This is a genomic window from Bradyrhizobium cajani (genome assembly GCF_009759665.1).
Lineage (GTDB): Bacteria > Pseudomonadota > Alphaproteobacteria > Rhizobiales > Xanthobacteraceae > Bradyrhizobium > Bradyrhizobium cajani.
This window is the reverse complement of the sequence record NZ_WQNE01000038.1, coordinates 1-55,859: the sequence shown is the minus strand read 5'-3', so window position 1 is coordinate 55,859 and position 55,859 is coordinate 1. Positions and strand designations below refer to the sequence as shown.

Here is a 55,859-nt window from a genome sequence, read left to right as displayed (position 1 = left end):
TTGATGGGCCCGACGCCAGCGTCTATGGCCCATTCATGTCACGAGGACGACCGGGAAGCTGCCGATCCGACACGGCATCTCGAATTTTTTGTTGCCGGCCTCTCTGGGCGAGTTGCCAAAGCATGATCCGGAAGAGTGCGCAGCGGTTTTCCCTCGCGACAACCGCGGATTGCGCGGAGATCATGCTCAAACAACAACCTCAAGCGCGATGACGATTCATCCCAATCTCATCGTGCTTTAGACGGCTGCGACATCCTGTGGCGTCATCGTGAACGCCAGCCTGTAGCGGCCGATCGTCGAAGCTTCGCGGGCGCCCGCCGCGTGAAGCGATGACGTCGAGAGCTGGCCGGCAATCACACCCTCGACCACATCAGCATCGTAACCTGACAGCAGGACGATCCAGTCGGCGGCGCCATCCCTGCCGCGGATCTGTTGTTCGGTCGTGGGCGCGCTCGTCCGGGGCGTATCGGTCAGGAGGAGATGCGCGCCTGTCAGTCCAGGCTTCTGCGCCAATGCGCCGAGGATCTCCGAGAGCTGCGTCTGCAACTCCGCGTCCCGTCCGGTCTCCGGCGACAGCCTGATGGTGGCGAGCGAGATCGCGACGCCACTGCCGAAGCTGGCGGCGACCCGGCACTGGCTGCGCACCATGCCGAGATGATGCGGCATCATCCTGGCCGACCATGGCGTCGGCGCATTGAGGCGGTCGAGATATCCCTTCGACGTGAGCACCTCATATTGCGCCAGCTCGTACAGCACGAAGAAGCCTTCGGCGTCCGCGGTGCTGGTCCAGCGAGAACCGCGCCGGAAGCCGGGAATACTCATCCGCTCCGGAAAGTGCTCATGCGCGTGCCAGTCGCCGAACTCCGCGCGCTGCTCCGGACGTACGCTCCACCACATCGCGACGGCGGCCTTGCCGAGCAGTGACATGCTCACCTCCCTTTTTTCGGGCACCTTGCCTCAACGCCGACGTGGGCGGCAAGGTGTCCACGCCCGGCGAGCAAGGCCACAATTCCGCTATCGTTCCTCATTCAACTCCTGCGCGAAATCAGGGGCACTTCCGTTGCGCAGCATGCTTTGGGCTTTCGCCGTCGTTCTGTGCTGTCTTGGCTCGCCTGCGCAGGCCGCGGGCATTCAGCTTCTCGAGTCCGATCCCGCACTCGCAGGCGCGATCTGGTATCCGTGCGCAGCAGAGCCGACGCACGTAGCGCTGGGCAGGCTTTCGGTCGGTGCTGATTTCGACCTGAAGGGCGTGAAGGATTGTCCCGTCACGGGGGCGAAGCTCCCGCTGGTGATCTTCTCGCACGGCCGCGGCGGCTGGTTCGGCCAGCATCACGACACCGCGGAGGGCGCTGGCCGATGCCGGCTTCGTCGTCGCAGCCATCAACCATCCCGGCGACACCTATAGCGACTCCTCGCGGCGCGACACGCTGTCCGTCTGGGGATCGCGTCCCGCGGACATGGTACGCCTACTCGATTTTCTGCTGCGCGACTGGAAGGACAGGGCGGCGATCGATCCGGCCAAAGCCGGCTTCTTCGGCTTCTCGCTCGGCGGCTCTACCGGCCTCGTGCTGATGGGGACCAGGCCGGATTTCGCGAGGGTCGCCAGCTTCTGCAAGGAAACGACCGGCGCTTGCGCACAGCTTCACAATGGCGAGACGCCGCCTGACCCAGTGCAAGACGTGCGTATCCGCACCGCTGTGATCGTCGATCCTGCGCCGGGCGTCCTGACGCGGGAGAACCTCGCCGTCGTCAAGGTGCCGTTCCAGTTCTGGCGCTCGCAGTTCGGCGGCCCCGGCGTCGGCGACGGTTCGGGCACGGCGCGTGTCGCGGACGGCCTACCGGGCAAGCCCGACATCCACGTCGTGCCGGCCGGACACTTTGCGTTCCTCGCGCCGTGCTCAGCAGAGCTCGCGGTGGCCGTCCCCCGCATCTGCACCGACGTGCCGGCGGGATTTGACAGGGCAGGCTTTCACCGCGAGTTCAACGCCACGGTGGTGCAGTTCTTCCGCGAGCAGCTCGCTGGCGGCGTACGCTAGGCACGCGATAGCGCGTCGTGTCGATGCTCTCGGACCGGCAGAGCCGGCTAGACCGTGAATTTGCCGGGCGGACGGCTTACGAGGTCCGCTATGCCCCAACCGATGTACCTGTTGCACAGCGGCGAGACGACGCTATGGGCCACTTGTAGACATGTACTATGCGCTCGCAGCAAATAGATCCCATCGACCCGGGAGGCCCTTGAGCTCGTGCGACCCGCGCTCGGAGAACTTCAGACCTGCCCCGGCGACAAGGTCAGTGATAACTCTTGAAACGAGAACTTCGTTGGCCTGACACCGCGCCATGACGCGAGCTGCGGCGTGCACGGCTATTCCTCCAATATCCCGACCTCTAACTTCGATTTCGCCGGTATGGAGACCTGCACGTAACGGCAAGCCCATTTGCTTTGAGGCCGCTTCCAGTGATAAAGCGCAACGAACCGCGCGGCCCGGTCCATCAAACGTTGCCACAATTCCATCACCGGTCGTCTTGACCAAAGTCCCACGATACTTTTGGACCGTTTGAATTGCCAACTTGTCATGACTGTCTAGCATTCTCCCCCATGCCTGATCGCCAATCGCGGCAGCGGTGCGCGTTGAATCGACAATATCCGTGAACAACACGGTGGCCAGCACGCGGTCAAGATCAGCACATGAGCTCTCGCGATGTCCTGTGACAAACTCCTCGATGTCGCCAAGCAACGCCTCCACGTCGCCATGAAAGTGAAAATGATCCTGACCAGGGTATTCGATGAGCTTTGCATTCGGTATTTGCGCAGCTAGGTCGCGGCCAAGCTCGATGGGGATCGAAGCATCGCCTCTGCGATGAAGCACAAGCGTTGGAGCTTGCACGCTTGGAAGTATCGCTTTGACATCGATCTTGGCGTTCAAGAACGAGATTGCCTTGATTGCTCCGGGACTGGCTGCCAATCGCTGATATTTGGCAAACTGATCTATGGCATTCTGGTTCGTTGCCCGGCTCGGCGAAAGTGTTTTTAACATTTCGCCGGTGCCCCAAAACTTCAGGCGCTCCGCAATTCTCTTCTCCATATCATTCGACAACATTGCAGCCACCGCATACCCCCCAAAGAGGATCAGGTGGGATACCCGGTCGGGGTAGGTTGCGGCGAACAGCGCGCTCATTGGGCAACCTTCGGAATGTCCAAAGAGTATTGCTCGCTTGGAACCGATGGTATCCATGATGGCGCGGACGTCGTCGATCCGCTGCTCAAGTGAGGGCGCGTCGGATAATCGATCCGATAATCCTTGACCTCTTTTGTCAAAAGTGACGACGCGGGCGAACGTCGAAAGGCGACGGTGAAATTCAGTATAACCTGGCAGCTCATGCATGAACTCAACATGCGAAGCGAGGCCCGGAACCATGATGATATCGCCAGGTCCCGTGCCCATCGTCTGATAAGCGATGTTGATGTCGCCGCTGAGAGCGTAGCGCGTCTCTGGTAAACCAAGGTCACCCATGTTGACCTCCCCCGGAACTAACGATCGGACCGCGAAGATGACCGGGAGCGCGGGCAAGCGCACTGATGCATAGCATATCAGCTGGCAAGCGACCTGCTAGAGCAATGTCGGCTCAGGTCCAGAGGCTGCCCTCAACCGACGTTGCCCAAGCGGCCAACTAAGGACCACTTCCGGAAGTGGCTCGGCGGGCGATGAGTAGGTGCAGTTATCGGCCGCTGCCTGAGGTCAATGGTCTTTGACGTGCTTGGTCGATCAGCGCCTCGACTTTTGGCAACATGTGTGTAACGACAGCTTCAGTTCCGGCCGAATTTGGCTTAAAGTCGCCTATCTCCTTAAGCTGCGGTTCGTCCGCAAAAGCGTCGTCGAATGCCGGGTAGAACAGCACATCATATTCCCTGGCAAGTCCCGAGAAGATCGCCGCAAAAGCCTTCCCGTGTTCATCGTCCAATTTGACATGAGGCCGTGCTCCACAAAGAAGCACGGCAATATGCCGCGCTCTGAGGTTTTGCAGAATTGCTTCGATCGACGTGCGAGTAACGTCTGGCTCGGTTCCCCAAAGCATGTCGATCGCACCGAACTCCAAAATCACTGCATCGGTATCGTCAGGGACCGCTCGGTTCAATCTGGCAAGACCCCTTGCCGCTGTGTCACTGCTAACGCTTGCGTTGACGACCGTGACCATTTGGCCTTTGGCCTTCAATGCAAACTCAAGTCTGTCGGGAAACCTCCGTCCCGCCGGGAGATAGTACCCGGAACTGAGAACATCTCCGAACACGACGATCTTGACTACCTTTTCATCGGCACGAACGTTTTGGTCCGTTGGCCAGGACAGCACCATGCAAATCGCCGTGGCGACACTGACTGCAAGGCGAAGAATTGCTGCGACGAAGCTTGCCGGTTTTGATTTCATCGCGCTCTCCTAGCCGGGGTGAGCAGGCGCCTTCACGTTCAACTCTCAACAGGCAAGCAGCTTCATGCTTCCGCGGTGCGCTTGAGGCTTCATATCCGACGGTCGGGGGAAGCCAAAAAGAATCATTGAGCTAGATCAGACAATTCGGCTTACCGACTGGTCCGGTCCAAGTCACTCGCGGCCGGGTCGAACCAGTGGCAAGCCCGGCCATGTTCGCTGTTGCACGCGAAGCGGAACAATTCACAGCATCAGAAACACCGTCACGGACCACTGCGAGTTGATGCTTGCCCGAGGCGTGATTCAAGCTCCGAAGCCGGAGCCTTTGACCATGCGCTACAATCTCAGCGATTGAGTATGGACCGAGATCAAGTGGATGCTGCTCAACAAGCCGCGCGTACGCGCCAATGAGTCCTCGCCCTAGCAACAATCGACGTTTGTGAATGCAAAGCTAGCCTCGCGTCAGTCGCTGTTCGGGTTTGGATCTTCTGACGCGAATACGTTCCGCCGAGCCCACGGGGCAAGTAAGCCCGGCCAAGCCTTGCAAATGAGGAAGATGAGGTATACGCTGGACTTGTTCGTTCAGCCGCTGTGCCTTGTTGAATGCGCCTGCGGGCTCCTTTTCCAGAGACATCGACGAATTGAATTTTTTCTGCGTGACGATCACGCGGAACGTGCGCGTGCGCGCTTTGGAGAAGAACATGACGACAGGTACTGTGAAGTGGTTCAACGGCCAAAAGGGCTTTGGATTCATTCAGCCCGATGACGGCGGCAATGATGTGTTCGTTCACATCAGCGCGGTCGAGCGGGCTGGTCTTGCAGGTCTCGCCGAGGGCCAAAAGGTCAACTTCGAGCTCAAGACCGACAAGATGCGGGGCAAGGTCAGCGCAGAGAATCTCTCGCTGGCCTAAAGGCTCCGGTGCCGTTTCACGGATGTACTGAAACGGCCACGCTACCCGCTCGATCCCCGGATTGAGCGGGTTTTGTCCGTTGCAGAGAAGGGTGAACAATGAGCGCCAAGAGATCGGCCGAACCGTCGCCCGAAGCCATCGCGCGCTCCGATCGTCAGCGTTTGGCCGCTGAAGAAGGCGCGCGAGCCATGGCGGATGCCGAAAAGCAGGCCGTCGATGTTCGCAAGAACATGGCGCGGCTTCGAGAGCTGCGCGAAGCCAAGGAAGCGGCCGACGCAACCCTTCAAGCATCGTCGCCGGCGCCCGTCCCGGCGAAGGGCAGGAAGAAGCTGCCGCGATAGTCAACTCCGATAGCGCCGACGTAAATCTGGGGGACCGATCACATGCCAAGGGGTGCGGGTGATGCCTAGAATCAAACCGGATAGCGGCGGCACGATCACCTTCTTTCTCGCGCATGGCGCGGGCCGGCAAATGTGCCGGCTTGCGACGACGTTTCTGACGCAGAAGCAGGCCTTCAGCTATCTTCACAAGAACCGAACGGAAATCGAACGCATCGCGCGGTCGCGGCTCGCTTCGGGGGAGCTCGAAGACGGGGTCGTCGTGCTCTCGATGCTCTAGGTTGGCTGAGACGTCGATTTCGACCCAGCGCCTTCAGTGCGTAGCGATTGGAAGCTCGTCCGCACCGTTGTTATTCGGAGCGGCTTTTCGCCTTGGCCTCGCGGGCCAATCGTTCCGCTTTCAACCGCTCGCGGTTCTGATTGAAGGTGTGCTGGTCCTTCGCATAATCAGTCATCGGCTTTTGCGTTTTGGCAGGCTTGAACGCCTTGTCGGCTTCACGCCTGGCGCGATCAGAGGAGTGATCTCTCAACATTTCGACCTCAATTTGATCAACGAGCGTGGTCCCGACGAGTGGTAGACGGCGCCTCCCGCACAGCTCTGATACGGATCGACACCCTCTCCGGACGAGAAGGCGGCCAATTCTTCAGCGTTGGGCAGGTCTCTTGCGAGGCGCTCAGTCACTCGCTGTGAAGGCGGCGTGCTCGCACTTCTGAGAGCGCGCCGGTGAAAGTATAACGGCCGGCCACCGTATCGGTTCCAAGGGGGCGATCTCAATTCAACGCTGGCTGGTCCTGCGTGGGGTCTGTTGAGCAAAGGCAATTTATCCCTAGGGGCTGGGACGCGGACTCATAGAAACCCAGCCATAACCTGATTGACGCGAGTTGAACGAAAGCGAGGTAGTTGGCGGATAGCCTGTCGTAGCGCGTCGCCACCCGACGACATTGTTTGATTCGGTTGAAGAACCGCTCGACCTGGTTGCGAGCGCGGTAGCTGACGCACACGGACAACGGATGTCGATCATCTGGACAGCGGCATCGTGGGCTACAGAAAGTGCGTCGATGATGCGGCCCCAGACACCAGCCCGCCGCCAGCGGACGAAACGGTTGTAGCAGGTCGTGTAAGGGCCAAAATGATCCGGCAAATCGCTCCAAGGGGCCCCCGGATCGCAAGACCCAGAAGATGCCGTTGAGGACACGTCGGTCGTTCACCCGACGAACGCCATGAGGCTTATTCGGCAGCATGGGCTTGATGGCAACCCATTCATGATCAGCGAGTTCGTAGCGCATGATTCGGGCCCCAGTTTGGGAGCTTGAATCACAGGGATCTGACCAATCGCAACGCTTCCGGCTCAACTCCGGTCCGACGCTTACTGGCAGAACCGGACATCAATCTGCCGACAATACCCGCTGAAACCGTCGAAAATGACCCATTTCGGTCATGGCTCTGGGTGGAACGGTATGTCGCGTCGGTTAATTGGGCCAAAAAATATCGCATTGCTTCGCGCCGAATCTCAATTGTCGAACGCAGCTTCTGAATTGAGCCCACGGATGAAGCTCTCGAAATTTTCGGCGAGAAATGTAATGCGGTAATCCCACTCCTGGTCGACATGGACGACCGACGGCTCACCATTGGGGCCGCATTTACGGTAATCAAGACATATCATGTCGTGGCCAGCAGATGGGCAATCGGCGAAGTAGATTCCGATGGGCGGGTAGCCCCACTCTTGCACCCAAAAGGCGCTGCCGAATTCGCCGCAGAGCGAACATCTCTTGCGGCTCCCAATTGAATATATGCCGGTAATCGCGACGTGGTCCTCGGCCCATGTTGTGCGAGAGGGACTACGGATGCAGGTCTTCCGCGGCTGCCCCCCATTCTGGTGACAAGAAAGTTCAATGTAAGCCGCGGGCAACGTGTAACCTAACCGCTCTTGCACCGCATTGATAGCAAGCTGGTTTGGCAACCCATCGACATATTCGCAGCTTGCATAGTCAGACTCGTACCAAAAATTAGTTAGGTCAAAATCCCCATAAATTCGCACCATCGGTCAGCAAATCCAGCTCAGGAATCCCAATTGAGATTGTGCGGCAAAATATATGTCGCCAGCGCACCCGTCCACTTCCGCAACTGGCCCATCGCGACATTTGCTGCGGTTGCGCAAAAGAGGTCGGTATTGGCGCTAAGCGGACTTCGCCACCGGTTTATGAGTACACGGCCTAATGCCCCGACGTTTCGAGTGCCGGCAGGACATTGGCTTTTTCGGATGATGGCATAATGCCCCTGTTTTGCCCGACGTGTCAAAGGAGATTTCGTTAAAGCAGAAATCGAATTTGAGGCCAAAGGGTTGGCTACTGTGCATGGGGTTGTTTTTCCGTTTTTTAGTCCGTGCCTCTGACTGCACGGCCTTCTCAAGCAAAAAGGGCCGCCCTTCGGGCGGCCCTTTCGTCTCGTTCAATGCGATGTCGCTTACTCGGCGGCCTGCTTCTGCGGCGGGTCGAGCGCGCCGGACTTGTGGATCTCGGCGACCTGGTGGTCGCTGAAGCCGAGCACCGAGCGCAGGATCTCGTCGGTGTGCTCGCCGAGCAGCGGGGAGCGCTGGACGTCGCTCGGGGAATCCGACAGCTTGATCGGGTTGCCGACCGAAATGTACTTGCCGCGGGTGGGGTGGTCGACCTCGACCACGGTGCCGGTGGCGCGCAGCGACTGGTCCTCGGCGATCTCCTTCATCGACAGGATCGGACCGCAGGGGATGTCGTCCTTGTTGAGGATCTCCATCGCCTCGAACTTGGTCTTGGTCATCGTCCACTGCTCGATGCGGGCGAAGATCTCGTTGAGGCGCGGCAGGCGGGCGGCCGGCTTGGCGTAGTTCGGATCGGTCTTCCACGAGGGCTCGCCGATCACGTCGCAGATCTTCTCCCAGACCGGGGCCTGGGTGATGAAGTAGATGTAGGCGTTGGGATCGGTCTCAAAACCCTTGCACTTCAGGATGCGGCCGGGCTGGCCACCGCCCGAGTCGTTGCCGGCGCGCGGCACGGCATCGCCGAACGGAATGCCTTCGCCGAACTGGCTGTACTCCTTGAGCGGACCGTGGGCGAGGCGCTGCTGGTCGCGCAGCTTGACGCGAGCGAGGTTGAGCACGCCGTCCTGCATGGCGGCGGTGACGCGCTGGCCCTTGCCGGAATGCGTGCGCTGGTAGAGCGCCGTGACGATGCCGAGCGCCAGGTGCAGGCCGGTGCCGGAATCGCCGATCTGCGCGCCGGTGACGAGCGGAAGACCGTCGCGGAAGCCGGTGGTGGAGGCGGCGCCGCCGGTGCACTGCGCGACGTTCTCATAGACCTTGCAGTCTTCGTACGGGCCGGGGCCGAAGCCCTTGATCGAGGCGACGATCATCTTCGGGTTGATCGCCTGGATCTTCTCCCAGGGGAAGCCCATGCGGTCGAGCACGCCGGGGCCGAAGTTCTCGACCAGCACGTCGCACTTCTTGATCAGCTCGGTGAGGACTTCCTTGCCCTTGGGGTTCTTGGTGTCCAGCGTGATCGAGCGCTTGTTGTGGTTGAGCATAGTGAAATACAGGCTGTCCACGTTCGGGATGTCCTGCAGCTGGCCGCGGGTGATGTCACCCACGCCAGGACGCTCGACCTTGATCACGTCGGCGCCGAACCAGGCGAGCAGCTGTGTGCAGGTCGGTCCGGACTGGACGTGGGTGAAGTCGAGAATGCGAACGCCCGTGAGCGCTTTGGTCATCATATTGCTCCTGTTACCACTCTGTTTCCGTCATGCCCGCGAAGGCGGGCATCCAGTATTCGCTGAAGGTTCAGTTGGGCCTCAGTGCTCGCCTCAAGGTTGGTTCGGCGATTACTGGATTCCCCGCCTGCGCGGGGAATGACCCGGCGGTCGGTTACTTCTTCTTCTGAAGAACGCTCTGCGGATTGAGGTTGCCGATGCGGCCGCTCTCCGAGCCGGCGGCCGGATCGATCACCGCGTTGATGAGCGTCGGCTTGCCGGACTTCATCGCCTCGTTGACCGCGCGCTTCAGCTCATCCGGCGAGGTCGCGTTCACGCCGACGCCGCCGAAGGCTTCCATCATCTTGTCGTAGCGCGCGCCCTTGACGAACACCGTCGTCGCGGGATCCGAGTTCGCGCCGTTGACGTCGGTGCCGCGATAGATGCCGTCATTGTTGAAGATGACGACGCAGATCGGCAGGTTGTAGCGGCAGATGGTCTCGACCTCCATGCCGGAGAAGCCGAACGCCGAGTCGCCTTCCACGGCGAGCACGGGGTGGCCGGTCTCGAGCGCAGCCGCGATCGCCTGGCCCATGCCGATGCCCATCACGCCCCAGGTGCCGACGTCGAGACGCTTGCGCGGGCGGTACATGTCGATGACGCCGCGGGCGAGGTCGAGCGTGTTGGCGCCTTCGTTGACGAGGATCGCCTCGGGATGATCCTTGATCACGTTCTTCAAGACGCCGAGCGCGCCGTGATAGTCCATCGGCGACTTGTTGTTCATGAGCTTCGGCGCCATCTTGGCGACGTTCTCTTCGCGCTTGGACGAAATGGACTTGGTCCATTCGGCGGGCGGGGCGGTCCAGCCCGTTCCCATCGCCTGGTTGAAGGCCGAGACGACCGAGCCGATGTCGCCGACCACGGGCGCGACGATCTCGACGTTGGAGTCCATCTCCTTCGGCTCGATGTCGACCTGGATGAACTTCTTGGGCGCCTCGCCCCAGCTCTTGCCCTTGCCGTGCGAGAGCAGCCAGTTCAGCCGCGCGCCGATCAGCATGACGACGTCGGATTCTTTCAGCACGGTCGAGCGTGCCGCACCGGCGCATTGCGGATGGGTGTCGGGCAGGAGGCCCTTGGCCATGCTCATCGGCAGGAACGGCACGCCGCTCTTCTCGACGAAAGACTTGATCTCCTCATCGGCCTGCGCGTAGGCCGCGCCCTTGCCGAGGATGATGAGCGGGCGCTTGGCGCTCTTGAGCACGTCGAGCGCACGCTTCACCGAGGCAGGCGAGGGGATCTGCGCGGGTGCGGCGTCGATCACCTTGACCAGCGACTTCTGGCCGGCATCGGCGTTCATCACCTGGCCGAACAGCTTTGCCGGCAGGTCGAGATAGACGCCGCCGGGACGGCCCGAGACCGCGGCGCGAATGGCGCGCGCGAAACCGATGCCGATGTCCTGGGCATGCAGCACGCGATAGGCCGCCTTGCACAGGGGCTTCGCAATCGCGAGCTGGTCCATCTCCTCATAGTCGCCCTGCTGGAGGTCGACGATCTCGCGCTCGGAGGAGCCCGAGATCAGGATCATCGGGTAGCAGTTGGTGGTGGCATGCGCGAGCGCGGTGAGACCGTTGAGGAAGCCGGGCGCCGAGACGGTGAGGCAGACGCCGGGCTTCTTGGTAAGATAGCCGGCGATGCCTGCGGCGTAGCCGGCGTTCTGCTCGTGGCGGAACGAGATCACGCGAAGACCCGCGGCCTGCGCCATGCGGCCCAAATCCGTGATCGGGATGCCCGGCACATTATAGACGGTGTTGATGCCGTTCAGCTTGAGCGCGTCGATGACGAGATGGAAGCCATCCGTCAGTTCCTGCTCGGTGCCCGGTGCTTCGGACTTGGTCGCGGTATTCAGCATGGGCCTTGTCTCCCTGGTCTCAATACTGGGGCGAGTTTTTCGCCCTTCTGGTGGACGTTGCTAGGTAAAGAGTTCCTGACCGTGCGCTTCGACGTAAGCGGCAAGGCCAAGGGTGTGGTCGCGGGCCCGCTTCTCGGCGAGCTCGGTGTCGCGGGCCTCGAGCGCTTCGATGATGCCGAGATGCTCCGGCAGCGACGTCGCCGTGCGATCCTTGCGTCCGATGGTCAGCTGGCGATAGCCGCGCACATGCAGCAGGAGATCGTTGGTGAGATCGACCAGCACCGGCGATTCCGACAGCGAGATCAGCGCCTGATGGAAGGCGATGTTGGCGCGCGAATATTCCTCGACGTGATCCTCGGGCAGGCGGTCCTTGCCGAAGTCCTTGAAGAAGTCGCGCAGCGCGGTGATGTCCTTCTTGCGCGCGGTGGTGGTGATGAGGCGGGCGGCCATGCTCTCCAGCGCCGCCCAGGCGCGGATCATGTCGACGATCTCGCTCTTGGTCCTGCGCACCACCATGATGCCGCGGCGCGGCACCGTCTTCACGAAACCGTCCTGCTCGAGCATCGCGATCGCTTCGCGGATCGGCGTGCGGCTGACGCCCAGGCGTTCGGACAGCGCGCGCTCGTCGAGCATCACCGGCTCGGGCGTCGAATAGATGTCCATCTTGAGGATGGCTTCCTTCAAGGCGTCATACGCCTTGTTCTTGAAGCTGCTCTCCGGGGCAATACGAACGATTGCGATGTCTGCCTCGGCCATGTTCGGCAACGCCTTGGTTGGTTTCCGTAGTGACACGACGAATCTCCTCCTGTGGGAGTCGTCTTTTACAGGATTATTAACGGGAAAGTTTTTGGCATACCACATGCCAGAATGTCAAGCTGGCTATTTTTTGCGGCGTTCTAGATCGTGCGGCGGCTTGACAAGTTGGCTTCTGGCATACCAAATGCCATCGCCAGCCATTTTTGATCCAAGGCGGCGGAGTAACATTGGCCTTATGCCACTCCGTTCCGCCGCATGGAACAGAGCGCGGCGAATGGCAAGCATCACGGGCAGCCGCAACACGCGCGCGCTTTGCAAAGAACGAACTGAGGTCAAGGGAGAAGCCACATGTCCAATTCCAAAGATGCCGTCCGCAAGGTGCTTGACCAGGTCAAGGCGGACAACCGCACCAGCCTGACGGCGCCGGAAGGCAAGCTGGTCTGCGACGCCTATGGCATTCCGGTGCCGAAGGAAGGCGTGGCGAAGTCGGCGGGTGAGGCCGGCAAGATGGCCTCCGCGATGGGCTTCCCGGTGGTGATGAAGATCGTCTCGCCGGACATTCTCCACAAGACCGAGGCCGGCGGCGTCATCGTCGGCCTCAAGACGGCCGGGGAGGCCGAGAAGGCCTACGAGACCATTCTCGGCAACGCCAAGAAATACAAGTCCGACGCCAAGATCGAGGGCATCCAGGTGCAGCAGATGCTGGCCGGCGGCACCGAAGTGATCGTCGGCTCGATCACCGACGGCTCGTTCGGCAAGCTGGTCGCCTTCGGCCTCGGCGGCGTGCTGGTCGAAGTCCTGAAGGACATCACCTTCCGCCTCGCGCCCGCGACCAAGGAAGACGCGCTGTCGATGCTGGACGGCATCCAGGCGCATGAGATCCTCAAGGGCGTTCGCGGCGGCGAACCGGTGAACCGCGCCGCGCTCGCCGACGTCATCGTCAAGGTCTCGCAGCTCGTCACCGATTTCCCTGAAATCGTCGAGCTCGACCTCAACCCGGTGTTCGCGACGCCGAAGGGCGCGACTGCCGCGGACGTCCGCATCGTCGTCGACTTCGCCTACGTTCCCAAGCCGAAGCCGCGCCCGACCGAAGAGATCGTTGTGGCGATGAACCGCATCATGCAGCCGAGAGCGGTCGCCGTGGTCGGCGCCTCCGCCGAGGACGGCAAGATCGGCAACTCCGTGATGAAGAACCTCATCAACGGCGGCTACAAGGGCGAGATCTATCCGATCCATCCCAAGGCCGCCGAGATCCTCGGCTACAAGGCCTACAAGAGCGTCAAGGACGTGCCCGGCGTGATCGACGTCGCGGTGTTCGCGATCCCCGCGAAGTTCGTGGCAGCAGCGCTGACCGAATGCGGCGAGAAGAAAATCCCGGGCGCGGTGCTGATCCCGTCGGGCTTCGCGGAGGCCGGCGCGCCCGAGCTCCAGGCCGAGATCGTCGAGGTCGGCAAGAAGTACGACATCCGCCTGATGGGGCCGAACATCTACGGCTTCTACTATACGCCGGCCAATCTGTGCGCGACCTTCTGCACTGCCTATGACGTCAAGGGCCACGCCGCGCTGTCGTCGCAGTCTGGCGGCATCGGCATGGCCATCATCGGCTTCTCGCGCTCGGCCAAGATGGGCGTCTCGGCGATCGTCGGTCTCGGCAACAAGTCCGACATCGACGAGGACGATCTGCTCGCCTTCTTCGAGCAGGACCCGAACACCAACCTGATCGCGCAGCACTGCGAGGACCTCAAGGACGGCCGCGCCTTTGCGGAAGCGGCCAAGCGCGTTTCCAAGAAGAAGCCGGTCGTCGTGCTCAAGGCCGGCCGCACGTCTGCGGGTGCGAAGGCGGCGTCCTCGCACACCGGCGCGCTCGCCGGTAACGACCGCATCTATGAAGACGTCTTCAAGCAGTCCGGCGTGATCCGCGCGCGCAGCTTGCGCCAGCTGCTCGAATTCGCCCGCGGCGTGCCGGTGCTGCCGACGCCGAAGGGCGAGAACGTGCTGATCATCACCGGTGCGGGCGGCTCGGGCGTGCTGCTGTCGGACTCCTGCGTCGACAACGGCCTGTCGCTGATGTCGATGCCGCCGGATCTCGATGCGGCTTTCCGCAAGTTCATCCCGCCGTTTGGCGCGGCCGGAAATCCTGTGGATATCACCGGCGGCGAGCCGCCGATCACCTACGTCAACACGGTGAAGCTCGGCCTGTCAGACGAGCGCATCCACGCGCTGATCCTCGGCTACTGGCACACCATCGTCACCCCGCCGATGGTGTTCGCCCGCAACATGGTCGAGGTGAAGAAGGAGATGGAGGCCAAGGGCTTCGTGAAGCCGATGGTCGCCTCGCTTGCCGGCGACGTCGAGGTCGAGGAGGCCGCCGAATATCTCTACCAGAACGGCATCCCCGCCTACGCCTATTCGACCGAGCTTCCGGTCGAAGTGCTCGGCGCCAAGTACAAGTGGGCGCGCGGGGCAGGGCTGCTCTGAGCGTTATCTCTCCTGTCATCCCGGGGCGATGCGAAGCATCGAACCCGGGATGTCGAGATTCCGGGTCTGGCGCGCCAGGCCCGCGCTTCGCGCAGTCCCGGCGCGCCATCCCGGAATGACGAACGCACAAGCGGCAGGTCGCGATGAGCAAGAACGTGATCCGGCGCAAATCGCACGAAGCCCGATCGGCATCGGAGGTCGACCACGAGGCGCGCGACGGCGGCGTGCAGTCCGTCGACCGCGCGCTGTCGATCCTCGAAACACTGGCCGAGGACGACGAAGGCTATCGTCTCAGCGATCTCGCCGTTCGCACCGGCCTGTCGGCGTCCACCGTCCACCGCCTGCTCGCCACGCTCGAAAGCCGCCGCTTCGTGCAGTTCGACCGCGCCGAATCCAAATGGCATGTCGGCGTGCGCAGCTTCACGGTGGGCGCGAGCTTCGCGCGGCGGCGCAATTTCTCCGCGCAGGCGATTCCGTACCTGCGCAAGCTGCGCGATCTCACCCGCGAGACCGCCAACCTCGCCGTCGTCGACGACGAGTTCATCATCGTGCTGACCCGGATGGAGAGCCGCGAGATCATGCGCTCGCTGACCCAGGTCGGTGGCCGCGTCCCCATGGTGACCTCCGGCGTCGGCAAGGCGGTGCTCGCGACCTATTCCGACGAGGACGTCGGCGCCGTCATCCGCCATCACGGCATGCCCCGCCTGACCGAGAGGTCGATCGTGCGGCCGAGCGACCTGTTCAAGGAGCTCGAAAAGATCCGCAAGCAGGGCTACGCGCTCGACGATGAAGAAGCCTGCATGGGCCTGCGCTGTGTTGCCGCGGTCGTCTACAGCGACTGCGCCGAGCCGCTCGCGGCGATTTCCGTCTCGGGCATGACCAGCCGGCTGACCGACCAGAGGTTGCCGGAAATTGGGCAAATCGTGCGGGACGTTGCCGCCGAGCTGACGGCCGCCCTCGGGGGGGTGATGCCGACCCCCTGCTAGCCAGGAATCGCGGGGGGATGTCACTGGACAGCATCGGCCGTTTTGGCTGATATGCGACCAAACGACACAATGCGGCAAACGTCCGCATGAGCCTGGAGATGCCCCGATGTTTCGAATTCCCGCGCGCCTCGTCGGCGCAGCCGTCGCGCTGACCCTCGCGGCGGCCACCCCGGCCGTTGCCCAGCAGCTCGAGCTGAAGCTGATGGCGCCGGCCGCGCCCGGCGGCGGCTGGGACCAGACCGCGCGCTCGATGCAGCAGGCCTTGGTGGCGTCCGGTGTCGCGCGCAGCGTGCAGGTCACCAACGTTCCCGGCGCCGGCGGCAGCGTCGGCATCGCGCAATTCGTCAACGGCGCCAAGGGCGACGGCAACCAGATGATGGTCAACGGCTTCGTCATGGTGGGCGCGCTCGCCATGAACAAGTCGCCGGTGACGCTCGAGCAGGTGACGCCGATCGCGCGGCTCACCGAGGAAATCCAGGTGATCGTGGTTCCCGCGAATTCTCCGATCAAGACGGCGCAGGATCTGGCCGCGGCCGTCAAGGCCGATATCGCCAAGGTGACCTTCGCCGGCGGCTCGGCCGGTGGCGTCGACCATGTGATGGCCGCGTTGTTCGCTGGCGCCGTCGGCGCCGACGCGAAGAAGATCAACTACATCCCGTTCTCCGGCGGCGGCGAGTCGCTGGCGGCGATCCTCGGCGGCAAGGTCACCGCGGGCATTTCGGGCCTGAGCGAATATGAAGGGCAGATCAAGTCCGGCAAGCTGCGCGCCATCGGCGTGACCTCGGAGAAGCGCATCGCCGGCAGCGACATCCCGACCTTCAAGGAGCAGGGCATCGACCTCGTGATCGCCAACTGGCGCTCGGTGGTTGCGCCTCCCGGCATCACGCCGGAGCAGCGCAAGACCTTGAGCGATGCGGTCGAGAAGATGGTGAAATCGGACGCCTGGAAGGAGATCCTCAAGCAGAAGGGCTGGGAGGACGCCTATCTCGGCGGCGATGCTTTCGCCGACTTCCTGAAGAAGGAGACGGCGCGCGTCACCGACGTGCTGAAATCGGTCGGCCTCGTCAAGTCATGACCTCAGGCGATCCTGCGCAACCGCCGCGGCACGTCGATCGCGCCGGCCTCGTCATAGCTGCCTTGCTCGCAGGTCTCGCCGCGGTGCTGGTCTGGGACTCGCGCGGCCTGCAATCCAGCGCGATGTACGGGATGGGGCCGGAGGCGATGCCCGTCGTGGTCGCCAGCGGCCTCGCGCTGCTCGCGATCGGCAACTTCATCGACGCGCTGCGCGGCAATTTGCCGGCGCGCGAGAGCGCCGATCCCGTGCCGGTGGTCTTGATCCTCATCGGTCTCGCGCTCCTGATTGCGATCATAGGCTTCGGCGGCGGCTTCATCCTGGCGACCTCGGCACTCTTCGTTACGACGTCAGCCGCCTTTGGGCGTCGCGCCGTTCTCGTCGACAGCGTCATCGCCCTCGTGATGTCCACCCTCATTTATCTCGCGTTTGACCGCCTGCTGACGCTGAGCCTTCCGGCAGGCCCCCTGGAGCGACTGCTGTGATGGACACTTTTGCGGCGCTGGCCCACGGCATGGCGGTCGCCGTCCAGCCGATGAACCTGCTTTATGCGCTGATAGGCGTGTTCCTCGGCACGGCCGTGGGCGTGCTGCCCGGCATCGGCCCGGCGCTGACGGTCGCGCTGTTGCTGCCGGTGACGTACAAGCTGGACCCCGGCGGCTCGCTGATCATGTTCGCCGGCATCTATTACGGCGGCATGTATGGTGGATCGACCACCGCGATCCTGATCAACACGCCCGGCGAGAGCGCCTCGATGGCGACCGCGCTCGAAGGCAACAAGATGGCCAAGGCCGGCCGCGGCGGGCCGGCGCTTGCGACCTCCGCTATCGGCTCCTTCGTCGCCGGCACCATCGCCACCATCGGCCTCGCCTTCCTCGCGCCGTGGCTGGTCGATTTCGCCGTGCGCTTCGGGCCGGAGGATTACTTTGCGCTGATGTGCGTCGCCTTCGTCACGGTGTCGGCGACCTTCGGGGACTCCCCGGTCCGCGGCCTGACCAGCCTGTTCATCGGTCTGACGCTCGGCCTTGTCGGCATCGACAAGCTGACCGGACAGGCGCGGCTTGCGTTCGGCATCCCCGAGCTGCTCGACGGCGTCGAGGTGACGACGCTTGCGGTCGGCCTGTTCGCGGTGGGCGAGGCGCTCTACGTCGCATCGCGCCGCCACCACACCGAGGAGAAGCTCGAGCCGGTGCGCGGCTCGCTGTGGATGACCAAAGAAGACTGGAAGCGCTCGTGGAAGCCGTGGCTGCGCGGCACCATGTTCGGTTTCCCGATCGGCGCGCTGCCCGCGGGCGGCGCGGAGATCCCGACCTTCCTGTCCTATTCGACCGAGAAGCGTCTCACAAAACATCCGGAGGAATTCGGTAAGGGTGCGATCGAAGGCGTCGCGGGACCGGAAGCCGCCAACAATGCGTCTGCCGCCGGCACGCTGGTGCCGCTCTTGACGCTGGGTTTGCCGACCTCGGCGACGGCCGCGATGATGCTGGCGGGCTTCCAGCAATACGGCCTCAACCCGGGGCCGCTGCTGTTCGCCGAGCGGCCTGACCTCGTGTGGGGGCTGATCGCCAGCCTGTTCATCGCCAATCTGATGCTGCTGGTGCTCAACCTGCCGCTGGTCGGCCTGTGGGTGCGGCTGCTCGCGATCCCGCAGCCATGGCTCTATGCCGGCATCCTCGTCTTCGCGACCATGGGCACCATCGCCGCCAAGCCGTCGGTGGTCGAATTGTCCATGCTGGCGGGCTTCGGCGTGCTCGGCTTCCTGATGCGCCGGTTCGATTTTCCGATCGCGCCCGTCGTCGTCGGCCTGATCCTCGGCCCGATCGCCGAGAGCCAGTTGCGGCGCGCGCTCGCGATCAGCCTCGGCGATCCCATGACGCTGCTGCAAAGCCCGATCTCGGCGACGCTTCTCGGCATCGCGCTGGTTGCGCTGCTGGCCCCGTTCGTGCTGAAGGGGATGGGTCGCTTCAAGGCGAACGAGGACTAGCCGCTCCGACGGACTTGTCTTTTTGTGCCGCGTCCATCTCGTGGGGAACCGCCATGCCTTCTGAGCTCCGTTCGCCCCGTCTCGCGGTTCTGATTGACGCCGACAATGCCTCCGCAAAGATCGCGGACGGACTGTTCGAGGAGATTGCCAAGATCGGCGAGGCCAGCGTCCGGCGCATCTATGGCGACTTCTCCAATGCGCGATCAAGGGGCTGGGCCGACATCCTGTCCAAGCACGCCATCATCCCGCAGCAGCAGTTCGCCTACACGACGGGGAAGAATGCCTCCGACATAACGCTGGTCATCGACGCCATGGACCTGCTTCACAGCGGCCGGTTCGACGGCTTTTGCCTGGTCTCTTCCGACAGCGACTTTACCCGTCTTGCCGCCCGCATCCGGGAGCAGGGCATCGACGTCTTTGGGTTCGGCGAGCAGAAGACGCCGGAAAGCTTCAGGCAGGCCTGCCGCAGATTCGTTTACACGGAGAACCTGCTTGCCGGAACGGTGAATACGCAGGACGCCACCTCAAGGTCGGCGCCGCTTCAGCCGCTCGATGCAGCTACGCCAGTCATCAAGAAGGTCATCACCCAGATGGAGAGCGAGGACGGCTGGGTCGCTCTGGGGGAGGTCGGCCGGCAGCTTGCCAATCTCGCTTCCGATTTCGATCCGAGGACGTTCGGCTTCCGCAAGCTGAGCGACCTCGTGCGGAAGACAAATTCCTTCGAGATTGATGAGCAGAAAGGGAGGTCGATGCGGATTCGGGTCAAGCCCGCTGCCGCACCGACTTCGAGACCGCGGAACTCGCGCAGAAGGGCGGGGACGGCAGGCGGTTCGGCGCCTAAAGCCTAAGCAGAGCGTGCCGTTATATTTGAGCTTGCCCGGTCTGGCGCACGGCGTAACCATCGCTCGGCTGTAACTCCACGCGAGGGTCCCGATGACCAAACTTACCCGCTTTGCCGTCGCAGCGCTGCACTCGATGACGCGGCGCCTGGCCGATGTCGCCTCGGCGCGTGTCGCGCCGGACCTCGTCGTCACGGGCGCGCGGGTGCTCTCGACCTATTCGGAACGCATCCACGCGAACCGCGAGATCTGGATCACCGGCGGCCGCATCGCGGCGGTGAAGCCGGCCGGGGCGGCGAAGAAGGTCTGGAGCGGCGTTGCGACTTACGACGCGGCCGGCGGCATCATTGCGCCGGGGCTGGTCGATCCGCACATCCACATCGAATCCTCGATGGTGACGGCCTGCGCCTATGCCGAGGCCGCGCTGCTCAACGGCACCACGACGATCTTCTGCGACAGCCATGAGATCGGCAACGTCATGGACGTTGCCGGTGTGGAGGCGATGTTGGAAGACGCGCGCGAGGCGCCGCTGTCGATCTTCCTGACGGTGCCGAGCACCGTACCTGCAACGTCGGCTGAGTTGGAGACCGCTGGCGGCGATCTCACACCGGACAAGATCGCCGGCCTGTTCGATCGCTGGCCCGAAGCGGTGGCGCTTGGCGAGAAGATGGATTTCGTGCCGGTGACGATGGGCGACGAGCGTAGCCACGCGATCCTCGCCGCCGCCCTGAAGCGCGGCCGGCCGGTGTCCGGCCATGTCTACGGCCGCGAGTTCGTCGCGGCCTATGCGGCATCCGGCGTCACCGACACCCACGAGGCGATCGACCGCGACATCGCCGACGATCTGCTCGACGCCGGCGTCTGGGTGTTCCTGCGCGGCGGCCCGCCGACGACGCCGTGGCATTCGCTGCCGCAGGCGATCCGGACCATCACCGAGCTCGGGGCCTCCCACAAGCGCACCGCCGTGTGCACCGATGACCGCGACGCCGACGATCTCCTGCTCTTCGGGCTCGACTGGGTGGTGCGTGAGGCCGTGAAGGCGGGCATGTCGCCGGAGCAGGCCTGGTCGATGGGCTCGCTGCACGGCGCCACGCGCTTCGGCATGGAAGGCGAAATCGGCGGGCTTGGTGGCGGCCGCCGCGCCGATCTCGTGCTGATGGACGATCAGCTCAAGCCGCAATGCACCTGGTATGGCGGCGAACTGGTGGTCGAGCATGGCAAGATCACGCCGCTTCTCGATCAGGCACTGTCGCAGCGATACCAATATCCGAAGGCGGCTTATGCGACGGTCAAGCTGCCGGAGAAGATGAAGCTGACGCCGCAGCTGCCGGCGAAGGCCTGCACGGTCAACACAATCAAGACCGCGCTGCCGGGCATCACGCTGATCCATGAGAAGGTCAAGATCGAGCCGGCAAAGGATTGGCCGTCGCTGTTCGCGCGCTACGGCCTGTGCTTCGTCGCGGTGGTCGAGCGCCACGGAAAATCGGCCGGCAATGTCGCCCATGGCCTGCTGAAGGATTTCGGCCTCAAGCGTGGCGCGGTGGCCTCCAGCGTCGGACACGACAGCCACAACATCATCGTCGCCGGAACCAACGAGGCCGACATGCAGGCCGCGATCGCCGCTATCAAAGAGCAGCAGGGCGGTGTCTGCGTCGTCGCCGACGGCAAGGTGAGGGCACTGGTTCCGCTGCCAATCGCGGGCCTGCTCTCCGACAAGCGCGTCACGGAGGTCGCCGAAGAGGTCAAGGTGCTGAAGCAGGAATGGACGGAAGCCGGTTGCACCATTCCCTACATGGGCTTCAATTTGATTCCCCTATCGGTCATTCCGGAAATTCGTATCACCGACAAGGGTCTCGTGCTGGTGCCGCAGATGGAGCTGGCACCGCTGTTCGAGTGATCGCTTTCACGCCCATCTCGATCTAACCGGTTGAGACCGCCGCGATTTTTCTGCGGTTGCCGCATCGTGGAAAATAAAATCGATCTCGTTGAGATCGGCTTCTGCGCGCCCGATGATCTCGCTTGCTGACGCAACTTGAGCGAGGTCCGATATGGCGAAGATGCGAGCCGTCGATGCAGCCGTCCGTATTCTGGAGAAGGAAGGCATTTCCACCGCCTTCGGTGTTCCCGGGGCCGCGATCAACCCGCTCTACTCCGCGCTGAAGAAGCGCGGCTCGATCCGGCACATCCTGGCGCGGCATGTCGAGGGTGCCTCGCACATGGCGGAGGGGTACACCCGCGCCAAGGCCGGCAATATCGGCGTCTGCATCGGAACGTCAGGCCCCGCCGGCACCGACATGATCACCGGGCTCTATTCGGCAATCGCCGATTCCATTCCGATCCTCTGCATCACCGGCCAGGCGCCGCGCGCGCGTCTCTACAAGGAGGATTTCCAGGCCGTCGACATCGAGTCGATCGCAAAGCCCGTGACCAAATGGGCGGTGACGGTGCGTGAGCCGGCGCTGGTGCCGCGCGTGTTCAGCCAGGCGTTTCACGTGATGCGCTCCGGCCGGCCGGGACCGGTGCTGATCGACATGCCGCTCGACGTGCAACTCGCCGAGATCGAGTTCGACGACGAGACCTATGAGCCGCTGCCGGTCTACAAGCCCGCCGCGACCCGCAAGCAGGTCGAGAAAGCGCTGGAGATGCTCAACGCCGCCGAGCGGCCGCTGATCGTCGCGGGCGGTGGCATCATCAACGCCGACGCTTCGGACCTGTTGGTCGAATTCGCGGAGATCGCCAACGTGCCCGTCGTGCCGACGCTGATGGGGTGGGGCGCGATCCCCGACGATCACGTGCTGATGGCCGGCATGGTCGGCCTTCAGACCAGCCACCGCTACGGCAACGCCACGCTGCTGGAGTCCGATTTCGTGCTCGGCATCGGCAACCGCTGGGCCAATCGGCACACCGGTTCGGTCGAGACCTACACCAAGGGCCGCACCTTCGTGCATGTCGACATCGAGCCGACGCAGATCGGGCGCGTGTTCAATCCGGATCTCGGCATCGTCTCGGACGCGAAGGCCGCGCTCGAGCTGTTCGTCACCGTCGCCAGGGAGTGGCGCCGGTCAGGCAGGCTCCGCGAGCGCCAGGCGTGGCCCGCCGCCTGCCGCGATCGCAAGAAGACGATGTTGCGCAAGAGCCATTTCGACAACGTCCCGATCAAGCCGCAGCGCGTCTATGAGGAGATGAACAAGGCGTTCGGCCGCGACACCGCCTATGTCACCGTGATCGGCCTGTCGCAGATCGCTGGCGCGCAGTTCCTGGGCGTCTACAAGCCGCGCAACTGGATCAATGCCGGGCAGGCGGGGCCGCTCGGCTGGACGCTGCCGGCGGCGCTCGGCGTGCGCGCGGCGTGTCCGGAGCGCGAGATCGTCGCGCTGTCGGGCGACTACGACTTCCAGTTCCTGATCGAGGAGCTCGCGGTCGGGGCGCAGTTCAATCTGCCCTACATCCACGTGGTCGTGAACAATTCCTATCTCGGCCTGATCCGTCAGGCCCAGCGCGGCTTCGACATGGACTATCACGTCCAGCTGTCCTTCGAGAACATCAACGCGCCCGAGATCGGCGTCTACGGCGTCGATCACGTCGCGGTCGCCGAAGGCCTCGGCTGCAAGGCGATCCGCGTCACTGACCCGAAGGACACGCAGGCGGCGTTCGTCACGGCGCGCGAATTGATGGCCAAGCACCGCGTGCCTGTCGTGGTCGAGTTCATCCTCGAGCGTGTCACCAATATCGCGATGGGAACGGAGATCGACAACATCGTCGAGTTCGAGGAGGTGCTGGATCTGCCGCTCGACGAGGTCGGAAGCACGCGCGTGCTGCAGCCGGCGGAATAGGGGAGACACATGCCGAAATTCGCCGCCAACCTCACCATGCTCTTCAACGAAATGCCGTTCCTCGACCGCTTCGCAGCGGCGAAGGCGGCGGGATTTGCCGGGGTCGAATATCTCTTTCCCTATGATTTCGACAAGGCGCAGCTGCGCGAGCAGCTCGAGGCCCATGGCCTGACGCAAGTGCTGCACAATCTTCCCGCCGGCAACTGGGGTGCCGGCGAGCGCGGCATCGCGATCCTGCCCGATCGCGCCGCCGAATTCCGCGACGGCGTGTTCCGCGCCATCGACTATGCCAAGGCGCTGGATTGCGAGCAGCTCAATTGCCTCGTCGGCATCGCGCCTGCCGATGCCGATCCGCGCGAGCTGAACGAGACGCTGGTCGGAAACTTGCGCTTTGCGGCGTCGACGCTGGCACGGGAGAACATCAAGCTCCTGGTCGAGCCGATCAACACGCTCGACATCCCCGGCTTCTACCTCAACGGCACCGAGCAGGCCGTGCAGCTGATCTCCGAGGTGAGGTCGAACAATCTGTTCATCCAGTACGACATCTATCACATGCAGATCATGGAGGGCGATCTCGCCCGCACCATGCAGGAGTATCTCCCGCAGATCGCTCACGTCCAGCTCGCCGACAATCCCGGCCGGCACGAGCCCGGCACCGGCGAGATCAACTATCCCTTCCTGTTTCGCCATCTCGACGCGATCGGTTATCGCGGCTGGATCGGCTGTGAATACAAGCCGCGCACCACGACGCTGGAAGGCCTGTCCTGGCACGCGGCACAGACGTTTGAGACGTAGTGGGCTCTAAGCGGGGTCACCGGTGCACTCCCTCTCCCGCTTGCGGGAGAGGGTTGGGGAGAGGGTATTTCCGCAGTGGGACTCGTGAAATGCGGAAAGAACCCCAACGCGGACAGAGCCCTCACCCGGCACTGCGTGCCGACCTCTCTCGCAAGCGGGAAAGGTGCCCCGGGCGCGGGGCCGAAATTTCGCGAATCCAACTGAGAGAAAGTCAGACATGATCGACATCGGCTTCATCGGACTTGGCACCATGGGACGGCCGATGGCCGGCCATCTCCTGGCCGCAGGCCATCGCGTTCTCCTGCATGACGTTGCGCCGGTGGCGCCCGAGCTGATCGCCGCCGGCGGCATTCCATGCAAGTCGAGCCAGCAGGTTGCCGAGGAGGCGGACGCGGTCATCATCATGGTGCCGGATACGCCGCATGTGGAGGCCGTGTTGTTCGGCAAGGACGGTGTCGCCGCCGGAATCTCCAAAGGCAAGATCGTCGTCGACATGAGCTCGATCTCGCCGCTCGCGACCAAGGAGTTCGCGAAGAAGATCGAGGTGCTGGGCGCGGACTATCTCGACGCGCCGGTGTCGGGCGGGGAGGTCGGCGCCAGGGCGGCGAGCCTCACCATCATGGTCGGCGGGCCGGAGCGCGCCTTCAACACGATGAAGCCGGTGTTCGACAGGATGGGCAAGAACGTCACCCGGGTCGGCGCCAATGGCGACGGGCAGACGACGAAGGTCGCCAACCAGATCATCGTGGCGCTGACGATCGAGGCGGTGAGCGAGGCGCTGCTGTTTGCGTCGAAGGCCGGTGCGGATCCTGCGCTGGTGCGACAGGCGCTGATGGGCGGCTTTGCATCGTCGCGGATTCTCGAGGTCCATGGCGAGCGTATGGTGAAGCGCAATTTCGATCCCGGCTTCCGCATCGAGTTGCACCAGAAGGATCTCAATCTCGCGCTCGAAGGCGCGCGCACGCTCGGCCTGTCGCTGCCGAGCACGGCGGTGGCGCAGCAATTGTTCTCTTCCTGCACCGCGCATGGCGGCAAGGCCTGGGATCACTCCGCGATGGTGCGCGCGCTGGAACTGATGGCGGGGCACGAGATCGCCGCGGCGTAAGTGTTACGGGGTAACAGTCTCCGGAATTGACGCGTTTTTGGCCGCGCAGGAACCGGAACAATGGTCCGGCTCCGCGGTTGATGGCGCAGAACAACCACTGGAGACATGAGGACATGAAAACCCGTCTTGCGATTTCGTTGGTTGCTGCGTCGCTGCTGGCGTCGAGTGCAGCCTTTGCCCAGTCGACAACCGAACAGGGCGCAAGGGACGGCGCGCGTGCGGGCGGCGACATCGGCGGCCCGGTCGGCGCGATGGTCGGCGGCACCGTCGGTGCGGCCGTTGGCGCCGGTCTGGAAATTCCGAATGCGATTCTGGGTGGAATCCCGCGCGATCGTTCCGTCGTGATCCACGAACGCGTCGTGGTCGGCGAGCCGCTGCCCCCGACCGTGGTGTTGCGCCCGGTGCCGAACTACACCGAATATCGCTACGCGGTCGTGAACGATCGCCGCGTCATCGTCGAGCCGCGCACCCGCCGCGTCGTCAAGATCATCGACTGATCGGTAAGTGTGTAGACCTTGAAGAATTGGGCCCTGCGGAGCGTTGCTCCGCGGGGCCTCAGCTTGTCAGGGCGGAATTCGTGCGCAACCGGGTCATGACCCAATCGACGGCGGCCGCGAGCGCAAAACCGATGCAGGCCGTGCCGGCATCGACCAGAAAATCTTCCAGTCGCGCATGCCGTCCCGGTGCCCAGAACTGCATCAGCTCGAGCAGGCCGATCAGGACCACCGAGACGGCGGCGACGGCCCAGCGACGATTCCGGTAGGCGAGGCCGAAGGCCAGTCCCACCAGGATGAAGGCGAGGGCATGTTCGCCGTCCTGGCCGAGGTCGGAATGGGGCCGCAGGCCGGGCGGCCCGAGGGTTGCAAATGCGACGGCGGCCGCGAGCAGCCAGGCAAAAAAGCGAACAAAAATGGACATCCGCTGCCGATAGCACGGATTCGCGACAGCCTGTTGCGGGATGAGGATCAGATCGCCGTGTAGTTAATGACGAAATGTCAAAGCGGCTCGCGCACGCCGAGGCCGTGCATGAAGCGCTCCCGGATCTGCACGGGATCCCTGCGGGTGGTGCCGACGCCCGGCTTGTCGTCGATGCGGACCGCGATCAGGCTCGGCTCCGCGACGGACATTGCCTCGTCGACCAGACGCTCGAAATCCTCCTCGTCCGCGGCCCAGGCGCTGTTGGCGAGCCCCGAGCCCGTGGCGATCGCGACGATGTCGGCGACGCTTGCCGCCGGCGTCGGCTGCGCGCCGGTGATCTGGTAAATGCCGTTGTCCATGACGATCATGATGAGGTTCTGCGGCTTCAATGTCGCAATCGTCGAGAGCGCGCCGAGCTGCATCAGCAGCGAGCCGTCGCCTTCGAGCGCGAAGACGCGGCGGTCGGGCTGCGCCAGCGCCACGCCGAGTGCGATCGGGAAAGCGAGGCCCATGCTGCCGAGCATGTAGAAATTTTGCGGACGGTGGCCGGCGGCCCAGAGATCGAAATTGGTATTGCCGATGCCGCCGATCACGGCTTCCTCGTGCTTGAGCTTCGCGATCAGGCGCGAGGTGACATCGAAGCGGTTCATCACCTTGGTGTTGGGCGTGCTCATGTTTGTGCTCATCCTGGCCGGCCTCACTTGTCAAAGACCTTGCCGCCCGTGAGCAGCGGGTTGAGGATCAGCGCCACCGGCGCCTGCGTGGTGACGGCCTGCTTGATCGAGCGGTCGGCAATGAATTCGAGCTCGTCGAGCCGGGTGATGGTGTGATGCTCCAGCGCCAGCGAATCCAGCACCGGGCGCATGGTGCGGCAGACCAGCGATTGGCCGTAGTTGAACTCGCCGAGCGTGCCCCGCTCGGAGACGAACATGATCAGCGGGATCTGGTAGGGCACCGCGAGCGAGGCCAGCACGTTGGCGAGCGTGGCAAAGCCAGAGGTCTGCATCAGCACCGCGCCGCGCCGCCCGCCCATCCAGGCACCCGAGACGATGCCGACGGCCTCTTCCTCGCGGGCGGTGGCAAACGTGGTGAAGAAGGGGTCGGCGTGCAAATTCTTGATCAGCGGCGTCAGCACGCGGTCGGGCACGTAGGGGATGAGGCTGATCTCGTTCCGCTTCAGGGTCTGCAGGACGATGGCGTGCCAGGTCCTGTCGCTGGAGGCCTGCGCCGCCTGGGGCGAGGTCTGCTGTTCCGCAATCGCCATTGCGTTCTCCCTTGCGCCGCGCATGCTCTTGGTCTTTGCCATTGTCCTGGCCGTCGCGGCGATCTGCCGAACTTGACGGAGCGCGCGGGATTGTCAACATGTCCCGGCCGGCACGGTGATCTGCGCCAGACGGCCTGCCGTGGCCGGCACCGCCGTGTCATAAGCGGCGATAACGAGAAACGGGAGGAAGGCACGGACGAGCGCGCGTCGCGCTGACCTTGCGCATCTCCTGAGAGAGCCGGAAGGGTCCTGATGTCGGTCAACAACAAGCGTGTCGTCTACTCCAACTATTTGGCCAATCCGATCTACATCGACATTCTGAAGGCGCGGCCCGACGTCCGGCTGGACCGGATCGAGAACGGAAGCCCGGAAGACTTCTATGCGCCGATCCTGTCCGCCGCGCATGTCTACCAGATCGGCGCCGCCCGCGATGAGCTGGCGCCGCATTTCCATGTCGACGCGGCCTTCCTGAAACGCACGCCGAACCTGCTGCTCGTCTCCAGCAATGGCGCGGGCTTCGATCCCGTCGACGTCGAGGCCTGCACGGAAGCGGGCGTCGTGGTCGTCAACCAGTCCGGCGGCAATGCCCATTCGGTGGCCGAGCATGCGTTGGCGATGATGCTGACGCTGTCCAAGCGCATCATCCAGTCGGACCGCCGCCTGCGCCGCGAGCGCGACGTCAACCGCAACGATCTCGTCGGCAACGAGGTCGAGCACAAGACCGTCGGCATCATCGGGCTCGGCAATGTCGGCCGGCGCATCGCCGCGCTGTGCAAGGGCCTGCTCGGCATGAAGGTGCTGGCCTATGATCCGTATCTGTCGGCCGAAGTGATGGCCGAGCGGGGCGGGGAGAAGGTCGAGCTCGACGAGCTCCTGCGCCGCGCCGATTTCGTCTCGATCTCCTGTCCGCTCAACAAGGGCAGCCGCAACCTGATCAGCGTGCGCGAGTTCGCGCTGATGCAGCCGCATGCCTATTTCATCACCACGGCGCGCGGCTTCATCCACGACGAGGACGCGCTGCTCCAGGCGTTGCGCGACAAGCGCATCGCGGGCGCCGGCCTCGACGTCTGGTCCAAGGAGCCGCCGCCGCCGGAGCATCCGCTGCTCCAGCTCGACAACGTGCTGGCGAGCCCGCACACGGCAGGCGTCACGATCGAAGCGCGTCAGAACATGGGCCGCATCGCCGCCGAGCAGGTGCTGGAGACGCTCGACGGCAAGCGGCCGCCGCGCATCATCAATCCCGAGGTCTGGCCGCGCTACGCCGAGCGTTTCAAGCAGGCGTTCGGCGTGACGCCGGGGTAGGGGAAGCCACATTGTCATTTCGGGGCGCGACGTAGTCGCGAACTAGGATGCGCAATTGCGCATCTGAGAATCCGTTCATTTCACGGACGCTGCTGCCCGACGGATTCCGGGCTCGCGCCAGGCGCGCCTCCGGAATGACGGCTGAAAAAATGCCTCCCAATCTTGATCCGCGTCAAAATCTCCTCCCGCATCCAGCCTAATTGGGATTAGAGTGCGCCGGGGCAGCTGGAGGTCCCATGTCAACTTATGTCGTCAAGTTCATGAAGGACGTGCTCGGCCAATACGGCCGGCAGATCGAGGTGTGTCAGGGCACGCTCGAGATTGACGCCTCCGATGAGGACGAAGCCAGAGAGCGGGCCAAGGCGATGTTTTGCAAGAACCAGGCCTTGCATCACTGGTCGCTGCATGCCGACCGCATCCAGGTGAGGCCGGCTGACTTTCCGTCCTGAGGCCTACCGGCCGGGCGCCGTGACAGGCGGTGGTGCGGTGACGCCGGCGCCGAGCGAGCGCTGTACCATGGCAGTATCGGACCAGCGGCCGTGGCGATAGGCCACTCCGCAGAGCAGGCCGACGCGGGCAAAGCCGAATTTTTCGTGCAGCGCCAGCGAGGGTGCATTGTCGGCATCGATATAGCCGATCATCTGGCGGAAGCCGGCCGCGGCGCAGGCATCGATCAATTCCCGGAGCAGCAGCCGTCCGACTCCGCGGCCCAGATGCTCGTGGTGGACGTAGATCGAATGCTTGGCCGTGTAGCGATAGGCCGGCCGCTTGCGGAACTGCACCGCATAGGCATAGCCGACGACCTCGCCGCGAAAGGTCGCGACCAGATGCGGCAGGCGGGTCTGTTTCAGGTTCTTGCGCCGGTCGCGCAGATCGTCGGGCTCGGGCGCGCCGGTTCCCTCGACGTCGCGGGGAACGCCATTGCGGACGTGATGGCGGTAGATCGCCAGCATCGCCTCGACATCGCTTTCGCGTGACGCCCGGACCAGGACCGGGTCGTCATCCGGTCGTGCAATTGCAGTTTCGTTCATCGGCACCTACTCGGCAACGACGTAGGTATAGAGTCCGATGCGGCCGTTTGCATCGATCTCCTTGTAGACGCCCTGGATTTCCACATCGAAGCCCGGAAATATGTTGAAGCAGGTCTCGAACATCTTGAGATAATCGATCATGGGCTTCGCCCGTTCCGTGAGCCGCTCGCCGGGCACGATGGTGGCGATGCCGGGCGGATAGACCACGAAGGGCGTGGTGGCGATGCGGCCCGCGATCGCCTCGATAGGCAGATAGTCGACATCGTTGCGGAACAGGAAGCGCGCGGCATCGCGCGGCGACATCGCGATCTCCGGCAGGTGCTCGGGCATGAACTGCCGCGCCTGGAGCGCGCTGACGTCAGCGGTGCGGAAGAAGCGGTGCATCTCGCCGCAGAGGTCGCGCAGCCGCGCGCCGGCATAGCGGGCCTGTCGCCGCTGGTAGAATTCGGGGATGACGTCGGCCAGCAGCGCGTTGTCGTCGTGCAGCTTCTTGAAGGCGACGAGGCCGGAGATCAGCGTGCCGGCCTTGCTCGCCTCGACGCCCGGGGTGAGCAGGAAGAGCAGGGAGTTGAGGTCGTTCTTTTCGGGGACGATGCGGTTCTCGCGCAGATACTGCGCGACGACCGGCGCGGGGATGCCGTGCTCGGCATATGCGCCGGTGGTGCGGTCGAAGCCGGGCGTCAGCAGCGTCAGCTTGTTCGGGTCGGTCATGGCAAAGCCTTCGGTGAGGCCGGGAAAGCCATGCCAGGGGCTGTCGGGGGAGAGCTGCCAGAGCACGGGATTGGTGGCGAGCTCGTCGGTCGACAGGGTTTCCCAGGCGACATTGTGGGCGGCGCCCGGGCGGCTGACGTCGGGGATGGCGACGCGATCGGGGACGAAGGGTTCGAAGAACCAGCGCCGATCCGGATTCTGCTCCTTCTCCTCGAACTCACGGCGCATCGCCCGCATCTTCTTGCGCAGCTCGATGCCGAGGCGGATCGTGTCGTCCCAGAGGACTTCGCCGGAGCGGCCTTTCATCATCTGAGCGCCGACGTCGAGCGAGGCGAACAGCGGGTAGAACGGCGACGTGGAGGCGTGCTGCATGAAGCTTTCGTTGAAGCGGCGGTGCTCGACGCGCCGCTTCTGGCCGCGGATATGACGGTCCTTGATGTGGATCTGCGAGGCCTGCGAGAAGCTCGCGAGCTGCTTGTGGGTGGATTGCGTCGCGATGATGCCCGGCGCCTCCGGAGGAAGATTGGCCAGTCCCATGGCGAAACGGCCGGAATAGAGCGGGTGGAACTTCATGAAGCCGGCCCAGGCCTCGTCGAACAGGATGTACTCGCAGAGATGACCGATGCGCTTGAGGATCATCTCGGCGCTGTGGATCGAGCCGTCATAGGTGCACTGCTCGACTACGGCGACGCGGAAGGGGCGCTCCTTGCGCCAGGCGTCCCTGTCCGTGACCAGCGGGTGGTTGCGGATTGCCTCGCGCAAGGCCTTCTCGTCGAGCGCGTCCCAGCGCATCGGGCCGATCAGGCCCCAGGCGTTGCGGACGGTCGGCACGTAGATCGGGATGCCGCCATTGATCATCAGCGCGCCATGGTGGGCGGCCTTGTGGTTGTTGCGGTCGAACAGCACGAGGTCGCCGTCGGTGACGAGGGCGCCGAGCGCGACCTTGTTCGAGGTCGAGGTGCCATTGAGCACGAAATAGGTCTTCTCCGCGCCGAAGATCTGCGCGGCTTCCTTCTGCGCCTTCAGCGCCGGGCCCTCGTGGGTGAGGAGGTCACCGAGATCGAGCACGGAGTTGTCGAGGTCGTCGCGGAACACGGATTCGCCGAGATGCTCAACGAAGACCCGTCCGATCGGGCTGCGGCTGTAGAAGACGCCGCCATTGTGGCCCGGGCAGGTCCAGAGCTGGTTGCCTTCCTCGGCATAATCGACGAGCGCGCCGAAGAACGGCGTCTTCAATGTTTCGGCATATTGCTTGAGCCGGCTGATCAGGTTCTTGGCGATGAAGGGTGGGGTCTCCTCGGAGAGGAAGACGTAGCCGTCGATGAAGTCGAGCACCTCGACCGGGAGGTCCTCAAAGCGCTTGCGCCGGATCAGGAGGATGATCGGGAAATCGAGGCCCCGGCGCCGCATCAAATTGATCAGTGCCGAGGTCTTGCCTTCGAGGCCCTTCTTGCCCCAGTCCACCACCATGCAGCCGATCGCGGCGTCGGTCTGCACCGCGATTTCGGCGTCCTCCAGCTTGCGGGCCCGGACCACCTCGAAGCCGGAGCGCTGGATCTCCTCGATGATCTGATTGAAGCGGATGCCCTCGAGATCGTCGGCGTCGAACACCGGTGCGGCGAACAGGAAGTTGAAGCGCTTGAAATAATCCATGGCGTGTCCCGAATGTGCGAGACCGACAGGTCTCGACACATTCGATGACAATTGGATGACACCGGCGCGCGGGGTCTTTCGCGTTTGCAGGGAGGAGCGCCGCTATCGCTTCGTCTCGCCGAATACCACGGTTGGTACCGCGCGGTTGACGATATCGCGAAGTGCGAAGCTCGATTGCACCCGGGCGACACGGGGTAGTCGCGACAGCTCGGTACGGTGGATCCGCTCGAAATCCTGGATGTCGCGGGCGAGCACAATCAGAATGTAGTCGTCGGTTCCCGACATCAGGAAGCAGCGCACGACGGAGGGGCATTTCACCACTTCCGCCTCGAACGCCTTCAGCGCGTCGTCGCTCTGGCTCTCCAGCGCAATGCGCACCAGCACGGTCGTGGTGAGGCCGAACAGTGTGAGATCGAGCGCGGCCTGATAGGCCTGGATGTAGCCGTCGTCCTCCAGCGCCTTCTGCCGCCGCGCCAGTGCCGTGCTTGATAGCCCAACCTTGTTGGCGAGCTCGGTGTGGCTGGCCCGCGCATTGGTCGTGAGTTCCGCGAGGATGGCGAGGTCTTTCCGGTCGAGGGTCAAGGTTTCGTTTCCAGCGTGAAAGAGCATTTCGGCGCCGGAAACCGGCGCGCATGCGCCGAAACTAGCGGATATTTGCACGAAACCAAACCGCCCCTCTCGTTACGATGGTGAACGGAATCAATACGTTGGCGAAGGAGCTCGAAAGATGCGCGTCGGTGTGCCCAGGGAAATCAAGGTGCAGGAATATCGCGTCGGGCTCACCCCGGGTGCGGTCCGCGAGTATGTCGCGGCCGGGCATCAGGTGACGGTCGAGGCCGGCGCAGGCAGTGGCATTGGCGCCTCCGACGAGGTTTATCGGCGGGCGGGGGCGGCGATTGCCGAGAGCGCGGCCGACATTTTCGCCAAGTCCGACATGATCGTGAAGGTGAAGGAGCCGCAGAAAAGCGAATGGGCCCAGCTCCGTGAGAGCCAGATCCTCTTTACCTATCTCCACCTCGCTCCGGATCCGGAACAGGCCAGAGGTCTCATCGCCTCCGGCTGCACGGCGATCGCCTATGAAACCGTCACCGACGCGAACGGTCACCTCCCGCTGCTCGCGCCGATGAGTGAAGTCGCCGGCCGCCTCGCCATCGAGGCTGCCGGCGCTGCGCTCAGGCGGTCGGCCGGCGGGCGCGGACTGCTGCTCGGCGGCGTACCCGGCGTGCAGCCGGCCCGTGTCGTCGTGCTCGGTGGCGGCGTAGTGGGAACGCAGTCCGCGCGCATGGCCGCGGGGTTCGGCGCCGAAGTCTCTGTGATCGATCGCTCGCTTCCCCGGCTGCGCCAGCTGGACGATCTCTTCATCGGCCGGGTGCGCACCCGCTTCTCGACGATCGAGTCGGTCGAGGAGGAAGTGTTCGCCGCCGACGTCGTGATCGGCGCGGTGCTGGTGCCGGGCGCCAGTGCGCCAAAGCTCGTCACGCGCGCAATGCTGAAATCGATGCGGCCTGGTGCGGTGCTGGTCGATGTCGCCATCGACCAGGGCGGCTGCTTCGAGACCTCGCATCCGACCACGCACACCGATCCGACCTTCGAGGTCGACGGCGTGGTGCATTATTGCGTGGCCAACATGCCGGGCGCGGTGCCGGTGACCTCGAGCGAGGCGCTGAACAACGCAACGCTGCCGTTCGGCCTGATGCTCGCGAACAAGGGCTTTGCCGCGGTGCTGGAAAATCCGCATTTGCGCAACGGGCTCAACGTGCATCGCGGCCGCGTCACCAACAAGGCGGTCGCGGAAAGCCTCGGAATGGACTTCGCTCCGGTGGAGAGCGGGCTGGCGGCGTAGGACGCAAGCTCCGTCATTGCGAGCGTAGCGAAGCAATCCAGAGTGTCTCCGCGGAAAGATTCTGGATTGCTTCGCTGCTCTCGCAATGACGACGTGGTGAGAGCGCAGACTAACGCCACGTCGAGTCCGCGTCGATAAAGGAGTCTACGCCTTCGTCAATCTGTACTGCCCGAGATCCGGATCGTGGGTCATGCGCCAATAGTCCACGAACCGCCATGGCATCGCCGAGAACACGCGGCCACTCTTGTTGCGGTAGTAGGTGGTCATGCCCGGATGGGTCCAGATCATGGACTCGTGCTCGGCGTCGACCTTGCGGACGTAGTCGTCGAGCACATCCTGGCGGATGTCGATGGCGGCGATATCCCGCTCGATCATGTCGGCGAGGCAGGCGGAGATGTAGCGGCTCTGGCATTCCGACTGGAAGATGACGCTGCCGCCGTGGGCGGGACCTGAATTCGGGCCGAGCATACAGAAGAAGTTCGGAAAGCCCCGCACGGTGAGGCCGAGGAACGCGGTCGGATTCTCATTGGCCCAGGCCTCGCGCAAATCCTTGCCGTCGCGGCCGCTGATGTTGAGGCGCGCCGCCATCTCCGTGACCTTGAAGCCGGTGGCGACCACGATGATGTCGGCAGGGCGGTGCCTGCCGTCCGCGGTGACGATGCCGTTCTGGTCGAAATGGTCGATTGTGTCGGTGACGAGCTCGACATTCGGCCGCGTCAAGGTCTTGAACCAGTTGTTGTCGAGCAGGATGCGCTTGCCGTAGGGCGGATAGGTCGGCACGCATTTTTCGATCAGGTCGGGCCGTCCCTGCAATTCCGACAGGATGAAGTCGGTCAGCTCCTGACGGTGCCGGTCATTGCCCTTGTTGACCGCGCGCTCCGGATGCGGCCAGGCCGGGTCCTTGCGCAGGAAGGGCAAGAGGCCGTCGCCGTAGCGCCAGAACATGTTGAAGCGGTACCACTGCACATAGAATGGCAGATGGGCGAGCAGCCAGCGCGCTCCCTCGCTGATCGGATCGGAATAGCCCTTCACCGGCCGCGCCCATTGCGCGCTGCGCTGATAGACCGTGACCGAGGCAACGCGGCCGGCGATCGACGGCACCAGCTGCATCGATGTCGCGCCGGTGCCGATCACGGCGACATGCTTGCCGTCGAGATCGATATCGCTCGACCACAGCGCGGAATGCAGGATCGAGCCCTTGAAGCCCTCTTCGCCCTTGAAGTGCGCGCGGGAGGGATCGTTGAGCTGGCCAATGGCCGAGACCAGCGCGGTGGATTCGAAGGTCTCTTCGCCATCCTTGGTTTTGAGTGTCGATATCCAGCGGCGCTTGCCTTCGTCCCAGCGCGACGAGGTCAGCTCGGTGTTGACGCGCAGATGCTTGCGGATGCCGTATTCGTCCGCGACCTTCTGGAGATAGCCGAGCAGCTCCTCGCGCTGGCAGAAGTAGCGTGTCCATTCATTGCCGGAGCCGAACGAGTAGGAATAGGAGTGGTTCGGCGTGTCGACGCCGCAGCCGGGATAGCGGTTGATCCACCAGGTGCCGCCGAGCTCGTCGTTCTTTTCGACGATGGTGTAGGGGATGCCGAGATGGCCGAGCGCGACGCCGAGCGCGATGGCGCAGACGCCGGCGCCGACGATCAGAATGTGCTGCTCGGCGAGCTTGTCGTCGGAAGGACGCTCGGTCCAGCTCGCCTCGCGCGGCACGAAGCCCATCTCCTCGCGCATCAACGGGGCATATTCCGGCGCGACATTCTCGCCGAGACAGGCCCGCATCATCTTCAGCAGCAGCGCGTCGCCGGGATCGGTGATGACCGGCCTGGGCGTGCCATTGGCGAAGAGCTCGACGACCGCGGCGCGGATCTCGTCCTGGACCTCCCTGGGTACGCCGGCCTCGGGATCCGGAATGAGGCGGATATCGCGCCTGGGCAGATAGGGCGGCGCGAGCCAGCGTTCATCGCCGGTCATGTGCACCAGCACCATCAACAGGCAGCGGATGTCGCCTTCGGCGATTGCGGAGGCGAGATCGAGCGGCTTGTGCGGAGATGCGATGTTCATGGCGTGTCCTGATCTCCTGACGCAGTGAAGAGGCCGCGCGTCATCAGCTTGCGATAGGCGGAAATGACGTGATCGGGCACGGCGGTGACGCCGCCCTCCGAATAGGAGTAGCGACGGCTGAGATAGCCCCGCGCGCCCATCAGCATGTGGACGATCGCCTCGAACTCCTCGTCGCCGTAGTCCTCGATCGCGCCGGCAAGCCGCGCGCGGCGCAGGATCCGCACATAGGCGGTCGAGATGTTGTCGAGATGCTTCTGGTAGCCGTGAGGTGCGAAGAACTCGGCCTCGTTGAGGATGCGCAGGAACTCCGGCACCTCGCGGATGAAGTCGAAGAAGGCCGCGAAGCGTTCGATCTCCTGCCGTGCCGCATCAGCCGTGCCGGTGCGGGCGCGGATGAACTCGACCATGTCGAGGCCGATCTTGGGCAGCAACTGGTCGAGCAGCTCCTGGCGGTTCTCGAAGTGATTGTAGAAGGTGCCTTGCGCGACGCCGGCCTGCTCGGTGATGCGGGCGACGGATGCTTCGGCATAGCCATGCTTGCCGACGACCTTCGTGGCGGCCTCGAAGATCTTCTGCTTGGTCCAGGCGTTGCGCTCGACGCGGTTGAGCTTTGTGACTTTCGCGGTGGCGGGTCCTTGATTCATGCCACGGTCTCCAGTTCGGCGCGCAGCACGCGCTTGAGTATCTTTCCGGATGGATTGCGGGGCAGGCTGTCGCGGATGAAGAGCTGTTTCGGCACCTTGAAGCTCGCGAGTCGCGTGCGGCAGTGCGCGGTGAGGGCAGGGAGGTCGAGGCTCGCGCCTTCGGCCAGCACGACGATGGCGACCGGCTTCTCGCCCCAGCGTGCGTCGCGCAGGCCGATCACGGCGACTTCGCGCACCTCTGCCAGCTCGTAGATGACGCGCTCGACCTCGGAGGAGGCGATGTTCTCGCCGCCGGAGATGATCATGTCCTTCTTGCGGTCGGTGAGATACAGGAAGCCTTCCTCGTCGAGATAGCCGACATCGCCGCTGCGGAACCAGTCGCCGAAGAAGGCCGATGCCGTCTTGTCCGGATCCCTCCAATAGCCGCGCGTGATCTTCGGCCCGCGCAGGCAGATCTCGCCGTTGACATTCGCCGGCAGCTTGTTGCCGTCCTCGTCGCGGATCTCGATCTCGACATGGGCGATGGCGCGCCCGGTCGAGCCGATCTTCTCGATCTCGCGGCCTTTCTCCATGAAGGTGTCGCCGCCGACGGTTTCGGTAAGACCATAGGCGTCGATGTAACGCGCATTGCGGAAGAGCTCGGAGAAAGCGCGGATGCGGACCTCCGGCGTCTTCTCGCCGCCGCCGATCGCCCATTTCAGGCTCGAGACGTCGTAGCGATCGCGCGTCGGGCAGGTCAGCATCGCGGTGGTCATGACTGGTGCGAACCATGCGGCGTTGAGCTTGTCCTCGGCGATGGCCGCAAGTGCCGTCTCAGGCTCGAAATTGCGTTCGATGTGGATGAAGCCGCCATGCCAGAGCACGGCGATGCCGGGCAGGTCGAGTGCGCCGACGTGATAGAGCGGGCCGACGACGAGGAGACGGGTGTCCGCGCTCAGGGCGAGCGCGATCGTCTGGTCGGCCGACTTCCAGTAGAAATTATCGTAAGAGAGCATCACGCCCTTGGGGCGGTCGGTCGTGCCCGAGGTGTACATCAGGCGCATCAGGTCGGATGGCGCGCGGACGTACATCGGGGCCGGCGGCGCAACGCCCGCAAGATGCGTGACGCTCTGCTGCGCGGGCTCGTCGAGCACGACGATCTCCGCGCCCGCCGCGTTCCCTGCCAGTTCGTCATCGACGATCAGAAGGCGCGCGCCGGCATTGCCGGCGATGTAACCGACCTCGTCGCGGGAGAGGCGGAAGTTGATCGGCAGAAACACCGCGCCGAGATGGCTGATAGCGAAGACGAGCTCCAGGAACGCCGCGCTGTTCTTCATCAGCACCGCCACGACGTCGCCCGAGCCGATGCCCTGCGTGGCGAGCCAGCCCGCGGTCTTTCGGATGCGCGTATCGAAGGCGGCGTAGGAGATCTCCTCGCCGCGGTATTTCAGCGCGGGCCGGTCCGGCGTCCGCCGGGCATGAAAGGCAATGAAGCTCGACAGGTTGACCATTGCGCGGGTTTTGGGCCGGTTACCGGCCTCATCTCCTCCTTGATGAATTATGACTCGTAGTTCATATTTGGCTTGACGTCACCCCCCTACCTCTGAAATTGTTGAGAGCACGGAGACGAGACGATCTCCGGCAGGGATCAGGACACGCCGACCCGAAAGAGGGAGGGGAAGATGACGAGAACCCGCACGCCGGGCATCAGCCGCCGTTCAACGCTGGCGCTGATGGGCGCCGGTGCGATGAGTCTTGCCGCGCCTTGGGTGGCGCGCGCGCAATCCAAAACCATCAAGATCGGCATGCCGACGATCCTGTCGGGCCGCGTCGCGCAGCTCGGCACGTCGTCGCGCAATGCGGTGATGCTCGAGGTCGAGAAGGTCAACGCCGCCGGCGGCCTTGCCGGACGGCAGATCGAAATGGTGATCCGCGACTCCAAGGGGCAGCCGCAGGAGGCTGCGCGCGTCTCCCGCGAGCTCGTCAATACCGATGGCTGCGAGCTGCTGATCGATGCGGAAGCGTCCTCCGGCGCCTTTGCCGTGCATGAGGTCGCGCGCGATCTCGGCGTGTTCTGCATCCACACCAATTCGGAGACATCGGCGCTCACCGCCGATCCCAAGCAGCATATTCCCAATGCCTTCCGCACCGCGCGGCAGGGCGTGCACGATTCCATCGTCGGCGGCAGCTATGCGGCCGCTATCGCCAAGGCCAAGGGCCTGAAGAAGTGGGCGACGTGCTCGCCGGACTACGCGTATGGCCGCGACACGACGGCCGAGTTCACGCTGTATCTGAAGCGCTTTGCGCCCGATGTCGAAATCATCAGCGAGTCCTGGCCAAAGCTGTTCCAGCCCGACTATACCGAGGTGGTCACCAAGATCCTGCAAGCCAAGCCGCAGGCGCTGTACTCCTGCCTGTGGGGCGGCGATCTCACCTCCTATATCGACCAGGCCAACATCTACGCGATGTTCGGCCAGATGGAGGTGTTCGCGGTCAACATGGCCGATTACACGGCGCTCACCGTGGTGAAGAACCTGCCCAAGGGCATCCACTCCGGCAACCGCTACATCAAGACATTCCCGACGACACCGGAGAATGCAGCGTGGGGTGATGCCTACAAGGCGAAGTACAACGAATATCCGACCAACTGGTCGTGGGAGAACGCGACTGCGGTCATGCTGATGGCGGAAGCCGCGAAGAAGGCGAACTCCGCCGACGGCAAGAAGATCGCGGAGACATTGAAGGGCCTCACGATCAAATGCCCGTTCGGCGCCGACGGCACCGTGACCATGCGTGGCGACGACCACACGCTGGTCGGCTACGCCATCGGCTGGGGCACCACGATCCCGCAGGAGCCCTATGTCCCCGAGGTCAAGGCCGGCGACTGGAAGACCATCTTCGAGCTCGAGGCCGAGTGGAAGAAGAGCAAGGGCTACACCTGATCTGACGTGCGGCGGAGACGGGCGACCGTCTCTGCCGCCTTCGCTTCGTTTTCCGCGCCACCTCAGGCGCACGACAATGAAAGTGCTTCCGTGGATCTCGACGCGCTCGCTGGCTGCCTCTCCAGCTCCGCCTGCCTGGTGACGCAGACCACCAGCGGCCTCATCATCGGCATGCTCCTGTTCTTGGTCGCGGTCGGGCTGACGCTGATCTTCGGCGTGCTCAAGGTCGTCAATTTCAGCCACGGCGCCTTCTACATGTTCGGCGCCTATTTCGCGATGACGTCCTATCAGCTCACCGGCAGTTTTGCGCTGGCGATGTTGGCGGGCGCGGCCGGCACCGCGATCCTCGGCCTGATCTTCGAGCGCGTCTTCATGAGCCGCGTCTATGGCGCCGACGTCTTGATGCAGCTCCTCGTCTGCTACGCCTTCGTGCTGATCTTCGACGATGTCGTGCGCATCATCTGGGGGCCGGAGTTCAAGTCGATGGGCATGCCGGCGGCGTTCCAGGTGATGCCGCTGTTCATCGCCGGCGGCGTGGTGCCGCCTTATTACCTGTTGCTGATCGGCGTCGCGCTCATCGCGGCCATCGTGCTCGGCATCGGCCTGTCGCGCAGCCGCATCGGCAAGGTGATCCGCGCCGCCGCGCATAATCCCGGCATGGTGTCGGCGCTCGGCATCAACACCGGCCTGATCTACGGCGGTGTGTTCGCGCTCGGCGGCATGCTGGCGGGACTTGCCGGCGCGCTCGCCGCACCCGTGCGGTCGCTGACGCCGGGGATGGGATTTTCGGTGCTGATCGAATCCTTCATCGTCACTGTCATCGGCGGCATGGGCTCTATCCTGGGCGCGCTGATCGGCGCGCTGCTGCTCGGCCTCATCAGGTCGTTCGGCTCGCTCGGCTTTCCCCTGTTCACGGAAGGGCTGATGTACCTGTTCATGGTGATCGTGCTGGTCTCCAAGCCCACCGGTCTGTTCGGCAAGGAGGCGGCATGACCGAGCTGGAGGCCGGACGCGCGCAAGCGCTGACGCCGGTGCGCGGCGGCGCGGCGCTTCATCGCTATCGCGACGTGCTGATCGCGCTGATTGCCTTCGCCGTGCTGGCGAGCCTGCCGCTCTTCACCGGCAGCAAGGCGCTGCTCGACTTCGTCATCCGCTGCTCGGCCTACGGCCTGTTCGCAACCTCGCTCAATCTGCTGGTCGGCTACACCGGTCTGACCTCGTTCGGCCACGGCATGTTCTTCGGCTTAGGGGCCTACAGTTTCGGCCTGATCATGCAGAAGCTCGGTGTGCCGATTCCCGTCGCTTTCGTCGCGACACTGGCGATCACGGCCATGGTTGCCGCGATCATCGGCGCGATCTGCGTGCGGCTGAAGGAGATCTATTTCGCCTTCGTCACGCTCGCCTTCCAGATGCTGATCCACTCGACGATCCTGTCCTGGGCCTCCTTCACCGGCGGCGACCAGGGCCTGCGTGGCGGCATTCCGAGGCCCGCGTTCCTCGGGATCGACCTTGCCAACCACGTCCATCTCTACATCGCGAGCTGTGCGCTGCTGATTCTCGGCCTGCTCGCGATGCGCCAGATCGCGCAGTCGCCGTTCGGCTACACGCTGCGGATGATCCGCGACAACGCCGCGCGCGCGAGCTTCCTCGGCATCGACGTCTGGCGCGCCAAGCTCACCGTCTTCGTGCTGGCGGCGCTGTTTGCTTCGATGGGTGGCATGGTGATGGCGCTGTTCGTCTCCGGCGCCTATCCGGAGTTCGCCTACTGGACGATCTCGGGCGAGGGCATCTTCATCAACATGCTCGGCGGCGTCTCGACCTTCCTCGGGCCGATGGTCGGCACCGTACTGCTGCTCTTGCTCAACGACACCGTCACACGCTTCACCGAGTATCACGGCATCGTGCTCGGCGTCGTCATCCTGTTCTTCGCGCTCGGCCTGCGCAAGGGCCTGCTCGATTTCGTCGCCGAATGGTTCGCCCGCCGGCGCGATGCAGGCGAGGGGCGCCATGCTTGAAATCCGCAACCTCGCAAAATCCTTCGGCGGCGTGAAGGCGACCAACGACGTCTCGCTCGATTTCGCCGACGGCTCGCTCACCGCGGTGATCGGGCCGAACGGCGCGGGCAAGAGCACCTTCTTCAACCTGATCACCGGTGCCCTGAGGCCGGATTCCGGCCAGGTGCTGCTGGACGGTGTCGATCTGGCCGGCCTCTCGCCGCCGGAGATCGTGCGCCATGGTATCGGCCGCGCCTTCCAGGTCGCCAGCATCTTCAGATCGCTCACGGTGCAGGAGACCATGCTTGCCGCAGTCAGCGCCGACCAGCGCTCGTCGGCCGTGCTGCACAAGCGCTTTCCGCTGGCAGAGACACGCGACCGCGCCGAGCACGTGATGGAGCTGTTGGGTCTCGCCGGCAAACGCAACCGCATCGCGGCGACGCTGTCGCACGGCGACCAGAAGCTGCTCGACATCGCGCTGGCGCTGGTGCTCGAACCGAAAGTGCTGCTGCTGGACGAGCCGACCGCCGGCATGGGCCCGGAGGAGCGCTGGCGCATGATCGACAAGGTGCGCGAGCTCTGGGAGACGCAAAAAATCACCGTGGTCTTCATCGAGCACGACATGGACATCGTGTTCAAGATCGCTCCCGAGATCGTCGTGCTCTGCTATGGCCGCATCCTCGCGACCGGCACGCCGGACGAGATCCGCAACAACTCTGCCGTGATCGACGCCTATCTCGGCACTGAACATGCGGGAGCTGCCGCATGAGCGGAGCCGTCATCGAAGTTGCCGATCTCGACGTCTATTACGGCACCAGCCAGATCCTGTTCGGCGTCGGCCTGTCGGTGCGGCAGGGTGAGACCATGGCGCTGCTCGGGCGCAATGGCGCGGGCAAATCGACGACGATGAAGGCGATCATGGGTCTGGCCCCACCGCGCCGGGGCAAGGTGAGCCTCCGCGGCGCTGTCATCTCCGGCCTCAAGCCGCATGCAATCGCGCGCGCCGGTCTCGGCTTCGTGCCGGAGGATCGCCAGATCTTTCCGGAGCACACCGTCGAGGACAACCTCGTCATCGGCAGGAAGCGCGGGCCGGAGGGTCAGGATGAATGGCCGATCAGGCGCATCTACGACGTCTTCCCGCTGCTGGAGCCGCTGCGCAACCGCATCGCCGGTCGCCTCTCGGGCGGCGAGCAGCAGATGCTCGCGATCGCGCGCACGCTGATGGGCAATCCCGCGCTGTTGCTGCTGGATGAGCCGAGCGAGGGCCTCGCGCCGATCATCGTGCAGCGGATCGGCGAACTGCTGCGGCAGCTCCGCCAGCTCGGATCGACCGTGCTGATCGCCGAGCAGAACATGCATTTCTGCCTTGGGCTGGCGAGCCACGCCACGATCATCGACAAGGGCCAGATCGTCTATGCCGCCGGCATCGACGAGCTGAAGGCCGACGACGCGATCCGGCGGCGGTATCTGGCCCTGTAGGCGGGGCGCCGGTGTCCAAATAGGCCGGAAGAAGAAAACCATTGTCCCGGGGGTGTCCAGCGAAAGGAGTTTCCCCTCGCGAAGACAAAAACGCCAATCGCTTCCATTGCCGTTTTGGGCCGAAACGACGACATTCCCATCAGAATTGATGGATTGGCCAGAGCCATGGAACGTACCGGATTTGAACCCTTCGGCGAGCAACTGGTGTCCGCCCCGGACACCCAGCCGCGGTCGCGTACGTCAAAGCTCCTGCTGCGGGCCGGTACCGGCCTGTTCTGGTCGCTGGTTGCGGGTATCGTGCTCGCCCGCGCCGCTTTCTTCGAGCCGGGCATCTATGACGGCTTCAGCCGCGTCGCCTCGCTCGCCAAAAGCCTGATCTTCTAAGCCCGTTTATTCCGGGCTGAGGATAGAACTTCCCTCGGCCCTGATATGTCGAAAACTTATTCCCCAACTCAACGACGCTGCGTATAAATCTTTCTCCTCTGGGAGAGATTGGTGTCGCAGAATCAAGCATCCAGCCCGGCCGAAGCCAAGCCGGCCACCGCCGCGGGCCGCATTGCGGCCCTGATTCCCGGCATCCTCCTCTGCATCGCCGTCGCCGGTGTTTCCGCCCTGCTCGAGCGGGCGGAGCTCGGCTTTTTCGAGCATCCCTATGTCGAGGCGCTGGTGATGGCGATCCTGCTCGGCATGGCGCTCCGCAGCTTTTGGAAGCCCGCGCCGCGCTGGCAGGCCGGCATCGCCTTCAGCGCAAAACAGCTCCTCGAAGTCGCGGTCATGCTGCTGGGCGCCTCGATCAGCTTCGCCGCCATCGCGGCCTCGGGCATCGCGCTGCTCGCGTCGATCGCGGCGGTCGTCGTGATCGCGCTCTGCGTCTCCTTCGGTCTCAGCCGGATGCTCGGGCTGTCGACGCGATTGTCGATCCTGATCGCGTGCGGCAACTCGATCTGCGGCAATTCGGCGATCGCGGCTGTCGCGCCGATCATCGGCGCCAGCAATGACGAGATCGCATCCTCGATCTCGTTTACCGCAATCCTCGGCGTGATGATGGTGCTGGGCCTGCCGCTGCTGATTCCGCTGTTGCAACTGACAGCCACGCAATACGGCATTCTCGCGGGCCTGACGGTCTACGCTGTGCCCCAGGTGCTTGCGGCAACGGTTCCGGCCGGACTCGTCTCCACGCAGATCGGCACGCTGGTCAAGCTGATGCGTGTGCTGATGCTCGGTCCCGTCGTCGTCGGCCTCTCGCTGGTCGCCTCGCGCTGGCAGAGCGGCGCCAAGAAGGCCAATGTCGGCTTCTTCCGCCTGGTGCCGTGGTTCATCCTCGGGTTCCTCGCACTCGCGACCTTGCGTTCGCTCGAAATCGTGCCGCCCACGGTGGTGGGGCCGGTGACAAAGATCACGGGCTTTCTCACGGTGGTATCGATGGCCGCACTCGGACTCGGCGTCGACGTGCGCGTGCTCGCCAATGTCGGCGGCCGCGTGACGGCAGCCGTGACGTTGTCGCTGATGCTGCTGCTCGGGATCAGCATCGCGCTGGTGCACTGGTTCAAGTGAGGGCGGGGCTCTCGGCCCTGCTCTGGACTTCCCCTGCCAGACGTTTATTGGTCTTCGCCAATGCGATCGGGCGCTGCGAACGCGGCTGATCCGAAAAGAGCGAGGACGCGGCCATGACGACATTGACTGTGAAAGACCTTCTTCCCGAGGACGGAACGCGGGGGACGCTGGTGGGCCGCGTCTGGCTGCCGCAGGTGAATGGTCCGGCCGTGGTCGCCGTGCGCGGCGACGGCGTGTTCGATGTCACAGCGACATTCCAGACCATCAGCGCGCTCTGCGAGGAGGACAATCCCGCCAAGGCGCTCGCCGCAACCGGGGGCGAGCGCATCGGCGATCTCGACGCGATCGTCGCCAACACGCCGCCGGACCAGCGCGATCGGACCAAGCCCTGGCTGCTCGCGCCCGTTGATCTCCAGACTCTGAAAGCCGCCGGCGTCACCTTCGCCATCTCGATGCTGGAGCGCGTCATCGAGGAGCGGGCCAAGGGCAATCCGGCCTCGGCCGAAGCGATCCGCAAGGAAGTGACGCGGCTGATTGGTGACGATCTGTCGAAGCTCAAGCCGGGCTCGGACCAGGCGATGCACCTGAAGCAGGTGCTGATCGATCAGAACGCCTGGAGCCAGTATCTCGAGGTCGGCATCGGCCCCGATGCCGAGGTCTTCACCAAGGCGCCGACCTTGTCTTCGGTCGGTACCGGCATGGATGCGGGCCTGCATCCGAAGTCGACCTGGAACAACCCTGAGCCGGAGCTCGTGCTGTTCGTCTCGAGTCGCGGCAAGATCGTCGGCGGCGCGCTCGGCAACGACGTCAATCTGCGCGACTTCGAGGGCCGCTCGGCGCTCTTGCTGTCGAAGGCCAAGGACAACAACGCCTCCTGCGCGATCGGGCCGCTGCTGCGCCTGTTCGACGACAGTTTCACGCTCGACGATGCGCGCAAGCTGGACATCAGCCTCAACGTCAAGGGCTCGGACGGTTTCGTCCTCAACGGCCATTCCTCGATCAGCAAGATCAGCCGCGATCCGACCGATCTCGTCGCGCAGACGATCGGGAAGGTGCATCAATATCCCGACGGCTTCGTGCTGTTCCTCGGCACGATGTTCGCGCCAGTCGAGGATCGCGATGCGCCGGGGCAGGGGTTCACGCACAAGCGCGACGACATCGTCACGATCGCAGCGCCCCAACTCGGCAAGCTCGTCAATCGCATGCGCACCAGCGACGAGTGCGAGTCCTGGACCTTCGGCATCGGCGCGCTAATGAAGAACCTGGCGCAGCGGAAGCTGATCTAGCTCGCTGTCCTTCGCCTCTCCCCGCTTGCGGGGAGAGGCCGACACGCGAAGCGTGGCGGGTGAGGGGGAGTCTCCGCGAGTCGATCTGGTCGATATCCGCAGAACTCTGTCTACATCGTCATTGCGAGCGCAGCGAAGCAATCCAGAGTCCCTTCGCGAAAAGATTCTGGATTGCTTCGCTGCGCTCGCAATGACGCGGAGGAGAGGTTGCGGGTTCGTCTTTCACCGTTTTCGTGGGGAGAGCCCCTCACCCCAACCCTCTCCCCGTAAGAACGGGGCGAGGGAGCGCACCGTCGCTGTCGCATCAGCCCGCATAGTCTTCCTTCATCTCCGCGTTGCATCCGAGGAACAAATTCGCGCTTGGCGTGTCATCCGTGCATCCAGCCGCACGCCCACATTAATCTTTCAAATAGTCAAATAATATGACTAGTCGGAACCAAACTTCCGTGAAATAGTCCCTCCCGCCGCCCTGAAGGCCGGCCTGCGGGTGTCATGCTACCGATCGGCGCCCGAGATAACACAAGATCACTTCTTGGGAGACACGCCTGATGATCCTCAAAGCCCTCTTTGCGGCCAGCGCCACGGCCGCGTTGCTGCTCGCGCTCCCGGCGAATGCCGCCGAACTCACCATTGGCTTCTCGCAGATCGGATCGGAATCCGGCTGGCGCGCCGCCGAGACTTCGGTCTCCAAGCAGGAGGCTGCCAAGCGCAAGGTCAATCTCAAGATCGCCGATGCGCAGCAGAAGCAGGAGAACCAGATCAAGGCGATCCGCTCCTTCATCGCGCAGAATGTCGATGCGATCTTCCTCGCGCCTGTCGTCTCGACCGGCTGGGATTCGGTGCTGAAGGAAGCCAAGGAAGCCAAGATCCCGGTCGTGCTGCTCGACCGCGACATCGATCCCTCCGGCAAGGATCTCTATCTCACCGCCGTGACCTCCGACAGCGTGCATGAAGGCGCCGTCGCCGGCGACTGGCTGGCCAAGACCGTCGCGGAGAAGGCCTGCAACATCGTCGAATTGCAGGGCACGGTCGGCGCGAGCGTCGCCGCCAACCGCAAGAAGGGTTTCGACACTGCCATCGCCAAGCATCCGAACCTGAAGGTGGTCCGCAGCCAGACCGGCGACTTCACCCGTGCCAAGGGCAAGGAGGTGATGGAAAGCTTCATCAAGGCCGAAGGTGGTGGCAAGTCGATCTGCGCGGTCTACGCGCACAATGACGACATGATGGTCGGTGCCATCCAGGCGATGAAGGAAGCCGGTCTCAAGCCCGGCAAGGACATCCTCACCGTCTCGATCGACGCGGTCCCCGATATCTTCAAGGCGATGGCTGCCGGCGAAGCCAATGCGACCGTCGAACTGACGCCGAACATGGCGGGCCCGGCGCTCGATGCCATCGCGGCGTTCAAGGAGAAGGGCACGGTGCCGCCGAAGTGGATCCAGACCGAGTCCAAGCTCTATACCGCCGCCGACGATCCGCAGAAGATCTACGACAGCAAGAAGGGCCTCGGTTACTGAGGCGGGCGCCCCGCCGGGTTGCCCCTTGCGGCCCGGCGGTCCCCCTTCGAAACCGCTGCGCAAAATCGATAGGCTGGGTGCCCGCATTACAAGCGGGCGCCGGTGGGAGTGAACGTCGCGATGGAAAACAGCCTCGATCCTGCTTCGACGCTTCTGGAGGTGCGCGGGATCAGCAAGAGCTTTGGCGCGGTGCGCGCGTTGCAGGAGGTCGACTTCACGCTCCGTGCGGGCGAAATCCACGCGCTGCTCGGCGAGAACGGCGCCGGCAAGTCCACGCTGATCAAGGTGGTCACCGGCGTGTTCCCGCGCGATGCCGGCACTGTCCGGCTTGGTGGTGAAGAGGTTGCGCCGCGTTCGGCCAAGGCGGCGCTTCAGGCCGGCATCGCCACCGTTTATCAGGAGGTCAATCTGCTGCCGAACCTCTCGGTGGCGCAGAATCTTTTCCTCGACCGCCAGCCGATGCGTTTCGGCATCGTCCGCGAAGGCGCGATGCGACGTCGCGCCAAAGCCCTGCTCGCGGACTTCGGCCTCGATATCGACGTCGCCGCGCCGCTCGGCAGCTATTCGGTCGCCGTGCAACACGTCACCGCGATTGCGCGGGCCGTCGATCTCTCTGCGCGGGTGCTGATCCTGGACGAGCCGACCGCGAGTCTCGACCGCCACGAGGTCGAGGTTCTGTTCGGCATCATGCGCCAGCTCGCGAAACGCGGCATCGGCATCGTCTTCGTCAGCCATTTCCTCGACCAGGTCTACGAGATCTCCGACCGCATTACCGTTTTGCGCAACGGCCGCCTGGTCGGTGAACGCGAGACGGCTTCGCTGTCGCGTCTCGAACTGATCCGGATGATGCTCGGCCGCGAGTTGGCCGAGACCACCAGCGCGCGGGCTTCTGCCACCGAGCACAAGGCGCGCGAGATCTGCGCGAGCTTCGAGGGTTACGGCAAGGCCGGCTATGTCGCGCCGTTCAATCTCGAACTGCGCCATGGCGAGGTCGTCGGGCTTGCCGGCCTGCTCGGTTCGGGCCGGACCGAGACGGCGCGGCTGGTGTTCGGCGCCGAACGCGCCGATCGCGGGCAGGCGAGGGTGGAGGGCGCATCCGTGCGGCTCCAGTCGCCGCGCGACGGTGTCCGCCACGGTTTTGGCTATTGCCCGGAGGAGCGCAAGACCGACGGCATCGTCGCCGAGCTCAGCGTGCGTGAGAACATCGTTCTCGCCCTCCAGGCCAAGCGCGGCCTGCATCGCCCGCTGTCGCGCCGCGAGCAGGACGAGATCGCCCGCCGTTACGTCAAGATGCTCGACATCCGCCCGTCCGATCCGGAACGTCCAGTGGGCCTGCTGTCCGGCGGCAATCAGCAGAAAGTGCTGCTGGCGCGCTGGCTCGCGACCTCGCCGCGCCTCCTGGTGCTGGACGAGCCGACCCGCGGCATCGATGTCGGCGCGCATGCCGAGATCATCCGCCTGATCCGCGAGCTCTGCGATGACGGGCTGGCGCTTTTGGTGATCTCCTCCGAGCTCGATGAGATCGTGACGTATTCGGACCGCGTTGTGGTGCTGCGCGACCGCGCTCATGTCGAAGAGCTCGCCGGCGAAGCGATCGACGTCGGCAATATTCTCGCGGCGATCGCCGCCGATGGCGTCAGCCTTGCGCGTGAGGGCCGGGCATGACAGCGCTGTTGCCGCGCCGCGGCCTTGCCCAGATCCTCGCGCTGATCGTCATCCTGGCAGTCGATCGCATCGTATCGCCCCAATTCTTCGACCTGCGCCTCCAGGACGGCCGGCTGTTCGGCAGCCTGATCGACGTGCTCAACCGCGGCACGCCGGTGGCGCTGCTGTCGCTCGGCATGGTGCTGGTGATTGCGACGCGCGGCATCGACCTGTCGGTTGGCGCGGTGATGGCGATCTCCGGCGCCATCGCGGCGAGCCTCGCCGACAGCCACGGCCTGCCGGTGGTGCTTGCGGCCGCGCTTGGCACGGGCCTCGTCTGCGGATTGTGGAACGGGTTTCTCGTCGCCGTGCTCGGCATGCAGCCGATCGTGGCCACATTGATCCTGATGGTTGCCGGCCGCGGCATCGCCCAGCTGATCACCGAAGGGCGCATCGTGACCTTCTCTTCGCCCGACCTGATCTGGCTCGGCAATGGCGCGGTGCTCGGCCTGCCGGTGCCGGTCGCGATCGCGCTCGGCATGTTGATCCTCACCGGCGCGGTGGTGAGGGGTTCGGCGCTGGGGCTTCTGATCGAGGCGACCGGCGGCAATGCGCGGGCGAGCGAGCTTGCCGGCGTCGGCACCCGTGCCATGATCCTGGCGGTTTATGTCTGGTGCGGCGTCTGCGCCGCGCTCGCGGGCGTGATCGCAGCCGCCGATATCATGGGAGCAGATGCCAACAATGCCGGTCTCTGGCTCGAGCTCGATGCCATTCTTGCCGTGGTGATCGGCGGCACTTCGCTGTTCGGTGGCCGCTTCAGCCTCGTTCTGGCCGTACTTGGCGCGCTCATCATCCAGACCATGAACACAGGAATCCTGCTATCCGGCTATCCGCCGGAGTTCAACCTGCTGGTCAAGGCGGTGGTAGTGCTCGCCGTCCTGTTGCTGCAATCGCCGAAACTGTCCGGCATGGCGGGAATCGCCGCCCGGCTGCGGAGGACGAAAGCATGAAAGGCCTGCCGCCAGCCCTCATCACCGCGCTCGTGCTGGTCGCCGGCTTTGCGCTCTGCGCGATGCAGTTCCCCAACATCGCCTCGACGCGCGTGGTCGGCAACCTCCTCACCGACAATGCCTTCCTCGGCATCGTCGCGACCGGCATGACCTTCGTCATCATCTCCGGCGGCATCGACCTCTCGGTCGGCTCGGTGATCGGCTTCACGACCGTCTTCGTTGCGCTGGCGATCGAGCGCTGGGGCGTGCCGCCGCTGGTCGCGTTCGTTGCCGTTCTCGCGCTTTCGGCGGCGTTCGGGGCGGCGATGGGCGCGGTCATCCATGTCTTCGATCTGCCGCCCTTCATCGTCACGCTCGCCGGCATGTTCCTCGCCCGCGGCGCGAGCTTCCTGCTCTCGACGGAGTCGGTGCCGATCACCGCGCCGGTCTATTCCACGGTGTCGGACTTCGCGCTGCGGATGCCCGGCGGCGGGCGGCTGACGGCGGTCGCGATCATCATGCTCGTCATCGTGATCGGCGGCGCACTGCTCCTGCATCTCACCCGGTTCGGCGCCAACGTCTATGCGCTCGGCGGCAGCCGGGCGACGGCAAGCCTGATGGGCGTCGCCGTCGGCAAGATGACGGTGAAGATCTACATGCTGTCGAGCCTGCTGGCAGGCATCGCCGGCATCGTGTTCTCCTTCTACACCAGCGCCGGCTACTCGCTCTCCGCCGTCGGCGTCGAGCTCGACACCATTGCGGCCGTCGTGATCGGCGGTACACTGCTCACGGGCGGGCAGGGCTCGGTGATCGGCACCTTCCTTGGCGTGCTGATCCAGGGTCTGATCCAGACCTACATCAATTTCGACGGCACGCTGTCGAGCTGGTGGACCAAGATCGCGACCGGCGTATTGCTGTTCGCCTTCATCGCCTTGCAGCAGGGGCTGGTTGCGCTCGCGCGCCGGCCGGTGAGGAAGAGTGCAGGAGCAACCTCATGACCTCGCGCATCGTCGTCATCCCGACGCGGCGGGCCCATTCCAATCATGCGGAAGTGGCCCGTTCGATCGGTGTCGACATCATCGCCGGCCGCTACGCGGAAGGGACGCGACTGCCCGGTGATGCCGAGATGATCGCGATGTTCGGCGTGTCGCGACCGGTGCTGCGGGAAAGCGTGAAGACGCTGGTTGCCAAGGGGCTGCTCACCACCAAGGCGCGGGTCGGCACCGTCGTGCGCGAGCGCGCAGCCTGGAACATGTTCGATGCCGACGTGCTGGCCTGGCATCTGGACGCCGGCATCGACAAACGTTTCCTCAACGATCTCGCCGAGATCCGTCTGGCCGTGGAGCCGCGCGCGGCCGTCCTCGCCGCGGCGCAACGGTCCGAAGAGGACATTGCCGAACTCCGCCGCTGCATGGATCGCATGCGGCTTGAAGCGTCCGACTCCGTCGGCTTTGCCGACGCCGACCTCGCGCTCCATGTCGGGGTGGCGCGGGCCTCCGGCAACCTGTTCATGCGCTCGATCGGGCATGTCATCGAGGCTGCGTTGCGCGCCTCGTTCCTGCTCAGCGCCCCGGTGGAGGCGGAGGATCGCGATACCGTGCTGCTCTGGCATCAGAAGATCGTCGATGCCATCGCGGCGGGCGATGCCGATGCCGCCTCGGAGGCGATGGTCTTTGTCATTCACAACGGCATGCACCGCCACGAGGGCACGGTGATCGAGACCGCCCCGGTGGACCCGCTGCCAACCGTAGATACTGGAGAGTGAGCGTGACTGAGCTTCGCATCGCCATCGTCGGCTTCGGCAAGATCGCACGCGACCAGCATGTCGGCGCGATCGCCGCGACAACGGGCGCGACGCTGGCGGCTGTCGCCAGCCGCAACGCCTCGCTGCCGGGACTGCCGCATTTCGCCACCATCGAGGAATTGCTGGAGAAGGGCCCGCCGATCGACGCCGTGTCGCTCTGCACGCCGCCCCAGGTGCGCCGCGCGCAGGCCGCCGCGGCGCTCGCCGCCGGCAAGCATGTCATGCTGGAGAAGCCGCCGGGCACCGGCGTCGCCGAGCTCGATCCGCTGATCGCGATGGCGGCGGATGCGAAGCGGACGCTGTTTGCGACCTGGCATTCGCGCTACGCGCCGGCAGTCGAGCCGGCGCGGCAATGGCTTGCCGAACGCCGCATCGCGTCCGTGCACATCAGCTGGAAGGAAGACGTCCGCGTCTGGCATCCCGGGCAGGGCTGGATCTGGGAGCCGGGCGGCCTCGGCGTGTTCGATCCCGGCATCAACGCGCTGTCGATCCTGACCCGCATCCTGCCGCAACCCGTGTTCGTCACCGCGGCCGAGCTGGCCTTTCCCGCCAATTGCCAGGCGCCGATCGCCGCGAACCTGACGCTGACCGACATTCGCGGCCTGCCCGTCAGCGCCGAGTTCGATTTCCGCCAGACGGGACCCCAGAGCTGGGATATCGTGGTGGAAACAGACCAGGGTCGGATGACCCTATCGAACGGGGGAGCGCGCATGGCGGTTGACGGCAAGGTGCTTGCCGAGGCGCCCGACGAGGAATATCGCGGGCTCTACCGGCGCTTCGTCGCGCTCGCCGCGACCGGCGCGAGCGACGTCGATCTGACGCCGCTTAGTCTCGTCGCCGATGCCTTCCTGCTTGGCAGGCGCACGATCGTCGAACCATTCGTGGACTGACCATGGCGGGCTCAAGACTAACGAGAGATGTCTTCGGAACGCTGCCGGATGGTCGCGCGGTCGAGCGCATCGTGCTGCGCGGGGAGGGCGGCTTCGAAGCGCGCATCATCAGCCATGGCGCGGTGCTGCAGGCGCTGATCGCACCGGACGCCAAGGGCGGCCACGACGACGTCGTGCTCGGCCATGATGCCTTCGCCGGCTATCTCGCCGAACGAAAGTTCTTCGGCGCCACCGTCGGCCGCTACGCCAATCGCATCGCCAAGGGACAGTTCTCGCTCGGCGGCGAAACGGTGCAGCTTCCCGTCAACAACGGCCCCAATGCGCTGCACGGCGGCCTCGATGGATTCGACCGCAAGCTGTGGGAGATTGCGGAGATCGATGAGGGCGCCGATCCAGCGGTGACGCTCACCTATGTCAGCCCGCATGGCGAAGAAAACTATCCCGGCCGGCTCGCCGTACGCCTGACCTATCGCATCACGGGTCCGACCGAGCTGTCGCTCACCATGGAGGCGCGCACGGACCGGCCGACCATCGTCAATCTCACCAATCACAGCTTCTTCAATCTGGAAGGGGCAACGTCGGGCACGCCCGTTCTCGACCACAAGCTCACGGTCGCTGCCGAACATTTCCTCGCGATCGATCCGACCGCCATTCCGCTGCCGGAGCCGCCGCGCAGCGTTGCCGGCACGCCGTTTGACTTCCGTAAGTCGCGGCCGGTGGGGGAGCGTATCCGTGAAAACGATCAGCAATTGCGCAACGGCAGGGGCTACGATCACACCTACTGTCTCGGGCGCGAGGGCAAGCTTGCTCTTGCGGCCCGGCTGGAAGCGCCGCGCTCGGGGCGGATCATGGAGCTGCTCACCGATCAGCCCGGCCTTCAGGTCTATTCCGGCAACTATCTCGACGGCACGATTTCGGGGAAGGGTGGCAAGCTCATCCGGCAATCGGATGCGATGTGCCTGGAGCCGCACATCTGGCCTGATGCGCCGAACCGGCCGGATTTCCCGAGCCCTCGGCTTGCGCCCGGCGAGGTCTATCGCCATCACACGGTCTATCGCTTTTCGGTGAGGACGCCATGATGGAAACGGTGCCGACCTCCGTTCTCTCGGACCACCCTTGCCATCTCGGTGAGGGGCCGACCTATGACGTGGCCACCGACACCGCCTGGTGGTTCGACATCCGCGAAGGGCTGCTGTTCGAGGCGCGTCTCGGCAGCGGCAGCATCAGCACCCACGCGCTTGGCCGGATGGCGAGCGCGCTCGGGCGCATCGATGCCGACCGGCAGTTGATCGTCGCGGAGGACGGTCTCTACGTTCGCGCGCTCGCCGACGGCGCCATGACGCTGCTCTGTCCGCTCGAAGCCGACAATCCCGCCACGCGTTCCAACGACGCGCGCGTGCATCAGTCCGGCACGTTCTGGATCGGCACCATGGGACGCAAGGCCGAGGCTGGGGCCGGCGCGATCTATGCGTTCCATCGCGGCAAGATCTCGCTGCTGTTCCCCCGCATCAGTATTCCCAACTCGATCTGTTTCTCGCCGGACGGCGGCATTGGCTACTTCGCCGACACCGCGCGCGCGGTGCTCTACGCCGTTCCGCTCAATCCCGCGACCGGTTTGCCGCGCGGCGAGCCCGAAGTGCTGCTGCGCCACACCGGCATCGGCGGCCTCGACGGCTCGGTGTGCGACGCCGAAGGGCTGATCTGGAACGCGTGCTGGGGCGCGAGCCGCATCGATGTCTACTCTCCGCAAGGCGAGCGCCTGCGCTCATTGAGCGCGCCGGCAAAGCAGACGAGTTGTCCCGCGTTCGTCGGTTCCGATCTGTCGCGCCTTCTCGTCACCTCCGCCTGGCAGGACATGGACGATGCGGCGCGCGCCGCCGATCCGCAAGGAGGCTGCACCTTTCTGTTGGAGGCATCCGCGCGCGGTCGCGCGGCGCCCGACGTCAAGCTCGCATAGGAGGTCCCGAAGCAATCGATCTAGTCCTCGACGAAACGAAGAACTGTCTGACACCCAAAGGGAGTGAAACATGCTGAAACTGAAGACGACATTTCTCGCGCTGGCGCTGGCCGGTGCTGCGACGATGGCCACAGGCGTCACCGTGTCCGCCCAGGACAAGGCGACCGTCGGCATCGCGATGCCGACCAAATCCTCGGCGCGCTGGATCGACGACGGCAACAACATGGTCAAGGTGCTGAAGGAGCGCGGCTACAACACCGACCTGCAATATGCCGAGGACGACATCCCGAACCAGCTCTCGCAGGTCGAGAACATGGTGACCAAGGGCGCGAAGGCGCTGGTGATCGCCGCGATCGACGGCACCACGCTGTCCGACGTGCTCAAGCAGGCCAAGGCCAAGGGCATCACCGTGATCGCCTATGACCGCCTGATCCGCGGCACGCCGAATGTCGACTATTACGCGACCTTCGACAATTTCCAGGTCGGCGTGCTCCAGGCCGAGTCGATCGTGAAGGGCCTCGGCCTCAAGGAAGGCAAGGGCCCCTTCAACATCGAGCTGTTCGGCGGCTCGCCCGACGACAACAACGCCTACTTCTTCTACAACGGCGCCATGAGCGTGCTGAAGCCCTACATCGACAGCGGCAAGCTCGTCGTCGCCTCGGGCCAGATGGGCATGGACAAGGTCGCGACCTTGCGCTGGGACGGCGCCACCGCGCAGGCCCGCATGGACAATCTGCTCAGCGCCTACTACGGCAACAAGAAGGTCAACGCCGTGCTGTCGCCCTATGACGGCCTGTCGATCGGCATCATCTCCTCGCTGAAGGGCGTCGGCTATGGCAGCGCCGACCAGCCGATGCCGATCATCTCGGGCCAGGACGCCGAGGTCCCGTCGATCAAGGCGATGCTGCGCGGCGACCAGTATTCGACCATCTTCAAGGACACCCGCGACCTCGCCAAGGTCACGGCCGACATGGTCGACGCGGCGCTGGCCGGCAAGCAGGTCGCCGTCAACGACACCAAGACCTACGAGAACGGCGTCAAGACGGTGCCGTCCTACCTGCTCAAGCCGGTGGTGGTCTACAAGGACAATTGGGAGAAGGTTCTGGTTGACAGCGGCTACTACAAGAAGGCGCAATTCCAGTAAGCTCTCTTTTCCCTCTCCCCGCTTGCGGGGAGAGGGTTAGGGTGAGGGGGAGCCTCCGCAAGGGAGGTGGCAGTGGGACTCGCGGAGGCTCCCCCCCCCCCCCAATCCACCCCGCT

At 64.3% G+C, this 55,859-nt stretch carries 53 protein-coding genes and 1 pseudogene; 35 read left to right on the top strand and 19 right to left on the bottom strand.

Translation table 11 applies throughout. The features are described 5' to 3' along the window. Window positions 1-237: 237 nt before the first annotated feature. Entirely contained in the window at window positions 238-927 is a 690-nt protein-coding gene (locus GPL20_RS32590; protein ID WP_157335645.1) for a hypothetical protein, read from the bottom strand. Window positions 928-1,457: 530 nt separating this feature from the next. On the opposite strand from GPL20_RS32590, the gene GPL20_RS40195 reads away from it, so the two are divergent. After that, entirely contained in the window at window positions 1,458-2,036 is a 579-nt protein-coding gene (locus GPL20_RS40195; RefSeq protein ID WP_309143223.1) for an alpha/beta hydrolase family protein, read from the top strand. A gap of 156 nt (window positions 2,037-2,192) precedes the next feature. Here the strand turns inward: GPL20_RS40195 and GPL20_RS32580 are convergent, their stop codons facing one another. The 3 genes from GPL20_RS32580 to GPL20_RS32570 all read right to left on the bottom strand — a co-directional run bounded on the left by GPL20_RS32580 (window position 2,193) and on the right by GPL20_RS32570 (window position 5,122). Further along, window positions 2,193-3,512 (bottom strand): adenylate/guanylate cyclase domain-containing protein, encoded by a 1,320-nt coding sequence (locus GPL20_RS32580; RefSeq protein ID WP_157335642.1) that lies wholly within the window; start codon window positions 3,510-3,512, stop codon window positions 2,193-2,195. 205 nt (window positions 3,513-3,717) lie between these two features. Continuing rightward, window positions 3,718-4,422: a GDSL-type esterase/lipase family protein gene (locus tag GPL20_RS32575; RefSeq protein WP_157335639.1), complete on the bottom strand. Its 705-nt coding sequence runs from the start codon at window positions 4,420-4,422 to the stop codon at window positions 3,718-3,720. A gap of 448 nt (window positions 4,423-4,870) precedes the next feature. Further along, window positions 4,871-5,122: a hypothetical protein gene (locus tag GPL20_RS32570; RefSeq protein ID WP_157335636.1), complete on the bottom strand. Its 252-nt coding sequence runs from the start codon at window positions 5,120-5,122 to the stop codon at window positions 4,871-4,873. Between GPL20_RS32570 and GPL20_RS32565 the strand changes: the two genes are divergently transcribed. The 3 genes from GPL20_RS32565 to GPL20_RS32555 all read left to right on the top strand — a co-directional run bounded on the left by GPL20_RS32565 (window position 5,121) and on the right by GPL20_RS32555 (window position 5,948). Beyond that, window positions 5,121-5,330 (top strand): cold-shock protein, encoded by a 210-nt coding sequence (locus GPL20_RS32565; RefSeq protein WP_157335633.1) that lies wholly within the window; start codon window positions 5,121-5,123, stop codon window positions 5,328-5,330. The two genes, GPL20_RS32570 and GPL20_RS32565, sit on opposite strands and share 2 nt — an antisense overlap. Before the next feature lie 98 nt (window positions 5,331-5,428). After that, a complete protein-coding gene (locus tag GPL20_RS32560; protein ID WP_157335630.1) occupies window positions 5,429-5,671 on the top strand; it encodes a transcriptional regulator in 243 nt (80 codons plus the stop codon). Between the two features lie 61 nt (window positions 5,672-5,732). Beyond that, entirely contained in the window at window positions 5,733-5,948 is a 216-nt protein-coding gene (locus GPL20_RS32555; protein WP_157335627.1) for a hypothetical protein, read from the top strand. Window positions 5,949-6,018: 70 nt separating this feature from the next. Here GPL20_RS32555 and GPL20_RS32550 read toward each other — a convergent pair whose 3' ends face one another. From GPL20_RS32550 to GPL20_RS32525, 6 genes and pseudogenes are all read right to left on the bottom strand, one after another. Then, window positions 6,019-6,201 (bottom strand): hypothetical protein, encoded by a 183-nt coding sequence (locus GPL20_RS32550; protein ID WP_157335625.1) that lies wholly within the window; start codon window positions 6,199-6,201, stop codon window positions 6,019-6,021. 307 nt (window positions 6,202-6,508) lie between these two features. Then, window positions 6,509-6,955, bottom strand: a pseudogene (locus GPL20_RS32545) (transposase); the annotation flags it as partial. 224 nt (window positions 6,956-7,179) lie between these two features. Further along, entirely contained in the window at window positions 7,180-7,710 is a 531-nt protein-coding gene (locus GPL20_RS32540) for an SMI1/KNR4 family protein (protein WP_157335624.1), read from the bottom strand. Between the two features lie 422 nt (window positions 7,711-8,132). Beyond that, the gene (frc, locus tag GPL20_RS32535; protein WP_157335623.1) at window positions 8,133-9,410 is read right to left on the bottom strand and encodes a formyl-CoA transferase; all 1,278 of its coding nucleotides are present in this window, start codon (window positions 9,408-9,410) and stop codon (window positions 8,133-8,135) included. A 154-nt stretch (window positions 9,411-9,564) separates the two neighbouring features. After that, on the bottom strand, window positions 9,565-11,298 hold the full coding sequence (oxc, locus tag GPL20_RS32530) for an oxalyl-CoA decarboxylase (RefSeq protein WP_157335615.1): 1,734 nt from the start codon (window positions 11,296-11,298) through the stop codon (window positions 9,565-9,567). 60 nt (window positions 11,299-11,358) lie between these two features. Then, on the bottom strand, window positions 11,359-12,054 hold the full coding sequence (locus GPL20_RS32525; protein WP_162250091.1) for a GntR family transcriptional regulator: 696 nt from the start codon (window positions 12,052-12,054) through the stop codon (window positions 11,359-11,361). A 348-nt stretch (window positions 12,055-12,402) separates the two neighbouring features. On the opposite strand from GPL20_RS32525, the gene GPL20_RS32520 reads away from it, so the two are divergent. From GPL20_RS32520 to GPL20_RS32470, 11 genes are all read left to right on the top strand, one after another. After that, the gene (locus tag GPL20_RS32520; RefSeq protein WP_157335602.1) at window positions 12,403-14,532 is read left to right on the top strand and encodes an acetate--CoA ligase family protein; all 2,130 of its coding nucleotides are present in this window, start codon (window positions 12,403-12,405) and stop codon (window positions 14,530-14,532) included. A gap of 143 nt (window positions 14,533-14,675) precedes the next feature. After that, window positions 14,676-15,518: an IclR family transcriptional regulator gene (locus tag GPL20_RS32515; protein ID WP_157335599.1), complete on the top strand. Its 843-nt coding sequence runs from the start codon at window positions 14,676-14,678 to the stop codon at window positions 15,516-15,518. Window positions 15,519-15,624: 106 nt separating this feature from the next. After that, entirely contained in the window at window positions 15,625-16,593 is a 969-nt protein-coding gene (locus tag GPL20_RS32510) for a Bug family tripartite tricarboxylate transporter substrate binding protein (RefSeq protein ID WP_157335595.1), read from the top strand. Further along, the gene (locus tag GPL20_RS32505) at window positions 16,590-17,075 is read left to right on the top strand and encodes a tripartite tricarboxylate transporter TctB family protein (RefSeq protein WP_157335592.1); all 486 of its coding nucleotides are present in this window, start codon (window positions 16,590-16,592) and stop codon (window positions 17,073-17,075) included. Before GPL20_RS32510 ends, GPL20_RS32505 begins: the two co-directional genes overlap by 4 nt. Continuing rightward, on the top strand, window positions 17,075-18,574 hold the full coding sequence (locus GPL20_RS32500) for a tripartite tricarboxylate transporter permease (protein ID WP_157335589.1): 1,500 nt from the start codon (window positions 17,075-17,077) through the stop codon (window positions 18,572-18,574). Before GPL20_RS32505 ends, GPL20_RS32500 begins: the two co-directional genes overlap by 1 nt. A gap of 53 nt (window positions 18,575-18,627) precedes the next feature. Further along, window positions 18,628-19,422 (top strand): NYN domain-containing protein, encoded by a 795-nt coding sequence (locus tag GPL20_RS32495; RefSeq protein WP_157335587.1) that lies wholly within the window; start codon window positions 18,628-18,630, stop codon window positions 19,420-19,422. An 85-nt stretch (window positions 19,423-19,507) separates the two neighbouring features. Then, entirely contained in the window at window positions 19,508-21,310 is a 1,803-nt protein-coding gene (locus GPL20_RS32490) for an adenine deaminase C-terminal domain-containing protein (protein WP_157335576.1), read from the top strand. 151 nt (window positions 21,311-21,461) lie between these two features. Then, complete coding sequence (gene gcl, locus GPL20_RS32485; RefSeq protein ID WP_157335565.1) at window positions 21,462-23,246, top strand: glyoxylate carboligase; 1,785 nt, start codon at window positions 21,462-21,464, stop codon at window positions 23,244-23,246. 9 nt (window positions 23,247-23,255) lie between these two features. Further along, window positions 23,256-24,041: a hydroxypyruvate isomerase gene (gene hyi, locus GPL20_RS32480; RefSeq protein WP_157335555.1), complete on the top strand. Its 786-nt coding sequence runs from the start codon at window positions 23,256-23,258 to the stop codon at window positions 24,039-24,041. 217 nt (window positions 24,042-24,258) lie between these two features. Beyond that, window positions 24,259-25,146: a 2-hydroxy-3-oxopropionate reductase gene (locus tag GPL20_RS32475; protein ID WP_157335551.1), complete on the top strand. Its 888-nt coding sequence runs from the start codon at window positions 24,259-24,261 to the stop codon at window positions 25,144-25,146. 113 nt (window positions 25,147-25,259) lie between these two features. Then, complete coding sequence (locus GPL20_RS32470) at window positions 25,260-25,643, top strand: DUF1236 domain-containing protein (protein WP_157335541.1); 384 nt, start codon at window positions 25,260-25,262, stop codon at window positions 25,641-25,643. A gap of 58 nt (window positions 25,644-25,701) precedes the next feature. On the opposite strand, the gene GPL20_RS32465 is transcribed toward GPL20_RS32470, so the two are convergent. The 3 genes from GPL20_RS32465 to GPL20_RS32455 form a co-directional block, all read right to left on the bottom strand. Then, window positions 25,702-26,064, bottom strand: coding sequence for a VanZ family protein (locus GPL20_RS32465; protein ID WP_157335539.1), 363 nt, complete (start codon window positions 26,062-26,064; stop codon window positions 25,702-25,704). A 77-nt stretch (window positions 26,065-26,141) separates the two neighbouring features. Next, the gene (locus GPL20_RS32460) at window positions 26,142-26,750 is read right to left on the bottom strand and encodes a thiamine pyrophosphate-dependent enzyme (protein ID WP_157335537.1); all 609 of its coding nucleotides are present in this window, start codon (window positions 26,748-26,750) and stop codon (window positions 26,142-26,144) included. Between the two features lie 11 nt (window positions 26,751-26,761). Next, entirely contained in the window at window positions 26,762-27,328 is a 567-nt protein-coding gene (locus tag GPL20_RS32455) for a thiamine pyrophosphate-binding protein (protein ID WP_157335535.1), read from the bottom strand. A 252-nt stretch (window positions 27,329-27,580) separates the two neighbouring features. On the opposite strand from GPL20_RS32455, the gene GPL20_RS32450 reads away from it, so the two are divergent. Both GPL20_RS32450 and GPL20_RS39075 read left to right on the top strand, forming a co-directional pair. Continuing rightward, entirely contained in the window at window positions 27,581-28,630 is a 1,050-nt protein-coding gene (locus GPL20_RS32450; RefSeq protein ID WP_157335532.1) for a hydroxyacid dehydrogenase, read from the top strand. A gap of 236 nt (window positions 28,631-28,866) precedes the next feature. Beyond that, window positions 28,867-29,079 (top strand): phosphoribosylformylglycinamidine synthase subunit PurS, encoded by a 213-nt coding sequence (locus tag GPL20_RS39075; RefSeq protein ID WP_167533313.1) that lies wholly within the window; start codon window positions 28,867-28,869, stop codon window positions 29,077-29,079. Window positions 29,080-29,082: 3 nt separating this feature from the next. Here the strand turns inward: GPL20_RS39075 and GPL20_RS32440 are convergent, their stop codons facing one another. The 3 genes from GPL20_RS32440 to GPL20_RS32430 all read right to left on the bottom strand — a co-directional run bounded on the left by GPL20_RS32440 (window position 29,083) and on the right by GPL20_RS32430 (window position 32,607). Continuing rightward, window positions 29,083-29,661, bottom strand: coding sequence for a GNAT family N-acetyltransferase (locus GPL20_RS32440; RefSeq protein WP_157335529.1), 579 nt, complete (start codon window positions 29,659-29,661; stop codon window positions 29,083-29,085). A gap of 6 nt (window positions 29,662-29,667) precedes the next feature. Further along, window positions 29,668-32,025: an Orn/Lys/Arg family decarboxylase gene (locus GPL20_RS32435; protein WP_157335526.1), complete on the bottom strand. Its 2,358-nt coding sequence runs from the start codon at window positions 32,023-32,025 to the stop codon at window positions 29,668-29,670. Between the two features lie 102 nt (window positions 32,026-32,127). Further along, window positions 32,128-32,607 carry an Lrp/AsnC family transcriptional regulator gene (locus GPL20_RS32430; RefSeq protein ID WP_167533312.1) on the bottom strand — a complete coding sequence of 160 codons (480 nt, stop codon included), beginning with the start codon at window positions 32,605-32,607 and terminating at the stop codon, window positions 32,128-32,130. Window positions 32,608-32,752: 145 nt separating this feature from the next. Here GPL20_RS32430 and ald point away from each other — a divergent pair, with 145 nt between their 5' ends. Further along, window positions 32,753-33,868, top strand: a complete 1,116-nt coding sequence (ald, locus tag GPL20_RS32425; RefSeq protein ID WP_157335521.1) for an alanine dehydrogenase — start codon at window positions 32,753-32,755, stop codon at window positions 33,866-33,868. Between the two features lie 144 nt (window positions 33,869-34,012). Here the strand turns inward: ald and GPL20_RS32420 are convergent, their stop codons facing one another. Genes GPL20_RS32420 through GPL20_RS32410 form a run of 3 tightly spaced genes read right to left on the bottom strand, consistent with a single transcriptional unit; the run spans window position 34,013 to window position 38,057 of the window. Beyond that, window positions 34,013-35,923 carry a flavin-containing monooxygenase gene (locus tag GPL20_RS32420; protein WP_157335519.1) on the bottom strand — a complete coding sequence of 637 codons (1,911 nt, stop codon included), beginning with the start codon at window positions 35,921-35,923 and terminating at the stop codon, window positions 34,013-34,015. Beyond that, window positions 35,920-36,567 carry a TetR/AcrR family transcriptional regulator gene (locus tag GPL20_RS32415; RefSeq protein WP_157335516.1) on the bottom strand — a complete coding sequence of 216 codons (648 nt, stop codon included), beginning with the start codon at window positions 36,565-36,567 and terminating at the stop codon, window positions 35,920-35,922. Before GPL20_RS32415 ends, GPL20_RS32420 begins: the two co-directional genes overlap by 4 nt. Further along, a complete protein-coding gene (locus GPL20_RS32410; RefSeq protein ID WP_157335514.1) occupies window positions 36,564-38,057 on the bottom strand; it encodes an AMP-binding protein in 1,494 nt (497 codons plus the stop codon). The genes GPL20_RS32415 and GPL20_RS32410 overlap by 4 nt, the downstream gene beginning before the upstream one ends. Before the next feature lie 171 nt (window positions 38,058-38,228). On the opposite strand from GPL20_RS32410, the gene GPL20_RS32405 reads away from it, so the two are divergent. The 17 genes from GPL20_RS32405 (at window position 38,229) to chvE (ending at window position 55,743) form a co-directional block, all read left to right on the top strand. Next, window positions 38,229-39,488 carry an ABC transporter substrate-binding protein gene (locus tag GPL20_RS32405; RefSeq protein WP_157335512.1) on the top strand — a complete coding sequence of 420 codons (1,260 nt, stop codon included), beginning with the start codon at window positions 38,229-38,231 and terminating at the stop codon, window positions 39,486-39,488. Window positions 39,489-39,578: 90 nt separating this feature from the next. After that, entirely contained in the window at window positions 39,579-40,481 is a 903-nt protein-coding gene (locus GPL20_RS32400; protein ID WP_254126347.1) for a branched-chain amino acid ABC transporter permease, read from the top strand. Beyond that, window positions 40,478-41,503, top strand: a complete 1,026-nt coding sequence (locus GPL20_RS32395) for a branched-chain amino acid ABC transporter permease (RefSeq protein ID WP_157335509.1) — start codon at window positions 40,478-40,480, stop codon at window positions 41,501-41,503. Before GPL20_RS32400 ends, GPL20_RS32395 begins: the two co-directional genes overlap by 4 nt. Beyond that, complete coding sequence (locus GPL20_RS32390; RefSeq protein ID WP_157335507.1) at window positions 41,496-42,251, top strand: ABC transporter ATP-binding protein; 756 nt, start codon at window positions 41,496-41,498, stop codon at window positions 42,249-42,251. The genes GPL20_RS32395 and GPL20_RS32390 overlap by 8 nt, the downstream gene beginning before the upstream one ends. Then, window positions 42,248-42,961, top strand: a complete 714-nt coding sequence (locus GPL20_RS32385) for an ABC transporter ATP-binding protein (protein WP_157335504.1) — start codon at window positions 42,248-42,250, stop codon at window positions 42,959-42,961. Before GPL20_RS32390 ends, GPL20_RS32385 begins: the two co-directional genes overlap by 4 nt. Window positions 42,962-43,126: 165 nt before the next feature. Next, window positions 43,127-43,345 (top strand): hypothetical protein, encoded by a 219-nt coding sequence (locus tag GPL20_RS32380; protein WP_157335502.1) that lies wholly within the window; start codon window positions 43,127-43,129, stop codon window positions 43,343-43,345. A gap of 111 nt (window positions 43,346-43,456) precedes the next feature. After that, a complete protein-coding gene (locus GPL20_RS32375; RefSeq protein WP_254126349.1) occupies window positions 43,457-44,515 on the top strand; it encodes a YeiH family protein in 1,059 nt (352 codons plus the stop codon). Window positions 44,516-44,628: 113 nt separating this feature from the next. Continuing rightward, entirely contained in the window at window positions 44,629-45,801 is a 1,173-nt protein-coding gene (locus tag GPL20_RS32370) for a fumarylacetoacetate hydrolase family protein (protein ID WP_157335498.1), read from the top strand. Between the two features lie 548 nt (window positions 45,802-46,349). Continuing rightward, window positions 46,350-47,315, top strand: coding sequence for a galactofuranose ABC transporter, galactofuranose-binding protein YtfQ (gene ytfQ / locus GPL20_RS32360; RefSeq protein WP_157335494.1), 966 nt, complete (start codon window positions 46,350-46,352; stop codon window positions 47,313-47,315). Window positions 47,316-47,435: 120 nt separating this feature from the next. Continuing rightward, the gene (locus GPL20_RS32355; RefSeq protein ID WP_157335493.1) at window positions 47,436-48,980 is read left to right on the top strand and encodes a sugar ABC transporter ATP-binding protein; all 1,545 of its coding nucleotides are present in this window, start codon (window positions 47,436-47,438) and stop codon (window positions 48,978-48,980) included. Continuing rightward, the gene (locus GPL20_RS32350; protein ID WP_157335491.1) at window positions 48,977-49,969 is read left to right on the top strand and encodes an ABC transporter permease; all 993 of its coding nucleotides are present in this window, start codon (window positions 48,977-48,979) and stop codon (window positions 49,967-49,969) included. The genes GPL20_RS32355 and GPL20_RS32350 overlap by 4 nt, the downstream gene beginning before the upstream one ends. After that, window positions 49,966-50,946, top strand: a complete 981-nt coding sequence (gene yjfF, locus GPL20_RS32345) for a galactofuranose ABC transporter, permease protein YjfF (RefSeq protein ID WP_157335489.1) — start codon at window positions 49,966-49,968, stop codon at window positions 50,944-50,946. Before GPL20_RS32350 ends, yjfF begins: the two co-directional genes overlap by 4 nt. Next, entirely contained in the window at window positions 50,943-51,713 is a 771-nt protein-coding gene (locus GPL20_RS32340) for a FadR/GntR family transcriptional regulator (RefSeq protein ID WP_157335487.1), read from the top strand. Before yjfF ends, GPL20_RS32340 begins: the two co-directional genes overlap by 4 nt. A 2-nt stretch (window positions 51,714-51,715) precedes the next feature. Continuing rightward, a complete protein-coding gene (locus tag GPL20_RS32335; protein WP_254126351.1) occupies window positions 51,716-52,642 on the top strand; it encodes a Gfo/Idh/MocA family protein in 927 nt (308 codons plus the stop codon). Between the two features lie 2 nt (window positions 52,643-52,644). Next, complete coding sequence (locus GPL20_RS32330; RefSeq protein WP_157335485.1) at window positions 52,645-53,721, top strand: aldose epimerase family protein; 1,077 nt, start codon at window positions 52,645-52,647, stop codon at window positions 53,719-53,721. Then, window positions 53,721-54,599, top strand: a complete 879-nt coding sequence (locus tag GPL20_RS32325; protein WP_167533315.1) for an SMP-30/gluconolactonase/LRE family protein — start codon at window positions 53,721-53,723, stop codon at window positions 54,597-54,599. The genes GPL20_RS32330 and GPL20_RS32325 overlap by 1 nt, the downstream gene beginning before the upstream one ends. 70 nt (window positions 54,600-54,669) lie before the next feature. After that, a complete protein-coding gene (chvE, locus tag GPL20_RS32320) occupies window positions 54,670-55,743 on the top strand; it encodes a multiple monosaccharide ABC transporter substrate-binding protein (protein WP_157335481.1) in 1,074 nt (357 codons plus the stop codon). Window positions 55,744-55,859 lie beyond the last annotated feature (116 nt).

Bases quoted from the DNA above. Each gene is read 5' to 3' on its own strand.
- GPL20_RS32590 (WP_157335645.1), bottom strand. From the start codon at position 927: ATGTCACTGCTCGGCAAGGCCGCCGTCGCGATGTGGTGGAGCGTACGT.
- GPL20_RS40195 (WP_309143223.1), top strand. From the start codon at position 1,458: ATGGTACGCCTACTCGATTTTCTGCTGCGCGACTGGAAGGACAGGGCG.
- GPL20_RS32580 (WP_157335642.1), bottom strand. From the start codon at position 3,512: ATGGGTGACCTTGGTTTACCAGAGACGCGCTACGCTCTCAGCGGCGAC.
- GPL20_RS32575 (WP_157335639.1), bottom strand. From the start codon at position 4,422: ATGAAATCAAAACCGGCAAGCTTCGTCGCAGCAATTCTTCGCCTTGCA.
- GPL20_RS32565 (WP_157335633.1), top strand. From the start codon at position 5,121: ATGACGACAGGTACTGTGAAGTGGTTCAACGGCCAAAAGGGCTTTGGA.
- GPL20_RS32570 (WP_157335636.1), bottom strand. From the start codon at position 5,122: ATGTTCTTCTCCAAAGCGCGCACGCGCACGTTCCGCGTGATCGTCACG.
- GPL20_RS32560 (WP_157335630.1), top strand. From the start codon at position 5,429: ATGAGCGCCAAGAGATCGGCCGAACCGTCGCCCGAAGCCATCGCGCGC.
- GPL20_RS32555 (WP_157335627.1), top strand. From the start codon at position 5,733: ATGCCTAGAATCAAACCGGATAGCGGCGGCACGATCACCTTCTTTCTC.
- GPL20_RS32550 (WP_157335625.1), bottom strand. From the start codon at position 6,201: ATGTTGAGAGATCACTCCTCTGATCGCGCCAGGCGTGAAGCCGACAAG.
- GPL20_RS32540 (WP_157335624.1), bottom strand. From the start codon at position 7,710: ATGGTGCGAATTTATGGGGATTTTGACCTAACTAATTTTTGGTACGAG.
- frc (WP_157335623.1), bottom strand. From the start codon at position 9,410: ATGACCAAAGCGCTCACGGGCGTTCGCATTCTCGACTTCACCCACGTC.
- oxc (WP_157335615.1), bottom strand. From the start codon at position 11,298: ATGCTGAATACCGCGACCAAGTCCGAAGCACCGGGCACCGAGCAGGAA.
- GPL20_RS32525 (WP_162250091.1), bottom strand. From the start codon at position 12,054: ATGGCCGAGGCAGACATCGCAATCGTTCGTATTGCCCCGGAGAGCAGC.
- GPL20_RS32520 (WP_157335602.1), top strand. From the start codon at position 12,403: ATGTCCAATTCCAAAGATGCCGTCCGCAAGGTGCTTGACCAGGTCAAG.
- GPL20_RS32515 (WP_157335599.1), top strand. From the start codon at position 14,676: ATGAGCAAGAACGTGATCCGGCGCAAATCGCACGAAGCCCGATCGGCA.
- GPL20_RS32510 (WP_157335595.1), top strand. From the start codon at position 15,625: ATGTTTCGAATTCCCGCGCGCCTCGTCGGCGCAGCCGTCGCGCTGACC.
- GPL20_RS32505 (WP_157335592.1), top strand. From the start codon at position 16,590: ATGACCTCAGGCGATCCTGCGCAACCGCCGCGGCACGTCGATCGCGCC.
- GPL20_RS32500 (WP_157335589.1), top strand. From the start codon at position 17,075: ATGGACACTTTTGCGGCGCTGGCCCACGGCATGGCGGTCGCCGTCCAG.
- GPL20_RS32495 (WP_157335587.1), top strand. From the start codon at position 18,628: ATGCCTTCTGAGCTCCGTTCGCCCCGTCTCGCGGTTCTGATTGACGCC.
- GPL20_RS32490 (WP_157335576.1), top strand. From the start codon at position 19,508: ATGACCAAACTTACCCGCTTTGCCGTCGCAGCGCTGCACTCGATGACG.
- gcl (WP_157335565.1), top strand. From the start codon at position 21,462: ATGGCGAAGATGCGAGCCGTCGATGCAGCCGTCCGTATTCTGGAGAAG.
- hyi (WP_157335555.1), top strand. From the start codon at position 23,256: ATGCCGAAATTCGCCGCCAACCTCACCATGCTCTTCAACGAAATGCCG.
- GPL20_RS32475 (WP_157335551.1), top strand. From the start codon at position 24,259: ATGATCGACATCGGCTTCATCGGACTTGGCACCATGGGACGGCCGATG.
- GPL20_RS32470 (WP_157335541.1), top strand. From the start codon at position 25,260: ATGAAAACCCGTCTTGCGATTTCGTTGGTTGCTGCGTCGCTGCTGGCG.
- GPL20_RS32465 (WP_157335539.1), bottom strand. From the start codon at position 26,064: ATGTCCATTTTTGTTCGCTTTTTTGCCTGGCTGCTCGCGGCCGCCGTC.
- GPL20_RS32460 (WP_157335537.1), bottom strand. From the start codon at position 26,750: ATGAGCACAAACATGAGCACGCCCAACACCAAGGTGATGAACCGCTTC.
- GPL20_RS32455 (WP_157335535.1), bottom strand. From the start codon at position 27,328: ATGGCGATTGCGGAACAGCAGACCTCGCCCCAGGCGGCGCAGGCCTCC.
- GPL20_RS32450 (WP_157335532.1), top strand. From the start codon at position 27,581: ATGTCGGTCAACAACAAGCGTGTCGTCTACTCCAACTATTTGGCCAAT.
- GPL20_RS39075 (WP_167533313.1), top strand. From the start codon at position 28,867: ATGTCAACTTATGTCGTCAAGTTCATGAAGGACGTGCTCGGCCAATAC.
- GPL20_RS32440 (WP_157335529.1), bottom strand. From the start codon at position 29,661: ATGAACGAAACTGCAATTGCACGACCGGATGACGACCCGGTCCTGGTC.
- GPL20_RS32435 (WP_157335526.1), bottom strand. From the start codon at position 32,025: ATGGATTATTTCAAGCGCTTCAACTTCCTGTTCGCCGCACCGGTGTTC.
- ald (WP_157335521.1), top strand. From the start codon at position 32,753: ATGCGCGTCGGTGTGCCCAGGGAAATCAAGGTGCAGGAATATCGCGTC.
- GPL20_RS32420 (WP_157335519.1), bottom strand. From the start codon at position 35,923: ATGAACATCGCATCTCCGCACAAGCCGCTCGATCTCGCCTCCGCAATC.
- GPL20_RS32415 (WP_157335516.1), bottom strand. From the start codon at position 36,567: ATGAATCAAGGACCCGCCACCGCGAAAGTCACAAAGCTCAACCGCGTC.
- GPL20_RS32410 (WP_157335514.1), bottom strand. From the start codon at position 38,057: ATGGTCAACCTGTCGAGCTTCATTGCCTTTCATGCCCGGCGGACGCCG.
- GPL20_RS32405 (WP_157335512.1), top strand. From the start codon at position 38,229: ATGACGAGAACCCGCACGCCGGGCATCAGCCGCCGTTCAACGCTGGCG.
- GPL20_RS32395 (WP_157335509.1), top strand. From the start codon at position 40,478: ATGACCGAGCTGGAGGCCGGACGCGCGCAAGCGCTGACGCCGGTGCGC.
- GPL20_RS32390 (WP_157335507.1), top strand. From the start codon at position 41,496: ATGCTTGAAATCCGCAACCTCGCAAAATCCTTCGGCGGCGTGAAGGCG.
- GPL20_RS32385 (WP_157335504.1), top strand. From the start codon at position 42,248: ATGAGCGGAGCCGTCATCGAAGTTGCCGATCTCGACGTCTATTACGGC.
- GPL20_RS32380 (WP_157335502.1), top strand. From the start codon at position 43,127: ATGGAACGTACCGGATTTGAACCCTTCGGCGAGCAACTGGTGTCCGCC.
- GPL20_RS32370 (WP_157335498.1), top strand. From the start codon at position 44,629: ATGACGACATTGACTGTGAAAGACCTTCTTCCCGAGGACGGAACGCGG.
- ytfQ (WP_157335494.1), top strand. From the start codon at position 46,350: ATGATCCTCAAAGCCCTCTTTGCGGCCAGCGCCACGGCCGCGTTGCTG.
- GPL20_RS32355 (WP_157335493.1), top strand. From the start codon at position 47,436: ATGGAAAACAGCCTCGATCCTGCTTCGACGCTTCTGGAGGTGCGCGGG.
- GPL20_RS32350 (WP_157335491.1), top strand. From the start codon at position 48,977: ATGACAGCGCTGTTGCCGCGCCGCGGCCTTGCCCAGATCCTCGCGCTG.
- yjfF (WP_157335489.1), top strand. From the start codon at position 49,966: ATGAAAGGCCTGCCGCCAGCCCTCATCACCGCGCTCGTGCTGGTCGCC.
- GPL20_RS32340 (WP_157335487.1), top strand. From the start codon at position 50,943: ATGACCTCGCGCATCGTCGTCATCCCGACGCGGCGGGCCCATTCCAAT.
- GPL20_RS32330 (WP_157335485.1), top strand. From the start codon at position 52,645: ATGGCGGGCTCAAGACTAACGAGAGATGTCTTCGGAACGCTGCCGGAT.
- GPL20_RS32325 (WP_167533315.1), top strand. From the start codon at position 53,721: ATGGAAACGGTGCCGACCTCCGTTCTCTCGGACCACCCTTGCCATCTC.
- chvE (WP_157335481.1), top strand. From the start codon at position 54,670: ATGCTGAAACTGAAGACGACATTTCTCGCGCTGGCGCTGGCCGGTGCT.